The 55,361-nt window shown below is 55.0% G+C and carries 60 protein-coding genes (1 of these 60 running past the window's edge); 28 read left to right on the top strand and 32 right to left on the bottom strand.

From position 1 onward, the window contains the following. Nucleotides 1-190, bottom strand: partial view of a mannosyl-3-phosphoglycerate phosphatase-related protein gene (locus OXR61_RS17385; protein WP_021509853.1) — the 5' portion only. 608 nt of this gene lie to the left of the window's left edge; the window shows 190 of its 798 coding nt (coding positions 1-190); the start codon lies at nt 188-190; its stop codon lies off the left edge, out of view. 358 nt (nt 191-548) lie between these two features. Continuing rightward, complete coding sequence (locus tag OXR61_RS17380; protein ID WP_021509854.1) at nt 549-782, bottom strand: DUF2525 domain-containing protein; 234 nt, start codon at nt 780-782, stop codon at nt 549-551. A gap of 316 nt (nt 783-1,098) precedes the next feature. Here OXR61_RS17380 and OXR61_RS17375 point away from each other — a divergent pair, with 316 nt between their 5' ends. Together OXR61_RS17375 and dsrB are read left to right on the top strand one after the other, a co-directional pair. Further along, the gene (locus OXR61_RS17375) at nt 1,099-1,257 is read left to right on the top strand and encodes a YqaE/Pmp3 family membrane protein (RefSeq protein ID WP_021509855.1); all 159 of its coding nucleotides are present in this window, start codon (nt 1,099-1,101) and stop codon (nt 1,255-1,257) included. Between the two features lie 67 nt (nt 1,258-1,324). Next, nucleotides 1,325-1,522 carry a protein DsrB gene (gene dsrB, locus OXR61_RS17370; RefSeq protein ID WP_021509856.1) on the top strand — a complete coding sequence of 66 codons (198 nt, stop codon included), beginning with the start codon at nt 1,325-1,327 and terminating at the stop codon, nt 1,520-1,522. A 242-nt stretch (nt 1,523-1,764) separates the two neighbouring features. On the opposite strand, the gene OXR61_RS17365 is transcribed toward dsrB, so the two are convergent. From OXR61_RS17365 to fliF, 15 genes are all read right to left on the bottom strand, one after another. Continuing rightward, nucleotides 1,765-3,468 carry a methyl-accepting chemotaxis protein gene (locus OXR61_RS17365; RefSeq protein WP_021509857.1) on the bottom strand — a complete coding sequence of 568 codons (1,704 nt, stop codon included), beginning with the start codon at nt 3,466-3,468 and terminating at the stop codon, nt 1,765-1,767. Between the two features lie 163 nt (nt 3,469-3,631). Then, nucleotides 3,632-4,267: a transcriptional regulator RcsA gene (gene rcsA, locus OXR61_RS17360; protein WP_021509858.1), complete on the bottom strand. Its 636-nt coding sequence runs from the start codon at nt 4,265-4,267 to the stop codon at nt 3,632-3,634. Between the two features lie 627 nt (nt 4,268-4,894). Continuing rightward, entirely contained in the window at nt 4,895-5,683 is a 789-nt protein-coding gene (gene fliR, locus OXR61_RS17355; RefSeq protein WP_021509859.1) for a flagellar biosynthetic protein FliR, read from the bottom strand. Next, nucleotides 5,683-5,952, bottom strand: a complete 270-nt coding sequence (gene fliQ / locus OXR61_RS17350) for a flagellar biosynthesis protein FliQ (protein ID WP_010618647.1) — start codon at nt 5,950-5,952, stop codon at nt 5,683-5,685. The genes fliR and fliQ overlap by 1 nt, the downstream gene beginning before the upstream one ends. A 41-nt stretch (nt 5,953-5,993) precedes the next feature. Beyond that, nucleotides 5,994-6,728 (bottom strand): flagellar type III secretion system pore protein FliP, encoded by a 735-nt coding sequence (fliP, locus tag OXR61_RS17345; protein WP_031280176.1) that lies wholly within the window; start codon nt 6,726-6,728, stop codon nt 5,994-5,996. Then, entirely contained in the window at nt 6,728-7,123 is a 396-nt protein-coding gene (gene fliO, locus OXR61_RS17340; protein ID WP_021509861.1) for a flagellar biosynthetic protein FliO, read from the bottom strand. Before fliO ends, fliP begins: the two co-directional genes overlap by 1 nt. A 2-nt stretch (nt 7,124-7,125) precedes the next feature. Then, complete coding sequence (gene fliN / locus OXR61_RS17335) at nt 7,126-7,536, bottom strand: flagellar motor switch protein FliN (protein ID WP_021509862.1); 411 nt, start codon at nt 7,534-7,536, stop codon at nt 7,126-7,128. Continuing rightward, complete coding sequence (gene fliM, locus OXR61_RS17330) at nt 7,529-8,536, bottom strand: flagellar motor switch protein FliM (protein WP_021509863.1); 1,008 nt, start codon at nt 8,534-8,536, stop codon at nt 7,529-7,531. The genes fliN and fliM overlap by 8 nt, the downstream gene beginning before the upstream one ends. 4 nt (nt 8,537-8,540) lie before the next feature. Next, nucleotides 8,541-9,026 carry a flagellar basal body-associated protein FliL gene (gene fliL, locus OXR61_RS17325; RefSeq protein WP_021509864.1) on the bottom strand — a complete coding sequence of 162 codons (486 nt, stop codon included), beginning with the start codon at nt 9,024-9,026 and terminating at the stop codon, nt 8,541-8,543. A gap of 130 nt (nt 9,027-9,156) precedes the next feature. After that, complete coding sequence (locus tag OXR61_RS17320) at nt 9,157-10,422, bottom strand: flagellar hook-length control protein FliK (RefSeq protein WP_267412487.1); 1,266 nt, start codon at nt 10,420-10,422, stop codon at nt 9,157-9,159. Next, the gene (fliJ, locus tag OXR61_RS17315; protein ID WP_021509866.1) at nt 10,419-10,862 is read right to left on the bottom strand and encodes a flagellar export protein FliJ; all 444 of its coding nucleotides are present in this window, start codon (nt 10,860-10,862) and stop codon (nt 10,419-10,421) included. Before fliJ ends, OXR61_RS17320 begins: the two co-directional genes overlap by 4 nt. A 24-nt stretch (nt 10,863-10,886) precedes the next feature. After that, nucleotides 10,887-12,242, bottom strand: a complete 1,356-nt coding sequence (gene fliI / locus OXR61_RS17310) for a flagellar protein export ATPase FliI (RefSeq protein WP_267412486.1) — start codon at nt 12,240-12,242, stop codon at nt 10,887-10,889. Further along, on the bottom strand, nt 12,242-12,946 hold the full coding sequence (fliH, locus tag OXR61_RS17305; protein ID WP_021509868.1) for a flagellar assembly protein FliH: 705 nt from the start codon (nt 12,944-12,946) through the stop codon (nt 12,242-12,244). Before fliH ends, fliI begins: the two co-directional genes overlap by 1 nt. After that, nucleotides 12,939-13,931, bottom strand: coding sequence for a flagellar motor switch protein FliG (fliG, locus tag OXR61_RS17300; RefSeq protein ID WP_021509869.1), 993 nt, complete (start codon nt 13,929-13,931; stop codon nt 12,939-12,941). Before fliG ends, fliH begins: the two co-directional genes overlap by 8 nt. Further along, nucleotides 13,928-15,649: a flagellar basal-body MS-ring/collar protein FliF gene (gene fliF / locus OXR61_RS17295; RefSeq protein ID WP_058771155.1), complete on the bottom strand. Its 1,722-nt coding sequence runs from the start codon at nt 15,647-15,649 to the stop codon at nt 13,928-13,930. The genes fliG and fliF overlap by 4 nt, the downstream gene beginning before the upstream one ends. A gap of 277 nt (nt 15,650-15,926) precedes the next feature. On the opposite strand from fliF, the gene fliE reads away from it, so the two are divergent. Continuing rightward, nucleotides 15,927-16,238 (top strand): flagellar hook-basal body complex protein FliE, encoded by a 312-nt coding sequence (gene fliE / locus OXR61_RS17290; RefSeq protein ID WP_021509871.1) that lies wholly within the window; start codon nt 15,927-15,929, stop codon nt 16,236-16,238. A 45-nt stretch (nt 16,239-16,283) separates the two neighbouring features. Here fliE and OXR61_RS17285 read toward each other — a convergent pair whose 3' ends face one another. From OXR61_RS17285 to OXR61_RS17275, 3 genes are all read right to left on the bottom strand, one after another. Then, nucleotides 16,284-16,457, bottom strand: a complete 174-nt coding sequence (locus OXR61_RS17285) for a hypothetical protein (protein ID WP_158251397.1) — start codon at nt 16,455-16,457, stop codon at nt 16,284-16,286. Nucleotides 16,458-16,542: 85 nt separating this feature from the next. After that, on the bottom strand, nt 16,543-16,728 hold the full coding sequence (locus OXR61_RS17280) for a hypothetical protein (protein ID WP_058785645.1): 186 nt from the start codon (nt 16,726-16,728) through the stop codon (nt 16,543-16,545). Nucleotides 16,729-16,897: 169 nt separating this feature from the next. Further along, on the bottom strand, nt 16,898-17,098 hold the full coding sequence (locus OXR61_RS17275) for a hypothetical protein (RefSeq protein WP_021312831.1): 201 nt from the start codon (nt 17,096-17,098) through the stop codon (nt 16,898-16,900). Nucleotides 17,099-17,672: 574 nt separating this feature from the next. Here OXR61_RS17275 and OXR61_RS17270 point away from each other — a divergent pair. Continuing rightward, entirely contained in the window at nt 17,673-17,900 is a 228-nt protein-coding gene (locus OXR61_RS17270) for a biofilm/acid-resistance regulator YmgB/AriR (protein WP_010618634.1), read from the top strand. 277 nt (nt 17,901-18,177) lie between these two features. Next, nucleotides 18,178-18,363: a hypothetical protein gene (locus OXR61_RS17265; protein WP_125311403.1), complete on the top strand. Its 186-nt coding sequence runs from the start codon at nt 18,178-18,180 to the stop codon at nt 18,361-18,363. Nucleotides 18,364-18,399: 36 nt separating this feature from the next. Here OXR61_RS17265 and OXR61_RS17260 read toward each other — a convergent pair whose 3' ends face one another. Beyond that, complete coding sequence (locus OXR61_RS17260; RefSeq protein WP_058776032.1) at nt 18,400-19,611, bottom strand: diguanylate phosphodiesterase; 1,212 nt, start codon at nt 19,609-19,611, stop codon at nt 18,400-18,402. 243 nt (nt 19,612-19,854) lie between these two features. Here OXR61_RS17260 and OXR61_RS17255 point away from each other — a divergent pair, with 243 nt between their 5' ends. After that, the gene (locus tag OXR61_RS17255) at nt 19,855-20,103 is read left to right on the top strand and encodes a hypothetical protein (protein ID WP_241798962.1); all 249 of its coding nucleotides are present in this window, start codon (nt 19,855-19,857) and stop codon (nt 20,101-20,103) included. A 57-nt stretch (nt 20,104-20,160) separates the two neighbouring features. On the opposite strand, the gene OXR61_RS17250 is transcribed toward OXR61_RS17255, so the two are convergent. Beyond that, complete coding sequence (locus OXR61_RS17250; RefSeq protein WP_267412485.1) at nt 20,161-20,796, bottom strand: S24 family peptidase; 636 nt, start codon at nt 20,794-20,796, stop codon at nt 20,161-20,163. Between the two features lie 141 nt (nt 20,797-20,937). Here OXR61_RS17250 and OXR61_RS17245 point away from each other — a divergent pair, with 141 nt between their 5' ends. The 4 genes from OXR61_RS17245 (at nt 20,938) to OXR61_RS17230 (ending at nt 22,646) form a co-directional block, all read left to right on the top strand. After that, nucleotides 20,938-21,327, top strand: a complete 390-nt coding sequence (locus OXR61_RS17245) for a hypothetical protein (RefSeq protein WP_031280179.1) — start codon at nt 20,938-20,940, stop codon at nt 21,325-21,327. Further along, on the top strand, nt 21,308-21,637 hold the full coding sequence (locus OXR61_RS17240; protein WP_127834273.1) for a hypothetical protein: 330 nt from the start codon (nt 21,308-21,310) through the stop codon (nt 21,635-21,637). Before OXR61_RS17245 ends, OXR61_RS17240 begins: the two co-directional genes overlap by 20 nt. An 82-nt stretch (nt 21,638-21,719) precedes the next feature. After that, nucleotides 21,720-22,229, top strand: a complete 510-nt coding sequence (locus OXR61_RS17235; RefSeq protein ID WP_267412484.1) for a hypothetical protein — start codon at nt 21,720-21,722, stop codon at nt 22,227-22,229. A 150-nt stretch (nt 22,230-22,379) separates the two neighbouring features. Beyond that, nucleotides 22,380-22,646 (top strand): hypothetical protein, encoded by a 267-nt coding sequence (locus OXR61_RS17230; protein ID WP_021509881.1) that lies wholly within the window; start codon nt 22,380-22,382, stop codon nt 22,644-22,646. Between the two features lie 17 nt (nt 22,647-22,663). Here the strand turns inward: OXR61_RS17230 and OXR61_RS17225 are convergent, their stop codons facing one another. From OXR61_RS17225 to OXR61_RS17210, 4 genes are all read right to left on the bottom strand, one after another. Next, entirely contained in the window at nt 22,664-22,903 is a 240-nt protein-coding gene (locus tag OXR61_RS17225; RefSeq protein WP_021509882.1) for a DinI-like family protein, read from the bottom strand. A 337-nt stretch (nt 22,904-23,240) separates the two neighbouring features. Further along, complete coding sequence (locus OXR61_RS17220; RefSeq protein WP_215787682.1) at nt 23,241-23,564, bottom strand: DUF6388 family protein; 324 nt, start codon at nt 23,562-23,564, stop codon at nt 23,241-23,243. Nucleotides 23,565-23,637: 73 nt separating this feature from the next. Then, nucleotides 23,638-24,930 (bottom strand): sugar ABC transporter substrate-binding protein, encoded by a 1,293-nt coding sequence (locus tag OXR61_RS17215; RefSeq protein WP_141495297.1) that lies wholly within the window; start codon nt 24,928-24,930, stop codon nt 23,638-23,640. Between the two features lie 9 nt (nt 24,931-24,939). Then, a complete protein-coding gene (locus OXR61_RS17210; RefSeq protein ID WP_058757409.1) occupies nt 24,940-26,484 on the bottom strand; it encodes a methyl-accepting chemotaxis protein in 1,545 nt (514 codons plus the stop codon). Between the two features lie 207 nt (nt 26,485-26,691). On the opposite strand from OXR61_RS17210, the gene yedD reads away from it, so the two are divergent. Continuing rightward, the gene (gene yedD, locus OXR61_RS17205) at nt 26,692-27,153 is read left to right on the top strand and encodes a lipoprotein YedD (protein WP_058757410.1); all 462 of its coding nucleotides are present in this window, start codon (nt 26,692-26,694) and stop codon (nt 27,151-27,153) included. Nucleotides 27,154-27,203: 50 nt separating this feature from the next. Here the strand turns inward: yedD and fliT are convergent, their stop codons facing one another. Genes fliT through fliD form a run of 3 tightly spaced genes read right to left on the bottom strand, consistent with a single transcriptional unit; the run spans nt 27,204 to nt 29,386 of the window. Next, a complete protein-coding gene (gene fliT / locus OXR61_RS17200; protein ID WP_058780707.1) occupies nt 27,204-27,563 on the bottom strand; it encodes a flagella biosynthesis regulatory protein FliT in 360 nt (119 codons plus the stop codon). After that, nucleotides 27,563-27,967: a flagellar export chaperone FliS gene (fliS, locus tag OXR61_RS17195; protein ID WP_059009604.1), complete on the bottom strand. Its 405-nt coding sequence runs from the start codon at nt 27,965-27,967 to the stop codon at nt 27,563-27,565. The genes fliT and fliS overlap by 1 nt, the downstream gene beginning before the upstream one ends. A gap of 12 nt (nt 27,968-27,979) precedes the next feature. Beyond that, the gene (fliD, locus tag OXR61_RS17190; protein ID WP_267412483.1) at nt 27,980-29,386 is read right to left on the bottom strand and encodes a flagellar filament capping protein FliD; all 1,407 of its coding nucleotides are present in this window, start codon (nt 29,384-29,386) and stop codon (nt 27,980-27,982) included. 254 nt (nt 29,387-29,640) lie between these two features. Here fliD and OXR61_RS17185 point away from each other — a divergent pair, with 254 nt between their 5' ends. From OXR61_RS17185 to OXR61_RS17140, 10 genes are all read left to right on the top strand, one after another. Continuing rightward, nucleotides 29,641-30,588 carry a flagellin gene (locus OXR61_RS17185; protein ID WP_276591605.1) on the top strand — a complete coding sequence of 316 codons (948 nt, stop codon included), beginning with the start codon at nt 29,641-29,643 and terminating at the stop codon, nt 30,586-30,588. Between the two features lie 150 nt (nt 30,589-30,738). After that, the gene (locus OXR61_RS17180) at nt 30,739-34,077 is read left to right on the top strand and encodes a glycosyltransferase family 41 protein (protein ID WP_267412482.1); all 3,339 of its coding nucleotides are present in this window, start codon (nt 30,739-30,741) and stop codon (nt 34,075-34,077) included. Nucleotides 34,078-34,333: 256 nt separating this feature from the next. Beyond that, nucleotides 34,334-35,302 (top strand): HNH endonuclease signature motif containing protein, encoded by a 969-nt coding sequence (locus OXR61_RS17175; RefSeq protein ID WP_021509899.1) that lies wholly within the window; start codon nt 34,334-34,336, stop codon nt 35,300-35,302. Nucleotides 35,303-35,445: 143 nt separating this feature from the next. Next, entirely contained in the window at nt 35,446-36,168 is a 723-nt protein-coding gene (locus OXR61_RS17170) for an RNA polymerase sigma factor FliA (protein WP_021509900.1), read from the top strand. A gap of 49 nt (nt 36,169-36,217) precedes the next feature. Further along, nucleotides 36,218-36,721, top strand: coding sequence for a flagella biosynthesis regulatory protein FliZ (fliZ, locus tag OXR61_RS17165; RefSeq protein WP_031280184.1), 504 nt, complete (start codon nt 36,218-36,220; stop codon nt 36,719-36,721). Nucleotides 36,722-36,852: 131 nt separating this feature from the next. Next, on the top strand, nt 36,853-37,839 hold the full coding sequence (locus OXR61_RS17160; RefSeq protein WP_267412481.1) for a D-cysteine desulfhydrase: 987 nt from the start codon (nt 36,853-36,855) through the stop codon (nt 37,837-37,839). A 148-nt stretch (nt 37,840-37,987) separates the two neighbouring features. Then, nucleotides 37,988-38,788, top strand: coding sequence for a cystine ABC transporter substrate-binding protein (tcyJ, locus tag OXR61_RS17155; protein WP_021509903.1), 801 nt, complete (start codon nt 37,988-37,990; stop codon nt 38,786-38,788). Next, entirely contained in the window at nt 38,788-39,456 is a 669-nt protein-coding gene (gene tcyL / locus OXR61_RS17150; protein ID WP_058757420.1) for a cystine ABC transporter permease, read from the top strand. Before tcyJ ends, tcyL begins: the two co-directional genes overlap by 1 nt. Continuing rightward, nucleotides 39,453-40,205: an L-cystine ABC transporter ATP-binding protein TcyN gene (gene tcyN, locus OXR61_RS17145; RefSeq protein WP_058780700.1), complete on the top strand. Its 753-nt coding sequence runs from the start codon at nt 39,453-39,455 to the stop codon at nt 40,203-40,205. The genes tcyL and tcyN overlap by 4 nt, the downstream gene beginning before the upstream one ends. Nucleotides 40,206-40,617: 412 nt before the next feature. Beyond that, nucleotides 40,618-41,700 (top strand): acyltransferase family protein, encoded by a 1,083-nt coding sequence (locus tag OXR61_RS17140; protein ID WP_058774543.1) that lies wholly within the window; start codon nt 40,618-40,620, stop codon nt 41,698-41,700. A gap of 155 nt (nt 41,701-41,855) precedes the next feature. On the opposite strand, the gene putA is transcribed toward OXR61_RS17140, so the two are convergent. Further along, nucleotides 41,856-45,800, bottom strand: a complete 3,945-nt coding sequence (gene putA / locus OXR61_RS17135; RefSeq protein ID WP_267412493.1) for a trifunctional transcriptional regulator/proline dehydrogenase/L-glutamate gamma-semialdehyde dehydrogenase — start codon at nt 45,798-45,800, stop codon at nt 41,856-41,858. Between the two features lie 445 nt (nt 45,801-46,245). Between putA and putP the strand changes: the two genes are divergently transcribed. The 7 genes from putP (at nt 46,246) to OXR61_RS17100 (ending at nt 54,084) form a co-directional block, all read left to right on the top strand. After that, the gene (gene putP / locus OXR61_RS17130; protein ID WP_031280185.1) at nt 46,246-47,730 is read left to right on the top strand and encodes a sodium/proline symporter PutP; all 1,485 of its coding nucleotides are present in this window, start codon (nt 46,246-46,248) and stop codon (nt 47,728-47,730) included. Nucleotides 47,731-47,984: 254 nt separating this feature from the next. After that, nucleotides 47,985-48,818: an iron uptake transporter permease EfeU gene (gene efeU / locus OXR61_RS17125; protein ID WP_021509909.1), complete on the top strand. Its 834-nt coding sequence runs from the start codon at nt 47,985-47,987 to the stop codon at nt 48,816-48,818. A 51-nt stretch (nt 48,819-48,869) separates the two neighbouring features. Continuing rightward, nucleotides 48,870-49,988: an iron uptake system protein EfeO gene (gene efeO, locus OXR61_RS17120; protein WP_021509910.1), complete on the top strand. Its 1,119-nt coding sequence runs from the start codon at nt 48,870-48,872 to the stop codon at nt 49,986-49,988. Between the two features lie 2 nt (nt 49,989-49,990). Next, entirely contained in the window at nt 49,991-51,271 is a 1,281-nt protein-coding gene (gene efeB / locus OXR61_RS17115) for an iron uptake transporter deferrochelatase/peroxidase subunit (RefSeq protein ID WP_021509911.1), read from the top strand. Between the two features lie 584 nt (nt 51,272-51,855). Further along, on the top strand, nt 51,856-52,644 hold the full coding sequence (gene phoH / locus OXR61_RS17110; RefSeq protein ID WP_021509913.1) for a phosphate starvation-inducible protein PhoH: 789 nt from the start codon (nt 51,856-51,858) through the stop codon (nt 52,642-52,644). Between the two features lie 98 nt (nt 52,645-52,742). Next, a complete protein-coding gene (locus tag OXR61_RS17105; RefSeq protein ID WP_040679936.1) occupies nt 52,743-53,747 on the top strand; it encodes an XdhC family protein in 1,005 nt (334 codons plus the stop codon). 199 nt (nt 53,748-53,946) lie between these two features. Beyond that, nucleotides 53,947-54,084: a hypothetical protein gene (locus OXR61_RS17100; RefSeq protein ID WP_021509915.1), complete on the top strand. Its 138-nt coding sequence runs from the start codon at nt 53,947-53,949 to the stop codon at nt 54,082-54,084. A gap of 161 nt (nt 54,085-54,245) precedes the next feature. Here OXR61_RS17100 and hxlB read toward each other — a convergent pair whose 3' ends face one another. Together hxlB and OXR61_RS17090 are read right to left on the bottom strand one after the other, a co-directional pair. Next, complete coding sequence (gene hxlB / locus OXR61_RS17095) at nt 54,246-54,806, bottom strand: 6-phospho-3-hexuloisomerase (RefSeq protein ID WP_021509916.1); 561 nt, start codon at nt 54,804-54,806, stop codon at nt 54,246-54,248. A 374-nt stretch (nt 54,807-55,180) separates the two neighbouring features. After that, on the bottom strand, nt 55,181-55,361 hold a 181-nt coding region (locus tag OXR61_RS17090), incomplete at its 5' end, for a hypothetical protein (RefSeq protein ID WP_267412475.1).

The raw sequence follows: 55,361 nt of genomic DNA, 5'->3' as shown, positions 1-55,361 counted from the left end.
CAATGCCCAGCCGCTTCTGCAGCGGAATAATTTCGGCCGCAGTTTTACTCGAACAAATCACCAGCGGAATCTGTTGCTGCTTAAGACGCGCCAGCCACTCGCTGGCGGCCTGCCAGTTGTAATCATGATGATCGAGCAGCGAACCATCGAGATCGGTCACGATCAGCAGGGAGGAATCTAACGGGATCATCAATACACTCCTTACGCCCAAAGGCATCCGTAAAGCGACGTGTAATCAGTATAATAGCGTAATCACGATCACACTTTTCCTTGCCGCCGGCTCGGCCACTATCCAGGATAATTCTTAAAACATAAGCCAGATACCGAAGCGGCTGCACGTTTTGTGCATGCAGAATGTCAGCCGTAGCGCGATGTTTTCGGTAACAGCAGTGCATGATTATGCAGATTTGTTCGAATTGCGTGCAGAATTGAGACTTGTCTTACTTCAGCTAAGGCGTACTCTGAAGCGGTGTTAAGATTTTCCTGGTGTAACGAATTTATTCTTTTTCAACCCGGCCAGCGTGCCGGGTCTTTTTTTGAAATCGATTTCAGCGGTTCACTTCGGTGATGGTGAAATCACGAATATCGAGTTCAAACGCCTCGGCCAGTTCGGTGTAAGAGTCAAACGCTTCGCCGTTCACCCTCACACGGTGCGCATCTTCAGCCTGCATAAACTCCTGCATTTCACCTGACGTTTTTTTCTGAATCGCTTCCAGCAGCGCGTCCACGTCGATGTTCACTTCGCGCTGCACGTTATCGCTGTACTCTTTTGCTGTAGCCATGACAGCCTCCCGGAGGCAAACGGATTCCTGACAAGTATAGACGGTGACAGCGGGCGAGGGACGTGGACGGGAAACGGGCAAAAAAAAGCCCGCGCTGCGCGGGCAAAAATCCTTGTTACTTTTAGGTTGACTGCCCCTTTGGGGTTGGTGCAGTGCTGACAAGTGTACGAGGGTGCCGCGTCAAAAGTCTTTCCGGGAAACGTTAAGAAAGTGAAAAGCCCGGCTTTGACACTTCTTTACCCGCTGCATTCCCCATTCTGGCGTAAAGCAGCTATGCTTACAGCTGGTTGATTATTATGGTTATCAGGGAGTTAGTATGGATTTAATTCGGATTATTATTGCCATTCTGTTGCCACCGCTGGGCGTGTTTTTACAGGTCGGCTTTGGCGGCGCCTTCTGGCTCAACATTCTGCTGACGCTGTGTGGTTACATCCCCGGCATCGTGCATGCGGTGTGGGTAATCGCCCGACGCTGATCGCGATCAGGCAGCGCTGACTATCTTCCGTTACACTATGCGCAGGACTGTTTCTGGAGAGAAATCAATGAAGGTCAATGACCGGGTAACGGTAAAAACCGACGGCGGCACACGTCGCGTCGGTACTGTGCTGGCTGTGGAAGGCTTTAATGAGGGCACCATGTATCTGGTGGCGCTGGAGGATTACCCGCTGGGGATCTGGTTCTTTAATGAGAGCGATCACGCCGAAGGCGTGTTTGTCGAGCCGTATGCGGGGGAAGGGTAGTGTGGTTTTGCGATTAGATTGCCCTCACGTTGCTCTCAGGTTGCTCTCAGGTTGCCCTCACCCTCACCCTAACCCTCTCCCGCTTGCGGGAGAGGGAACCGTTCAGCGACGATGCTTAGTAATAAGTTGTTCCTGAAGCGTTGTGTGAAAGCCATACTCAACAGCCGCACTGACAGCCCCCTCTCCCGCAAGCGGGAGAGGGATGGGGTGAGGGAAAAATACCGCACCCCAGCTCACTCCTCTTAAAACGTCTCCCAGTTATCATTGCCCGCTGCAGCCAGCGTCGGACGTGGAGCGAGCGCAGGGGCTTTCAGCGCCGGCTGTGGCGCAGCAGCCACCAGCGAAGCCGGCGTATCATTCAGGCGGAACACCGCCACCGCCTGCGTCAGTTTACCGGCCTGATCTTCCAGCGAAGCCGCGGCTGAAGAGGCTTCCTCCACCAGCGAAGCGTTCTGCTGCGTCACGTTATCCATCTCTGTCACCGCCAGGCTGACCTGCTGAATGCCACGGCTCTGCTCATCAGACGCTGCCGCAATCTCGGCCATAATGTCGGTAACGCGGCGCACCGCTTCGACAATCTCGCCCATGGTGCTGCCGGCTTCACCGACCTGATGCGAGCCGTTACTGATCAAATCCACCGACTCGGCAATCAGCGACTCAATCTCTTTCGCCGCCTGCGCACTGCGCTGCGCCAGATTGCGCACTTCACTGGCGACCACGGCGAAGCCACGGCCCTGTTCCCCGGCGCGTGCGGCTTCTACCGCGGCGTTCAGCGCCAGGATATTGGTCTGGAAGGCGATACTGTTAATGACGTTGGTGATCTCGGCGATTTTCTTCGAGCTGCCGGAGATGTTATTCATGGTTTTCACCACACCGCTCACCAGTTCACCACCGCTGCGCGCTTTGCCAGACGCATCGGCGGCCAGCTGGCTGGCGTGATGGGCGTTTTCGGCGTTCTGCTTCACCGTGGCGGTGAGCTGCTCCATGCTGGCGGCAGTCTGCTCCAGCGCAGAAGCCTGTTGCTCGGTGCGTGATGACAGATCGGTGTTACCTGCGGAGATCTCGCTGGAGCCCTGATAAATCGCCACCGCGCCTTCCCGGACGGTGCCAACGGTGCGCACCAGCGACGCCTGCATCAGCTGCAGGTTGTGCAGCAGGCTGCCAATTTCGTTGCGACCATAGGCCTGCTCGGGGGCGGTGAGATCGCCCTGTGCGATGCGCTCAATGCGACCCACCGACAGGCGCAGCGGATTGATCACCACGCGGCGCAGGAATACGAAGGTGAGCAGCACCAGCAGCAGCGCGGCGGCAAAAGCCGCAGCCATCGCGATAAAACCGACGCGCGACTGATGCGCCGCTTCGGCGTTAATCGCTTCGGCGCGCTCGGTGCGGATCTTAATCGCCTTCAGCAGCACGGCATTATAGGCATCATCCAGCTTGCGCGTGACATCGGTCTCCTGCGCGACAATCCCCTCAAAGCTGCCCTGTTTCGCCGACTCGATCATCGGCTTCAGGCCTTTATCAATATAGGCGTTGAAGCTGGTGGTGAGCGGACCGTCGAGCGCCAGGTCAGCCGGCGTCTTCATTTTGCGATCCATATAAATTTTGAAGCCCTCGCGCGCCTGCTTAATGCGCGTTTCGGTGCGCGCCAGATCGGCACGATAGCCATCCATTTCACCGATGCGCGCCGCCGCGCCCGACTGCAGTACATTAAGGCGTGCGGTTCGCAGATGGTTTGAGCTGTTAGAAATGCCCATGCGCACCTGAATCTCATCGGTGGCGTCATTGAGGGAATTATTGCTCTGAATCAGAAAGTAGCTGGCGAGTCCAATGCACAGGGCAAAAAGCAGCAGAATGCCACCAAAGATCATGCTGAACAGAGGCATCAGGCGTAGGTTTTGCCAGATGCTGAGCTTATGTTGCTCATCTATCGATGCTGTTTTCATTTCCTTGCTCTCATAGTGGTAAGGGGTTCTGAAAACAAGCATCGGCAGCAGGGGATAAAGGCTTAGCGGGGAAGTGGGATCGCGCTCGCAAAACGCTCAAAAATAATCAAGGCCAGTCGCGGGGACTGGCCTTGACCACAAAGCGTATTATCGTAAGGTGAAATTATCGCACGTTGACATAAATGCCCGAGGTAACATTATCTGTCAGGCGCACCACATGATAAATAACCTGTTTATTGTGCGTTTTAATTTTGCGTTTAATATTGCCTTTATGTGACGAAACAGTTTTCGCTTTGATTTGCATCTTATCCGAAATCTGAATGGTGTCATGACCTGACATCCACATTTTCAGCATATTCGATTCAGTCTGGCTCAATGTCAGTGGATGAATATCCAGCCCGGCAGAAATGCGCGGTGACGCATTGAGTTTCTTTTGCAGGTAGGTGCCCAGCAGGGAGTCCAGTGTCGATGTTTTTATCGATTTTGACGTAATAATCAGGTTCTTACGAACGTAGAGGTATTCCTCAAAATGGATATTCGAGATCGCCATAAAAATAAAGAATAGCGTATCCGGATGCTGCATGATAATAGAACGAATGCGATCGCTGGAATCGGATTCATGAATAAAGCATTCTTCGTTAATAAATACTACGCCCGGTTTTAATTGCTCACACCGTTGTTGCAATTGTTCGATGTCAGACACGGAAGTAATATTTTTCTTTTTGACTCCTTTTGCCGACATATAGTCTGACAAACCCAGGCGTGTGTAGTTACATGAATCCATAATAATCGTTGGCATTATAGCGACCCTCACCAATTTGTTATCCGTTTAAATCAACGATGAATACGCGTTTGCGGTACGAGAGAGATTTCCAAAGACACTTTTTTATTCTGCTCGGCAGACTGGCGTAATGCATTCCTGCGCCATCTTGACTCGTCCCTGACCCGTTCTGCGAAGTTTATTGTGTTACTTCCACGTCACTCTTGTCCCCGCGATAGTGGGAATCGCCGGGAATTTGGTTTATGTGTTTCTTTCGCTCTGTTTTGAGAGCCCTGTCACTATCGCGCAAGTCACAGACAAATCTGATAGGACAATTCTTAAAAACATTTGAATCGCGAAAGTGTGACGTTTCAGCGAGTGTTGACAATGCCGGAAAAAAGGGATTTAGACAAGAAAAATCGCTGTAATATTTTTTTTGTTTAAAAACAGCCCTTTGAGCATTTTATCAACCGATTCACCGGCTTAACCGGCTTAGGAATCGTCTGACTAAAATACGCGAAGCGCCGTTTAATAAGAATAATTTTCACCATAAATGCGCATTTATCAGAATATCCTCAGTTGATTTCTGAAAAATATGGTTCGAAAAATGCACAGAATGTTTTTGATTACTTAACTATCGTATAAGAAGGTTAACAGTATCGTTAATCAACGGGCAGGGGAAAGTTCTGATACAAACTGCGCGAGTAAATCAAAGACTTCACCGAACAGATGTTCACAGAAAGGTGCAAGCAACGGCATCATCATACCCAGACTCAGGATCCCTACCGTTAAGGTGATTGGGAAGCCGATGGCGAAAACCGACAGCTGAGGTGAAACGCGGTTTAACAAACCTAGTGCCAGGTTTAGCGTGAGGAGCAGAATTATTAAGGGTAGCGCTAACATCATGCCATTAAGGAAAATTAAGCTGGCGGCTTTGGTCAGCGCCATAAAGGCGTTGGCGTTGAGTGGCTGATCGTTAATCGGCAACGTGTGAAAACTGTCCACCAGTAACGAGATCAACCACAGGTGACCGTTGAAGGTCAGGAACAGCAGCATCGCCAGCATGTCGAGAAAACGGGCCAGCAGCGGCATGTTGATCCGGCTGTTCGGGTCGAGCAGGGTGGCAAAAGAGAGACCCATCTGCAGACCAATCATCTCACCGGCCAGCCGCACGGCAGAAAAAGCCAGCTGCATGGTCAGACCAATCCCGACGCCAATCAGCAGCTGCTGCACCAGCATCCAGAAACCGGCCGGGGTAAACAGCGTCACTTCGACCGGCGGCAGCAGCGGCATCAGAATCCAGGTGGTGACTACCGCCAGTCCAATTTTGACCCGTTTTGGAATCGAACGTTCATTCAGTAGCGGCGCGCTGGCAAACAGCGCCAGCAAACGCACCATCGGCCAGAAGAATTGCGCCACCCAGTGCACCAGCTGGCTGCTGTCGAGGGTGACCATTAGCCGATGATATAAGGCAGGTTGCTGAACAGGGTACGGATGTAGTCCAGCATCAGGTTGAGCATCCACGGTCCGGCCACCACGGCAGTGGCCGCCACGGCAAGAATTTTCGGGATAAACGACAGCGTCTGTTCATTAATCTGCGTTGCCGCCTGCAGAATACTGATCAGCAAACCGCTCACCATCGCCACCAGCAGCAGCGGAGCGGCCATCATCAGGGCGATACGCATCGCTTCCTGGCCCATTACCATTACCGATTCCGGTGTCATGTTGCGCTCCTGTCGAGAGAAAGGTGAGGGCGAAAAGCCACTCAGGAGTAAAAACTTTGCGCCAGCGATCCCACCAGCAGCTGCCAGCCATCCACCAGCACGAACAGCATCAGCTTAAACGGCAGCGAAATAGTGGCCGGCGGCACCATCATCATCCCCAGCGCCATCAGTACGCTGGCGACCACCAGGTCGATGATCAGAAACGGAATAAAAACGGTGAAACCAATCTGAAAAGCGGTTTTCAGCTCGCTGGTGACATAGGCGGGCAGCAGAATACGCATCGGCACCGCTTCCGGCCCCTGAATCGGCGCGCTGTTGGCGAGACGGGCGAACAGGGCCAGGTCGGCTTCACGCGTCTGGCGCAGCATGAACTCACGCAGCGGCTGGGCACCTTTGTCGATCGCCACGTCCATGCTGATTTTGTCCTGGCTGAACGGCAGATAGGCATCGGTGTAAATCTTGTCGAAGGTCGGCGCCATGATAAAGAAGGTCAGGAATAGCGCGAGACCCAGCATCACCTGATTCGGCGGCGCGGATGGCGTGCCCAGTGCGTTACGCAGCAGACCAAACACAATAATGATGCGGGTGAAACTGGTCATCATCAGCAACACCGCCGGAATAAAGGTCAGCGAGGTAATGAAGACCAGCGTTTGCACCGGCAGCGACCAGCTCTGGCCGCCATTGGCCAGCGGCTGGCTGATCAAACCCGGCAGCTGCGCATGGGCAGCCGGTGCCAGCAGCATCAGCAGCGGCAGAAGAGGGAGCAATCGACGCATCATTGGGGTTTTCCGGGACGTTTAACCAGGTTCTGAAACAGCTGACGAAAATCCTGCGGCGCCGCGCTGACGGGCAGGGACGCTTCCGGTGGCAGCGGCGGCAGCGAGTGCAGATGGGTGATCTGCTGAGCGGTGACGCCCAGCACTAAACGCGCATCGGCGGTATCAACAATCACCACCCGCTCCTGACGGCCAACCTGCACGCTGGCGCTGACTTTCAGCGCCTGACCGCTTACCGCTTTCGGCGTAAAGCCGAGGCGTTTCGCCAGCCAGCCGCAGGCCAGAATCAGCAGCACGATCACCGCCAGCACGCTGCTGACTTGCCCAACGACCGAACTGGTAGACACCACCGGCTGGGCGTGAGCGGGCTGAACGGTTTGCGCGTTTTTTAACATGATTAGCGGCTCAGACGACGCATACGTTCGGACGGGGTAATAATGTCGGTGATGCGCACGCCATATTTGTCGTTCACCACCACCACTTCACCCTGGGCGATCAGATAGCCGTTAATCAGGATGTCCAGCGGCTCGCCGGCCAGGCCGTCAAGCGCCACCACCGAACCCTGCGTCAGGCGCAGCAGCTCTTTGATGGTCATCTTGGTACGGCCCAGTTCCACGGTCAGTTTGACCGGGATATCCATGATCAGATCGATGTCCTGCAGCGAGCCGCTGGCGGCGCTGGCCTCAAGCGACTTAAATACGTTATCGCCTGGCTCCGCCGCACTGCTGGTCGCCGCCTGCTCGTTCATCGCTTCAGCCCACAGATCGTCCGCAGAGATATCATCGGACGGTTTTTTGCTGTCACTCATTGGGCTGTTCCTCATTCAGCGAATTCAAAATCGGGTTAATCAGATGTTCTACACGCAGTGCATACTGGCCGTTGAGCGTGCCATACTGGCTCGTCAGTACCGGTACGCCGTCGACGTGGGCAATGATGCGGTCCGGCTTCTCAATGGGCAGGACGTCACCAGGTTTCAGTTGCAAAATACGTGACAGACGCAGCGACGTTTCAGCGAAGTGGGCAATCAGCTCCAGCTCCGAGTGCTGCACCTGTTTCACCAGATTGTCGCGCCAGTGGTTATCTTCCTGACGCGAGTTCTCCAGCGGTGGATTGACCAGCAGCTCGCGCAGCGGCTCAATCATCGAAAACGGAATACAGATATTGAATTCACCCACCAGGTTGCCAATCTCCACCTGGAACGGCGTGTTGACCACGATATCGTTCGGTGAGGTGGTGATGTTGGTGAACTTCACCTGCATTTCAGAACGCACGTATTCCACTTCCAGCGGATAAATGGCTTTCCATGCGTCGCTGTAGCCTTCCAGCGCCAGCTTGAGCATGCGGCGAATCACGCGCTGCTCGGTGTGGGTGAACTCACGGCCTTCCACTTTGGTCGGAAAACGACCGTCGCCGCCAAACAGGTTATCCACGGCGATAAACACCAGGCTCGGCGAGAACACCACCAGCGCAGTCCCCCGCAGCGGCTGCAGGTGAATCAGGTTCAGGTTGGTTGGCACCGGCAGGTTGCGGGCAAACTCATGGTACGGCTGAATCTTGATTGCCCCAACGCTGATATCCGGGCTGCGGCGCAGCAGGTTGAACAGCGCCATACGGAAATGACGGGCAAAACGCTCATTGATGATCTCCAGCGCCTGCAGACGCTCGCGCACCACGCGACGCTGGGTATTGGGATCATAGGGGCGGATATCGCCATCGGCCCCTTTGGAACTGTTCTCTACTTCCGCACTGTCACTGTCGCCATTGAGCAGCGCGTCAATCTCAGCCTGGGAGAGAATGCTATCGCCCATTAAGTCACCTCAAAATGAAGGCGGTAAACAGCACGTCACTGACTACCTGCGCAGGTTGACCTTTTACCAGCGGTGGCGCCAGCACCTGTTTGATCTGTTCAACCAGGGCCTGTTTGCCTTGCTCGGTTGCCAGCGCGCTGGCGCTCTGACGTGAAAGCAGCAGCAGCAAACGGCTGCGCACCTCAGGCAGGTAGTCATTCAGCCGACGACGGGTATCCTCATCCGGCAGACGCAGGGTAAAGCCTACGTACAGCACGCGATCGGGATCGTTATCGGGATTGACCAGGTTAACCGTAAACGTATCCATTGCAAAAAATACCGGGGCGGGCGGTGGCTCCACTTTGGCAGCCTCCGGCTTGTCACCCTCGTGTTTATTCATCATTCGCCAGACTGCATAGCCTGCCACGCTGCAAGCGGCCAGCGTTACAATCAGTAACACCGGAATTAGTAATGAACGTTTGCGGCCTTTAGCTTTCGCGTTATCAGACATGTTTGCAGTTACTTCCTGTGAATTATGGGCAAGCCTCTCGGCTTACCTGGACAGATTATCCCGCGTCTTAAGTCAAACAATGGGAAGAAAAGACGCGGGTTTTACGCTTACCTTCAGCGTTTAGTCGCTGTCAGGCAAAGATATCGACAGCGCCGTTGCCGGTCGCGCGCGCCTGGAGGGCTGCCGGGACGGCAATAGGCGTTATCTCGTTGTCACTGTCCTGGGAGAGGGTAAAGCTGCCGTACTGGCCGTCGCGACGTCCTTCCTGCTGGCCCTGATAACTCTGGCCCTGTGCGAAGGCGTCGCTGTTGACGTTACTCTGTCCCAGGTTAATGCCGCTCTCCGCCAGCGCCGTACGCAGCTGTGGGAGCGCCGCTTCCAGCGCGGCCCTCACATGGCTGTGGCTGGAAACCATTGTTAACTGTGCCTGATCTTTATCCAGCGTCAGGCTGATCTGTATCGCGCCGAGGTCTTCCGGATGCAGACGTAATTCGGCGTTCTGCTGGCCGTTACGGCTGAACATCACAATCTGCTGGCTCAGCGCCTGCTGCCACTCGTTGCTGCCCAGCTGCGCATTCAGCATCGGCGTGGAAGGCGCGCTGCTGGTGCTGGCCGTGGTGCTGACCAGCGGACTGGTACTGCTCAGCGGGCTGCTGATGGCCGGCGCGCTGCTGTCATGGCTGCTGGGCATCTCGCGCCGCTCTTCCGGTTTGCTCAGCGTGCTCAGCACCTGCTGAAAACTCTCATCCAGCGTCATACCGCTGTTGCTGGCCGGCGTGCCGCTGGCGGCCGCGCTCTGAACCGGGCTATGGCTGACACCGGTCAGGCTGGTCAGCGCATCGCTGCCTTTAGATGGCTGTCCATCCGGCTTCGCCTGTTCCTCTTTCAGCGCACTTTGCAGCGAACTGTTAAGTAACGCAGCGTTTAAGCTGGTGCGCGCCTCACCCCGGGTTTCCAGCGCGGTGCTGTTATCCGCTGGCGGGTTGCTGCGGTTTTCGACCACCGCTGGCAACATGGCAAACAGCGCCTGCACATTCTGTAAGTCGCTGGCAGTTAACGAACTTGCTGCGCGCTTGTCATTATCATCGGCTGATTTCAGTCCGGCTTTAGTGTTTTCCGGCTGTAAAAGTGCGTTTAACGCCTCTGGTTTGTCCAGTGCCTGCAGCAGGGCGCTTAATGACGCTTTTGTGACGTTTTTCGCGTCAATTTCTGCCGCCAGATCAGCGGATTGCGCGCCATTTCCCTGCTGCTTAACCAGCGTCAGCAGGCGGTTGCCCAGCTCGGTAATAAATCCCTGCGGCAGGGTGTCAGCAGCGGACAGATTGTCCGCTGCCGCTGAAGGTTGTGCTTTGCCGGTTTTAGCAAGCTGTGTCAGCAGTGTTGGCAGCGTGTTCATTCGCCTTTCCTCAATGCGGCCCGTTGGGCAAATTCATCCATCCGTTTCTGATCGAGACGGCTTTCCTGTCGTAATGCGTTCTCTTCCGCGCGGGTAATCAGCGTCTGATAGGCATTCAGCTTCTTATGCTTTTCACGCCAGTTGCTCAGCGCCTGTTCCAGCCGCTGGTTCCACTGATTAAGCTGCTGGCGATGCTGTTCGATGGCTTTTTCCAGCGTCTGAATAAACTGGTGATAATTGCTCCAGCGCGTGCTGGCGATGCCGCCGGACATATCCTGATTGAGCTTATTACGGTACTCATCCTGGTAATCGAGCAGCATGCTGAGCTGCTGATCGGCCTGCTGCTGACCGCGACGCATGTCGCCGAGGTGGATCACCGCCTGTTCCAGATCCTGCTCCGCCAGGTCGCGCAGCGTATCAATCGCATTGGCTGTCTTCATCGCGTTACCTCAAGTCGGGCGGCGTTAGCCGAACATCGCCTGCAGGTGCAGACAGGCATCGTCATAATCGCTGCGTTCAAAAATGCCCTGCTGCAGGAAAGCTTCCATCTGCGGATAGAGCTTAATGGCCCGGTCCAGCATCGGATCGCTGCCTGCGGCATAAGCGCCGACGCTCACCAGATCGCGGTTACGCTGAAAGCTGGAGAGCAACTGCTTGAACAGGCGCACGCGCGCATAGTGGGTTTCATCAATCAGCGAGGTCATGGCACGGCTGATCGACGCTTCAATATCAATGGCCGGATAGTGACCGGCCTCCGCCAGGCGACGCGACAGCACGATGTGGCCATCGAGAATAGCGCGCGCCGAGTCGGCAATCGGGTCCTGCTGGTCGTCACCTTCGGTCAGTACGGTATAGAACGCGGTGATTGAACCGCCGCCGTGAATGCCGTTGCCGGCGCGTTCTACCAGCGCCGGCAGCTTCGCGAACACCGATGGCGGATAGCCTTTGGTGGCCGGCGGCTCGCCGATCGCCAGCGCGATCTCACGCTGCGCCATGGCGTAGCGGGTGAGGGAGTCCATAATCAGCAGCACGTGCTGACCGCGATCGCGGAAATCTTCGGCGATGCGCGTGGCATAAGCGGCCCCCTGCATACGCAACAGCGGCGAAACGTCGGCCGGCGCGGCGATCACCACCGAGCGCGCGCGCCCTTCGGCGCCAAGAATGTTCTCGATAAACTCTTTAACTTCGCGGCCACGTTCACCAATCAGGCCTACCACGATGACGTCGGCTTTGGTGTAACGCGCCATCATGCCGAGCAGCACCGATTTTCCCACGCCGGAGCCGGCAAACAGCCCCATACGCTGGCCGCGGCCCACGGTGAGCAGGGCGTTGATCGCCCGCACGCCGGTATCCAGCACATCGTGGATCGGGGTACGCTGCAGCGGGTTGAACGGTGCGGTGATCAGCGGCGCGCGGTAGCCGGTTTCCGGCGCGGGCAGGCCATCCAGCGGCTTGCCGCTGCCGTCCAGCACGCGGCCGAGTAGCTCCGGCCCCAGCAGCAGCTGTTTACCGCTGTGATCGCCGTGCACGCGGGCATATACACGCGCGCCGGGCAGAATGCCATCGACCTCTTCCAGCGGCATCAGAAACAGTTTCTGGCCGTTGAAGCCGACCACTTCGCTTTCCACTTCGGTAATCGTGCCGTTGTCGTGGCGCTCAATAATGCAGGTGGCGCCCAGCGGCAGCTGCAGGCCAGTGGCTTCCAGCACCAGACCGGTGGCACGCGTCAGGCGGCCATAGCGGCGCACCGTCTGCACCTGACTGATGCGGTCTTCAAAACTGTCGAGCGCGCCCAGCCAGCGCGAAAGGCGTGACGTCATCAGAATGCTCCCGGTGCCGCCAGACGGCACAGCTCCTGCCAGCGCGTGGCGACGCTGGCATCCAGATCGCCGTCTTCGGCGCTGAGTTTACAGCCGCCGGGATGCAGCGAACTGTCGGCCAGCAAACGCCAGCCATGTAAATCGAGCGTTGGGCCCAGCGTCTGCTCAACGCGCTGCAGATCGTCCGGGTGCACGCGCAGCTGCGGTTTGCCGCTGAACATCGGCTCCTGCTGAATCAGCTGCTGGATCTGGCGCAGCAGGGCGCTGCCATCCACCTGCGTTGCCTGGCCAATCACCGTGCGCGCCGCTTCCAGCGCCAGCTGCATCAGGCGCGACGCAATCACGCTATCCAGCGCTTCCAGCGTGTGATGGAACTCGGTGACCAGCTGCTGCATACGCGCCTGCAGCGGAGCCTGCTGCTGCTGGGCATCGGCCAGTCCCTGCTGGAACCCGGCGTCATAGCCGTTTTGCTGCGCTTCGGCGAAGCCTTTCTGATAACCTTCGCTGTAGCCCTGCGTCTGCGCATCTTTACGCATCTGCTGCTGCAGACGTTCCAGCTGCTGCTGCTGTTCATCTTCCTCGCTCAGCACGAGGTCGCTGTCCGGCTCCTCTGCCAGCAGCAGTTCAGGTTCGGGCGGCTGCGGTGCGCCTAAATCATCAGGCTGCCAGCGCTGCCATGCACGGGCGGAAAAGGCATCAGACATAGGTTTCCTCGCCACCACCAATTACCATCTCGCCTGCTTCCGCCAGACGGCGCACGATAAGCAGGATTGCTTTCTGTTCGTTCTCCACCGCGGACATACGGACCGGGCCACGGTTGGCGAGGTCGTCGCGCAGGATATCGGCGGCACGCGCCGACATGTTTTTGAGGAATTTCTCGCGCAGCGGCTGCTCGGCGCCTTTCAGGGCAATCAGCAGCTGCTCGGACTCCACTTCCTGCAGCAGGCGCTGGATGCTGCGGTCGTCCACTTCCACCAAGTTTTCGAACAGGAACATCTCGTCGATGATCTTCTGCGCCAGCTCGCCATCGAAGTCGCGTACTGCTTCGATAACCGCTTCTTCCTGCTGGGTTTTCATCAGGTTGATGATTTCCGCTGCGGTTCTCACGCCGCCCATCTTCGCACGCTTGAGGTTGGTGCCATCCAGCAGGCCGTTGAGCACTTCGGTCAGCTCCGCCAGCGCCGCCGGCTGTACGCCGCCGAAGGTGGCGATACGCAGCATCACATCGTGGCGCAGACGCTCGTCGAACAGCGCCAGAATATCCGCCGCCTGGCCGCGCTTCAGGTGCACCAGAATGGTGGCGATAATCTGCGGGTGCTCGTCGCGGATCAGATCCGCCGCCGCCTGCGGTTCCATAAAGTTGAGGGTTTCCATGCCGCTGGTGGTTTCGCGCGTTTCGAGGATGTCCTCCAGCAGGCTGGAGGCGCGCTCTTCGCCCAGCGCTTTGATCAACACCGAACGCAGGTAGTCGTTGGAGTTGAGGCTCAGCGCAGCAAACTGTTCAGCATCGGTTTCGAACTCGCGCAGCACTTCGGTCAGCTGCTTGTGCGAAATCTGTTTCATGCTGGCCATCGCGGCGCTGAGGTGCTGCACCTCACGCTGGTTGAGGTGTTTGAACACCTCCGCCGCACGCTCTTCGCCAATGGTCATCATCAGAATGGCGCTCTTTTCAGTACCGGTCAGACTCATAGTTCGTTACTCATCCATTCGCGGATAACCAGCGCCACAACGCGCGGATCGTTTTCAGACATATCGCGGATGCGCTGGCTCATCACCTCGGCGCTCATGCGGTTGTTAGATTTGCGCTCCTGGTCCAGCTCGTCTTTATTGATCTGGACGCTGTAAGCGGCTTCTTCTTCACGCGCGGCAGCACGGGCAGCGGCGGCTTCGGCGGCGGCTTTCTCGGCTTCACGTTTACGCAGCAGCTGCGGACGCACCATTTTGCGGTAGAGGATGAAGGCAACCAGTGCCACCAGCAGCCAGCGACCGGCGGTCATCAGCTGATCAAAGAACGACTGCTGCTGCCAGAAGGGCAGGTCGCCGCCGGTTGGCTCGGTGGTGTTGAACTGCGAGTTCACCACGTTGACGCTGTCGCCACGCGTTTGCGAATAGCCCATCGCTTCGCGGGTCAGATCTTCAATCTGCTTGATCTGCTGATCGTTCAGCGCCACCGCTTTGCCTTTGCCGTCATCGCGGTAGTTGACCACCACGGCGACCGACAGGCGCTGCACGTCACCGACGTTGAGTTTGGTGTGACGAATGGTGCGATCCAGCTCGTAGTTCACCGTGTCGTTGCGGCTGGAGCTGCTCGGGCCGCTGCTCTGCGCGGTGCTGGTCGAGGTGCCGGCATTCTGCGCGTTGTTGTTGTTCTGCTGGCCGTTAGCGTTGTTATTGTTCTGCTGCTGCGGGTTGGTGACCGGCGCGGTATTGGCCGGCGCAGGCTGATTCGACAGCGCACCCGGTACGCCGCCCGGATACGGGCTGCCGTTCTGATCGCTGGTGCTGGTCTGGCGTGAGCGAATCGCCGTGTTATTCGGGTTCGCATTCGGCTGATACTTCTCATCCGTTTGCTCGCTGCGGTCAAAGTTAATCTGCGCGGTCACCTGCGCATGCACATTACCCTGACCGAGAATCGGGTTCAGAATGGCTTCAATGCGCTGCTGATAGCGTGCTTCCACTTCGGAGGCATATTTCAGCTGGGCATCGTTAAGATCGCGGCCTTCGCTGTCGGAGCGCGTCAGCAGGCGACCCGCCTGATCGACCACGGTTACATTGCCTGGTGGCAGACCGGCTACGCTGCTGGAGACCATGTGCTGAATCGCCTGAATCTGGCCCTCATCCAGCGCACGGCCCGGTTGCAGGTTCAGCGTTACTGAGGCAGACGGAGATTTTTGCTCGCGCACGAACAGCGTCGGTTTTGGCATCGCCAGATGCACGCGCGCGCTCTTCACCGGTCCGAGCGTTTCGATGGTGCGCGCCAGCTCACCTTCCAGCGCACGCTGGTAGTTAATCTGCTCACTGAACTGGCTGATACCAAACTTCTCTTTATCCATCAGCTCAAAGCCTACTGAACCCCCTTTCGGCAGTCCCTGCTGGGCAAGGCGCAGACGCAGCTCATGCACTTTATCGGCGGGCACCATCAGGGCGCCGCCGTTTTCAGCGAACTGGTAAGGGATGTTCATCTGGGTGAGCTGGGTAACAATCGCGCCGCCATCCTCATCAGAGAGGTTGTTATAGAGAACGCGATAGTCGGGCGCTTTGGCCCACAGCACCAGCGCCAGAACCACGGCGATAGCGGCCGCGGCAGCAACGATTAATGGAATACGCGGATTTGCGCGCAGGCGGGCGAGAAGGTCATTAAAGCCTTTCTTTGCTGTATCCTGTGTGGCGGCTGCACTCGCATTCATGACCAATTCCTGCCTGACATAATTGACCGGGTGTATGTAGGTGACAAAACTGACTCCCTGATACGCATCCCCGCCCGTTGATGCCGTGTAGCTGGCCGACGGGGTAGGGGAAAAAATGAAATTCCAATCTAATGCCTGGCATTATTTGATGAATCGTGTCACTTCGATGGCTGGATAAGCCGGGTTTTTTGCAGTCATTTAGCGCCTTTGTCCTATTGACAGTGTGTTAACTTTTCCTCCGTGAAAAAAAGAACCCTTCATCTATGAGGTACAGGCAATGTCAATTCAGGCAATAGATGGCGTACTGCAGCAGCTGCAGCTGACGTCACTGCAGGCCAGTGGCAAACCGACCGAGTCCGCCAGTCAGCTCGATTTTGGTGCCACCATGAAAGCCGCGCTGGATAAAATCAGCGCCACCCAGACCGCTGCGCGCAGTCAGGCGCAGGATTTTGAGCTGGGTAAACCGGGCATCCAGTTGAATGATGTGATGGTCGATCTGCAGAAATCGTCGATTTCGATGCAGATGGGGATTCAGGTGCGTAACAAGCTGGTGAATGCCTACAGCGAGATCATGAGCATGCAGGTCTAGCGGCGCGCAATAAAAAACCGCCTGAGAGAGGCGGTTTCGTCAGGGTCAGGGCAGTGACAGTTTTTCGCTGATCGTCCTGTAGCCCTGTTCAGCGAAGCGTTGCTTGCTGATGGCATCGTTTTTGGTGGGTTCAAACCAGGCACCTTCTCCACTGGTTGAGAAAAACCAGACTTCTGGCTGTTCTGCGCCGCGCTGCACCCAATAAAATCCTTCCTGCATTATCATGTCCTCCTCACAGGAATATAGTTCAGCTACGCTGCGCTTAACAGCGTAACTGACAATATTCTCACCTGCAGACGAAAACCTAAGCAGATTGCACCTCTTCCGGTGGCATCAGTTTGCCACTGAGAAGTTTAAAACCGGCAGATTTAAAACGAGGCAGAGAAAGCGGTATCGGCTCCATCGGGCGATAAAAACCGCGTCCAGCATCCCAGTACCATACCTCAGGCTCAGTTGTGCTGCTGCCTACCCAGTAAAAACCCGTATCCATCAGTGCTCTCCAGAAATGAATGAAGGCACGCCTTCTCTAATTTCCGCAAAATAATGTCTTAATTAAACTCAATGATCAATCTCGGTTGCCGCTTCGCTTATTAACGCCAGCAGTCAGCGGCCACGAAAATAACATCCGGTGGGTCGGTCCAGATATCATCGAAGGTATTTTACTGATCCTGATAAGGATCTTTTTTGTCATCCTGACTGTCATCGCGTGTACGCGGGATTTCGCCGTGCTCACGAGCGTCATCCTGGGCTGGATGATCATCTTCCTCATAAGCATTACCTGCATGCGGCGCGGCTTCCGGTAAACCCTTGTGTACCTCGCCCTCGTTTTTACGCTCCTTGTTGGTTTCGTGTTGTTTCATCTTTCTCTCCAGCAGGGGTTTTGTTGTGATGAATTTTAGCTGATCGCTGGCCGTTTCTGGCGGCCGTAATCGTTTTCACACTCTACACGCAGAACGGCTAAATTGTACAGTTTTGCAAAGTTGTACAAGTTTATGGGGGCTGTATAGAAGTGAGCGAGTCAGCGAGGGGAGAAAAAAATTTTGTTGAGCAGAAAGAGAGGCTTAGCACAGCGTCTGATATTTTATTCAGGTTAACTGCATGATTTTTCCTGCGAAAATGGTGATTTATTGTTGAAGAGAATGGCGAAATTATTGTGCAAATCTCCTCTGACCACACGAAATGCTAACTAAATTGTTGTACAAGTTTTCCGTCTTTGTATAACTTCTTGCTTGTGGCAGTCAGTCACACGTAACGAATGATGCTTTGCATCGCCTCTGAAGGTGTTGTGGATTTCCACTTTCAGAGGCTGCTTTTTTACCTGTGCTGATTCAAAAATTTAACCTGAGTAACCGATTAATCACTGCAGTTTGCACTGCAGCTCACCCGATGAGGCTTGTTATGGAACAGAATGCATTGGCGTCAACAGAGTCTCAATTGTCAGAATATTTTCAGCACGCCGGCTCAGAATATGCCAGTGAAAAAGAGATCATCGCGCTGATTTACAAACAGCTGGCGGCGGTGAAACTGCGCGTGAGCAATAAAGATATTATTCTGGCGCTGCTGGAGCGATTAGAGTCTGAACATGACGTGGTTCAGCTGGATATTTATCGCCAGGCACTGGAACTTATTGTTCAGCGCACGCCTGACGATATCGCTTCCTGAAACCTGTGTCTGTCGTACTCCACTCCATTGCCGAAACACGGACGTTTAGTTGCCTGTTTGTTTCGCCCCTTAGCTTAGGGGCATTTATTCTCTTCGCGTCTCGTTTCCTGCCTGAATAAGCCCAGCGTGAAATGCACAATTGCCTCTATTCTCTGCTACAGTATTTAGCTGGAGTAAGCTTTCATGCAAGCAGGGTTACTCATTACGCCAGAGTGCGTATCACTTTATCGGGCACGCATGAATGTCTGATTCGCGGCGCAGGCCGCTGGGCAAACCTATGAATGATGGTTATTACTGGATTAAAGATGGCGAGCGTCATCCGGAAGTGTGGCTGTACCAGAAGCAGTTTGGCTGGTTTCGCCCGTGCAGCGCGGTGCCAATGACGCAGCGTACCTTTGAGATGATGAAGTACGTAGTGCTCAGTGAACGGCTGGAAGAACCGGCGCGTGAGACTGAGTGTTAAGCCTGTGACCGCCGTTACGGCGGTCAGCTTTGCCGGTTACTTAATCTCCGGCCAGGCTACTGCCGGGAAACCATTAAACTGTGGGCGGGCAAACAGATAGCCCTGGAATTGACTGACACCGACCGCTTCCAGCCACATCCACTCCTCGGCTTTCTCCACGCCTTCAGCAATCACCGCGATCTCCAGCGAAGCGCAGCACTTAATAATGGCATGCACAATCGCCTGTTTTGGGCCGCTTTTGTGCACGTCACTGATGATTTCCCGATCGATTTTGATCTTATCCGGCTGGAATTTAGACAGCAGCGACAACCCCGCAAACCCGGCACCAAAGTCATCCAGCGCCAGGCTGATACCGGCCGCCTTAAGTTTTCTTACTTCTGCCGTAAATTCTTCAGCACGCGAGATGATTTCATTCTCCGTCACTTCCACCACGATCTGCTCCGGTACCAGACCGTTGGCCGCGATTTCCTGTAGCAGGAAATCCACCGCATTCGGGACGGTGACCAGCGACATCGGCAGCAGATTGATGGTCAGCGTCTGCTCGCCGAGGCCGAGATTTTTCGCCAGGTTGAAGGCCAGACTTTTGGACTGAATATCAGCATGGTAAATCGCATCACCGCCAAACGCAGAGAAGTACTCCTGCGGTGAACCGCCGTCCGGTGTGCGAATCAGTGCTTCATAGGCCGTAATACGCCGCGAGAAGGGATCAACAATCGGCTGAAACGCAAACCGGCAATCCTGCACATAATGGTGCAGACTCTCCAGCTGACGCTGGCTTTCCGCATCAGTGATAAATTCCCAGGTATTCGCCGGCGGGATCTCGAAATAGTTCTCTTTTTCCCGCGCCTCAACGAAGGTACGCAGGAACTGCAGTGCACGGTCGTCATAGGTGAGCTGGTAACGCGAAGTGCCTTTATCCAGTACCGCCTGTAGCACGCTGGATTTGTCATGCTCGCGCAGGTCAAACAGCTCCATACCGACGTTACCAAAGCGCCGGGCTGGCGCGAAGTCATGCATCAGTTCCACCAGATTGTGATGGCGGGCGTCGCGGCAGATACGGTCGTAAATGCCCTGAACGGCCTGATCGGGTCCTTCAAGCAGCTGGAAGAAATGTCGCCCATCAAACAACAGAATGCCGGTGACATCTGAAACTTCGTTTTTCTTATTGGCTTTGCCAACCATATCCTCCAGCGTTTTGATGGGAACGTGATCATAGAGGTGGCTGCGGTAAAGGATGGTAGTCAGCATGAGATTGTCCGGCGCTATCGTTATTTTGCCTTACATTAACAGCCAGACGGCAGGATCTGTCCAGCGCTGAGACGCGTAATCGTTAACTATTTTATTAAATTCCACTTAACCGAAGCGGCTGGCAGGGCACGTCAGGTGGAATTTTTACTCAACCGCTGGTCAGCGAGGTTAACGATAAATAAATTCGATTGAAAGGATAAATGAAAAGCGTATCGTTAGCCGGGTTAACCGGAGGTGATAAAGATGTTGCGTGATTATTTGAAGATTGATGAAAACGATCGTTTAGTTGAGCAGAGCTTGTTACGCCTGCATAACCGTGGACAGGAAGATGTCACCGAATGGCACATTGTCGGTGCCAACGGTGAGCAAAAGGGCAGCGTGGCGCTGTTCGATAAACTGAGTAACCGTCGCTCTTATCGCGTTAGTTACCGTATAACGCAAACCGATCCCGAGGGAAGGGTGATCGTCGATCATCTCACCGACACGTTGTGATTTTTGCCGTAGTCTTTTGTTGGATTTGACCCGCCGCGTGGCGGGTTTTTTGCTGCTTCAGCGGCTGCCGCGCCGCCGCATTTCCACCAGCGTGCCAATCAGTTCCAGCGAACTTTTCTGACTCTGCTGCACGGGAAAATCTTCGTTCAGCGGCCGTAACGAGAAAATTTGCTCGTCGTGCATCCGAATAATTCGCACCATCGCGACGTCGTCAACCCGCGCCAGCACCACATCGCCCGGCTGGGGCACGCGTTGCGGATCAAAAATCAACCGGTCGCCGGCGCGATACGCCGGGTTCATGGCGTCATCTTCCAGCGTAACCGCCAGCGCACTGTCGCTCAGCGCTTCGTCACTGTAAAGAAAGCGGACGGCCTGCTGCTGCCACTGCAGTCGCTGCTCATCCAGCCAGTCCGCGGCCTGCACCAGCGTGACCAGCGGCACGGCAGTGAGAGCGGGGGAAGCGTGCGTACTGGCAAACGGCTGGCCGTCGCCATCAATAATCCACGCCGCGCTACACTGCAGCAACTCCGCCAGCCGCAGCAGATGCTCACCACGCGGCACCGTCTCTTCTTTCTCCCACTGCGAAACCGCAACGTGCGACACGCCAATGCCATTGGCCAGCGCCTGCTGCGTTAATTTTAGTGCCTTACGGCGCTGGCGAATGCGCTCACCACCAGATTCTTTTTTAATCATCTTGACAACTCCTCCAGGCTTGACTTAAGTATACTTAAAATCATTATTTAAAGTAAACTTAAATATGCCGCTGGCCGAGATACTGGCGAGGGAGGTCAGCGGGGTGTCCGGCTAACCCTCGCCAGGTGAGAGAGGTAGGGCATGGAGAGTAGTTTGGTCACCAGCGTAGGCGCACTGCTGCTTGGCGGTGGCGCGGCAGCGGTGTTCTGGAAACCCCTGATGGCGGGGATCGCGTCAATCGTCACCAGCAATCGCGCGGGCGGCGAGATCATCACCAGCTACAAAGAGCAGGTGCTGCTTCTCAAGGAGAGCCATGCGCTGATGCGCCAGGAAAACGATGAACTGCGTATCCGTCACGACAAAAACCTGCGGCGTATCTCATCGCTGGAGACCGATCTGCGTTTAATCAAGAACGCACTCGGTATCCTGCTGGCGACCACCGAAGCCGAGCACAGCGATAAGTTTCGCAGCCAGATTAATCAATTGATCACCACTCTGGAGGAGAACCGCGATGGTGCAGATAAACAGTGAACTGCTGGTGCGAAGCCACCGCCGTCATTTGATGCTGGGTGGCCTGCTGATGCTGTTATCGCTGCTGTGTGTGGCGATGACCATTCTGTTTCTTTACGTCAATAACGACGCCAACCGGCGCGTGGAGGAGATTCGCCAGCAGTACCGGGCGATCTCCGATCGACGCGAAGCAAAGGTCGCCGAACTGACCAGCCAGCTGGTCGAGCTGCAGAAAAAGCTGGATGCTCAGCCGCCGCGCAGCGCCAGCCACACCTCAACGCCCTCCACGCCGCCGGCCGGGCAGCAAACCGCGCCACAGCCGCGGCGCTAAGGAGGACCTGATGCGTATTACTGAGCGGATCGCAGTCCGTTTGCAGCAACTGCGGTCTTTATTTAGCAATAAGGAGAAAATTATGAGCGATCAAACTGTCATCAACCCAACCAGCGCTGCGGCGCAACAGGAATTGTCACCGCTGGAGAGTTTTGCCAACGAAACGGCCAGCGCGCCGGTTGCCGCTAACAGCGCAGCTGATAGCGTTGCCCAGCCAGCAACGCAGCCGGCAGCCGCAACGCCAGCTGCGCAACCGGCAGCGTCCGCCAGCGCTGAGCAACCGTTTCATGCGGATGCTCCGGTCGATCTCGATCAGCAGCTGGCAACGCAGGATACGCTGGCGAACGGCTCGGCCAGCGCAGGCGCCTCGGCGGCCGCCACGCCTGGTGTGCGCAACGCGCAGGCCACCGCACCGGTTGCTGTCCCCGACGCGCCGGCTGCTGCGACCGCCGCCAGCGATGCGGTGGCGCAGGATATCAGCGCCGGGGTGAGGGACTTTGTCCAGGCCTTCAGCTTTGTTGAACAGGGCGTGCTGAAGCTGGGCAGTGCCGCAAAGGATGAACTGATTGCGCTGGCGAAGAAGTATCTGTAATTCAGGCGGGCACAACAAAGGGACCGGGACGTCCCTTTTCCCTGTGGCTCTATACTTCGGATAATTCTGCAGGCGGCTTCGCTATTATCTGCTAACTTTAATTTCTCAGGCGTTATTTTAACTGGCTTTATCAGCAAAAAGGAAAATAGCATGAGTGATACAGAGGCAATCAAAACCAAAACTGACTACCTGCGTGATGTCACCTCACAGCTAAAAGAGATGCGTCACTATGCGCAGACCAACACTGAGACGCTTTCCAGCCACTGGCTGGCCTTTGATGCCGGGGAGTATAAGGATAAAGAGTACGCCACGCGTTTTGATGCGCTGATCAACAAGCAGGGACAGCTGCTGGATGATATCGATCAGGCGATTCAGGATCTGGAAATCGCCATCAATCACAGCGAGCAGGAAAGCTAAGCGCGGCAGCTGGTGGCCTAATCGGCCACCAGCCACATCTCGGCTTCATCGAACATCTCTTCAACAATACGCGCAATCGTCGCCTTGTCGTTTTTACTCATATCGGTTTCGATGGCGTTACGCTCCATTGGCTTAACCCGCACCTCCAGATCCGGAAAGACGCGCTGCACGCGCTTCTCCAGCTCCTGCAAGATCATTTCCCGCGCGCCCGGTAATCCGGCTACGTTGCGCTTGTCGTAAATCAGCTCCACAAACATCAGGGCATTCCAGTAATCAAAGTGGGAGCGTCATATTACTGTAAATAAAACCAGTGACAAGCGGCAGGGCGGCAATTATTTTCATACGGATGAAACAGCGCGGAGTAAAGTTGCAACGACAGGGGAGCAAAGCGGGCAAAAGCAGAGGGCGCACGCAAAAAATCGAACCTCTGGAGGTGGAAATCCAGCAACACCTCCAGAGGCGGTGCAATAGCACCTTTCGTTCAAGGACAATCGACGACAGTCGTCGTGAGCATTAAGTTATACAACTTTCCCTATCTTGTACAACTTTTTCCCCGAAAATTTCTCTCCGATCGCCTTTTTATCAGTGCATCGCTTATAACTCGTTCTTAATACAGAACTCTTCCCACGTCATACCCAGCGCTTCCGCGTGAGCTTTGAGATAGGTTTCAATCGCTTGGGCAGCAACCGCTTTATCCGGTTCCGCCAGCTGGATGGAGAACAGCATGCCGTCGAGCTTCTTCTGCCGCAGAAACGCGGCATAGATGCGCTCGGCGTGCCACGCGCGCAGTTCACGCAGGGACATATTGGCGGCGCGCGCATCACTCTCACTCAGTTCATCAAGCGCGGACTGAAAATCAGGGTGGGCGGTGAAAAACAGGCTGCGGGCCAGGGCGTAATACTCTTCAGGGGTTTTCATTCGGGGGTTCCTGCCGGTCAAATTGCGCGTTAGTGTAACCCGCACACGGCGACTTGTCAGGAACCCCGAATGTTTACTGCTGTGCGGCTTGCAGGCGCGTCACGTCCTGCTGATTTTTTTCCAGCGTTTGGTCCACCGTCAGCTTGCCCTGCAGCAGCGCCGCCAGATTCTGCCCGACGGCGTTACCCATCTGATCAAAGCCAGCAATGCTGACGTACTGCACACCGGTGTAAGGTACGGTGTTCAATGTCGGTTGATCGACGGTGGCGGATTCAATCGCGCTGCGCACCTGAGCGGCGTAAGGCGCCAGGCGCTGGTAGTTTGGCTGCTGGTAGGTGGAGTTGCGGCTGCCGGGTGGCACCGCTCCCCAGCCGACGGTATCCGCGACCTGCTGAATATACTGCCGCGAGGTCGCCCAGCTGATGAAGTCCACGGCGGCGGCGCGCTGCGGTGAGTTAGCCGGTACCGCCAGCGCCCACGACCACAGCCAGTGCGAGCCGTTGCGCGTAATGCCGCCCGGCGCCGGCGCAAATGCCAGCTTGTCCGCCACCAGCGAGATCTGCGGGTTAATCAGCAGCCCGGCGGCGACGGTACTGTCGATCCACATCGCGCATTTTCCCTGTGCGGTAAGACGCAGGATCTGGCCAAAGCTATTGCTGGCCGTATCCGGCGGACCGTCCTGTTTCACCATCGCCAGATAATCGGTCAATACCTCACGCCACTCTGGCGAATTCAGCGTCGGCTGCCAGCGATCGTCAAACCACTGCGCACCATAGGCGTTGGCCATGGTGGTGAGCAGGGCCACGTTATCGCCCCAGCCGGGCTGGCCGCGCAGGCACAGGCCATAGATACCGTGCTGAGCATCGGTGAGTTTCGCCGCGAAATTTTTGATGTCGGTCCAGTCGGGATCGTCCGGCATGGTCAGCCCTTTCGCCGCAAACAGATCTTTGCGGTAATAGGTCATGCTGCTTTCCCCGTAAAACGGTAGCGCGTACAGCGTTTGCTGCCAGGACAGTGCTTTGCGTACCGGCGTCAGCAGATCGTCGCTGTCATACTCTGGCGGCAGGTTATTGAGCGGCGCCAGCCAGCCTTTTTTACCCCACAGCGGCGCTTCATAGGTACCCACGGTAATCACATCAAATTTTGCCTCACCGCTGTTCATGGCTGCCAGCACCGCCTGGCGCAGGGCTCCATCATCCATCACGTGCCACTGTAGTTTTACGTCCGGATGCTGCTGTTCGTAACGGCTCGACAGCTGCTGCATGATGGTCATGTCACCATTGGCAATGGTGGCGATATTGAGCGTGGTGGCGGCCTGGCTAAGCAGCGGCAGCGCGGCCAGCAGCGCGATTATGGTACGCTTCATGGCGGCTCCTTATGGCTGCTGCAGGCGGAAGAACGCCATTTTTTCCACCAGCAAACCGGCATGCTGGCTCACCGTCTGGCTGGCCGCGCTGGCCTGCTGCACCAGCGATGCATTCTGCTGGGTGGCGCCGTCCATCTGGATTACTGCGGTGTTCACCTGCTCAATACCGCTGGATTGCTGGCGGCTGGCCACGGCGATCTCGCCAACGATATCCACCATGCGCGCCACGCCGTGGTTGATGTCGTTGAGCATCTCGCCAGAGCGCTGCACCAGCGCGCTGCCGGCTTCGACTTTACCTACGCTGGCATCGATCAGCGCCTTGATCTCCTGTGCGGCACCGGCCGAACGCTGCGCCAGCTGTCGCACCTCTGACGCCACCACCGCGAAGCCGCGTCCCTGTTCCCCGGCGCGCGCCGCTTCTACCGCCGCATTCAGCGCCAGCAGGTTGGTCTGGAAGGCGATTTCATCAATCACGCGGTTGATATCCGCGATGCGCTTGCTGGAGGATTCAATCTCCTCCATCGCACTCACCGCGTCGCGCAGAACACCGCTGCCGCGCTCGGCCTGATGGCGCACATCGCTTGCCAGCTCGTTGGCCTGCGCGGCGTTGTCCGCGTTGTGTTTCACCGTGGCGGTCATCTGCTCCATACTGGCCGCAGTCTGCTCAAGCGAACTGGCCTGCGCATGGGTGCGCTCCGACAGATCGTCGTTGCCATCCGCCATCTGGCGTGCCGCATCGCTCAGTGCATGGGCACTTTCGCCCACCTCGCGCACGATCTCCGCCAGCCGCACATCCATGCGCAGCAGCGCCTGCATCAGTTCACCCATCTCATCGCGCGTTACCGTACCGATACGGTGATTGAGCTCGCCGCCGGCAATAGCATCCGCCAGTTCGCGCGCCTGGGCGATGGAACGGTTAATCGAGCGGATCAGCAGCCAGCCGGAGACCAGCGCCAGACTCAGACCCAACAGCAGGATGGCGATCAGGCTATTGCGTGCCAGCAGGTAGTCGCGGTTGCCCTGTTGCCAGGCCGTCTGCGCATGCTGCCGCATCAGCGTATCCAGCTGGTCAATGTCCTGTTGCAGCAACTGGCTACCGCTGCGCAGGCGGGTTTCAATGACCACCAGTGCGGCGGACGGGTTACCGCCTTTCAGCAGCTCACCGGCTTCATGCAGCGCACCCTGCCAGCCGTCGAGATGGGTCAGGAAGCGCTGGCTCAGCGGTTTGGTCTGCGCATCAAACGCCAGCTGCTGCCAGGTATGGCGATCGGCGTTGATTTGCTGACCGTACTGCGCAATGCGCGCCAGGCGTTTTTCCACTTCACTGCTGTCGGTCCAGTAGCGCAGCGCATCGAACAGGGTAGCGGATTGCTCCTGCACCATGCGGTACAGGCGTGAAGAGTATTGCAGCGGGAGCAGCTCATTCTGATAGGCATTTTGCGCGCGCTGATCGGCAGCGCGCAGGCCGATAATCCCCCAGACGGCAGCAATAATCAGTAACAGGCACAGCAGGCTGACAATCGCAGCCAGACGTGCGCGAAGGGTCAATCGCATAACAGCGTTCTCCGAAACCAGGGTGAGTAAGTCGTCAATATTGTTATGGGTGCAGGTGCTTTAGACTTCACATCAGGTTATCGGCGAAGAGTTGAACAGCTTGAGGGCGCCGGAGAAAGAGAAGGGGGATTCCACCGCAGATACCTTGCGTCACGCCGGGAAAACATTATAACGTAGCCGCCATTGATGCGAGTGTAGGGACCGAAGATGAAAAAGTGGATGGTACTGGCCGCGCTGGCGCTGAGCGGTTGTGCGCAAATCAACAGTTATGACGAAGCGGTAAAAACCCCGGCACCGCTGGAGCTGCAGGGTAACTGGCAGACGATGGGACCGCAGAGCAAGCTGATCAGCAGCGAGGCTATGGCCAGCCTGATCGTCAGCGCTGATGGCACTACCCTTGACTGCCGCCAGTGGCAGCGGGTGATTGCCAAACCGGGCAAGCTGACGCGCCTGGATGATGACTGGGTTAACGTTAACCGTCAGGCGCGCGTGATGCCGCTCTCGCTGGAGAACGGTGAGCTGCACTACGATGGCCTGACGCTGCGTAAAGTGGATCGCCCAACCGTCGAGTGTCAGCAGGCGCTGGACGAAGTGGCAAAGCGTCCTGGCGACGCGGTGATTCAGGATATTGAGCCGCAGATTCTCAGGCCGGTCACGGCAGAGAAATAATCCGATTGCGCGGGTAAGGCCACAGTGACGTTACCCGCGCAATCTGTGGATTAAAGGTTCCCCGGGTAGAGTACCTTGTTAGAAAAGCGGCCATAGGCTGAGGTGACTTTTTGTTGTTGCGACGTTGTTTGCACCAGCGATCGCAGTTCATCCATGCGCTGAGTCAGTAAGGTTTTTATCTCGCTTTCATTATCCAGTACCTGTTTCAGCATCGGACGGATCTGTAAGCGTAATCCGGAAGACAAAGCACTGGTATCCTGATCGCGCGTCACGCTCTCTACATTTCGCAGATAAGTCATCTCACAAGCGATCAAGTCATCCCACTGGCCACCTCTGGCCTGGGCGAGCATCGCGTTACTGAGCTGCAGCAGTTGCTGATAGCCCTGAAGTAAATCAACGTGTGTCGACATTAATACGAGTCCTGCTGTTGGTTAGGGCCGATTTGCTTCCACGCCTCTGCAATGTTGCTCAACAGCGCTTCGACTTCTGCAATCGCTTGCGGATCGTTACGCAGATTGGCCTCCAGCAGACGGCGCGTCATGTATTCATACAGATCGTCAAGATTGGCAGACAATTCGCCACCAACTTCATGGTTCAGACCAGCTCGCAGTCCGTTAGTAATGATGTTTATCGCTTTCGTCAGCGCCTGACCCTTACCGGGAATATCACCCTGATCCATCAGAATGGTAGCTTTTTTCATAGCGCTCAGTGCGCCATCAAACAGCATTACCACCAGCTGATGTGGGCTGGCACTCAACACGGCACTCTCTAAACCGACCTGTGCGTAGGCCTGAATGCCCGATTTGGCGTACATATTTAACTCCTGTTAACTGCTCATGTTCGCGAACTGCTGCGTCAGATAGTTCTGCGTCTGGGTCATGGATGAGACCAGTGTGTTCAGATTGGTGAACTGTGTCTTATAGCGCGCCATGGTGGCGGTAATCTGTGCGTTTACGCGGTCATAATCGTCAGACAGTTTTTTTAGCGTCTTGTTAATACCATCGGTAGCGTTCTGCACGGAACCATTGGTGCCCAGAATCTGATCGAGGTAATTGCTGGTCTGGGTAGCAAAGCCGGTGGTTTTGCCGTCACCGGACAGGAAACTGACCACATCCGCAGATTTTTCATCCAGCGCTTTGTTCAGTTTGGTGCTGTCGACGGTCAGCTTGCCATTAATATCCTGGGTCACACCAATCTGGGAAAGTAAGGAAATGCTGCCACCGCTCTGGGCGCTGGTTGAGAGTTTAGAGCGCAGGCTGGTCTGGATATTACGCAGCGTGCCATCGCCTATCAGATCGCCATTACTGGAATCCTGCGAGGTACTGCCTTGATCCACGGCGGTGTACTTGGTCTGATTACCGATAGTGGTTTGCAGCGAGTTATACGCGTCAACGTAAGCCTGCACTGCGGCGATCATCGGCGCGTTATCCTTGGTAACGGATAAGGTCTCCGGGCTGCCGGTGTTAGTTTTGGTCAGGCTCAGCGTGACGCCTTCCGGCGCATCAGTAATGGTGTTGCTGCTGCGGGTGATGGCGACACCATTGATGCTCAGTTTGGCATCAGCCGCTTCCACCTGCTCCGTCATACCATTGCTGCTGCCACCTTTGGTAAAACCAATGTACTGCGCCAGGGCGCTGTCATCGGTAGAAACCGTCATCTCGTTGGTGGTGCCGGTATCCCGCGAGGTCAGGGCCAGATAATAGGTATTGTCATCGGATTTGATGATACTGGCGGTAACGCTGCCCTGCTGTTTGTTAACCGCATCTTTAATGTCCGTCAGGCTGGTTTGATCTTTGCTCAGCGTGATGGTCATTGGGTCTTTCTGACCCGGTTGCGTAATAGTGATGGTGCGCGAGGCGAGGCTGGAATCGCCTAAATCGCCATCTTTACTGGTCGCGCTTTTCGACAGCAGCGACTGCGCTTTAGCCAGTTGGGTGACTTCTACCGAAAAGTTACCGGCCGCAGCGTCGTTGGCCAGCGTGGCAGTAAAAGCGGTGTTGGTGCTGCTGACTTTGGTCGAGGCGATAGCGGAAGTATTTTTTAATGCTGCCGCCGCAGTCTGCACTTTTTGCAGTGCAGTCTGCACGATGCCCCATGCTGAAAGCTTGGCTTTATAAGAAGTCTGTTGTGTTGTAATCGGCGTCAGGTTAGCCTGCTCCGCCGTTTGCAGCTGGTCATATAAATCGCTTAAGCCGAGGTTCGTTCCAGCGTTCAGGTTACTTACACTTGCCATGGTTCAATCCTTAGTTGATGGACAATCACTGGAAGCAGTATCGGCAGCGATGTAAAAATCTTAATCCTTCAGCAAAAAAACAATAGCCAGATAAAAACCCCTTCTTTATTGCACTTCGGCCTTTTGCGCTTTTTTAAATTTTCGCTGAATTTTTTCTAAAGGTTGGTTAGGGGCTGACGATAATCAGGTTGACGGTGATGAAGCCGCAGGCCAAATGCCGAAACCTAACCCATTTAATTTGAAGGATAAATATCATGGCTGTTATCAACACTAACACCCTGTCCCTGGTGACGCAGAACAACCTGACTAAGTCTCAGTCTTCTCTGGGTACTGCGATCGAGCGTCTGTCATCTGGTCTGCGTATCAACAGCGCGAAAGATGATGCTGCCGGTCAGGCGATTGCCAACCGCTTCACCTCTAACATTAACGGCCTGAACGTTGCCGCCCGTAACGCCAATGACGGTATCTCTCTGGCGCAGACTGCTGAAGGCGCGCTGTCCGAGATCAACAACAACCTGCAGCGTGTGCGTGACCTGACCGTCCAGGCACAGAACAGCTCAAACTCCGCCTCAGACATCGATTCTATCCAGTCTGAAGTTAACCAGCGTATGGCTGAAATTGACCGCGTAACAAAGCAAACGGACTTTAACGGCATCAAGGTGCTTAACACTGGGGCTACGACTAATACCTCTTATAGCTTCCAGGTTGGTTCAAAAGATGCTGAACAAATCAGTATTTCAATCGGAGCTAGTAAGGGTTGGGATCTTTATCAAGCGAATACTACTGCCAATGCCTCAAATGGTGGAACATATACTGCTGCAGCAACCCTTAAAGACAATACCGGCACGGCTGGGAATCGTAAGGTTGATGCAAATGGCTTTGATGTTTTAACTGCAACCGTTAAAGATGCAACAACTGGAGCTGTGACGGACGGTGCGTTGACTACAATCGATACGGCAATTAAGGCCGTCGACAATCAGCGTAGCCTGTTGGGTGCATCACAGAACCGTTTCGAATCAACTATTACTAACCTGAACAACACTGTTAACAACCTGTCAGCCGCTCGCAGTCGTATTCAGGATTCTGACTACGCGACTGAAGTGTCTAACATGTCTCGTGCACAGATTCTGCAACAGGCTGGTTCTTCTGTACTGGCTCAGGCTAACCAGGTTCCTCAGACTATGCTGTCCCTGCTTCGCTAATCCAATCCTCAAAATTGGTACTAAAAATAACGGGTATTTTGCCCGTTATTTTTTTTTGTTTTTTTTATAATCCCAGAAACTTGCTGAAATTTCTGGATGTTTCAGAGATGACGCTATCGATTACGGTTATGAAAAAGGCAAATATCCACCATGAAAAGCTCAGTCATTAAAAAGAATGAACGAAAAGCTAAGGATAATACTCCTTTATCACACTATCAATTGGCTGAATTAATTGAATTAAATCCTAAAAAAGTCCTGCAGAAGCTTGAGTTGTTGATAAAGAAAAATCCCAGGGACGTTGAATTATGGGTGATGAGTGGTCGTGCTTATAAACAACTTCAAGAATTCACTTCCGCCGAGAGGTTTTACGCGAAAGCATTAGAGCTAAATCCGCACGATAGTAGAGCTCTTTACTATAAAGCTGAGCTTATGTATTTACAGGAACAATATGAAGGTGTCGAGTACTTAATTGACAATGTTATTTCATATTTGGAGGTGGACGAAGCCATTCCATTGAAAGTTTTACTTGCTTTTTCATTGCAGAAGCAGAAGAAATATCAGGAATCTATTAAAGAGTTTTCAAAATTAATTGGTTTAAATGAAAGAGAGTGGTCGTATTGGAATGAATTAGGCATCATTTACCAGGAGATAGGTCAATTCGATGAAATGCACAAAGCCTATCAACAGGCTAAGCTTTTATCTGAGCACAGCCCTATACCCTATTTCAATCATATTGTAGGAACTCATTATGATCCAATAGCCACTCAAAAAGACATCATGAAGTTATGTATGGATTGGCAGGATAAATTTCATTTAACTCCGGGGCATCAATATAACCATAGTAATGTAAAAAAAATTAAAAATAAAAGGTTGCGCATAGGGCTTATTTCTGATGGCTTTAGAATTCACCCAGTCGGCTTGATGATTGTAAGAGCATTATCAAGTATATCTCCTTTAGATTTGGAGTTTTTTGCTTATAGTTCTTCATCATCAAGTGATCATATAACTCAGCGCATACAACGCATTGTTAAAAACTGGATGATTATAGAGAACGTTTCTGACAAAGATCTTCTGGAGACTTTGCACTCAGACAATATTGATATCCTTTTTGATTTAAGCGGCTATAATGCTAACAGTAGAATGCAAGCTTTGCAGTATAAGCCAGCGCCTATAATGGTTAAGTGGGTTGGCGGATTGATCAGTAGTACCGGTCTGAAAGGAATGGACTATTTAATTAGTGATTGTATAGAAACACCTGATGGTTTCGAAAAAGATTATACTGAAAAATTAATAAGGATGCCCGTCGATTATATTTGTTATGATCCACCTGCGTATCTGCCTGAAATCAAGCCTTTACCATTTAGAGAAAATAATTATATTACCTTTGGCTGTTTTAATAACGCATCAAAAATTAATGATGTCCTTGTATTTCAATGGAGTAGCATCCTCAAGGAAGTTAATAATTCAAAGATTTACTTAAAAAGTTTTAATTACAATTCAGATTTTTTATGTGAAAAAATATGGTCTAAATTTGAAAGATTCGGAATTACCCGAGAGCGAGTAATTTTGGAAGGGGGCTCACCTCATAAAGCTCTACTTGATAGTTATAATAAGGTTGATATAGCGCTTGATACATGGCCATACTCAGGTGGGTTAACCACTTGTGAGGCAATGGCAATGGGGGTTCCTGTCATTACCCTTCCGGGGCCGACATTTGCTGGAAGACATTCTGCTTCACATTTGGTTCATGCAGGATTGATGGAATTGGTAGCAGACGACTGGGAAGGCTATGGTAAGATAGCTATTGGTCTGGCTAATGATATTCCTAATCTGGATGTAATAAGAAAAAACTTAAGAAATGTTCTGTTTAACTCTAAAGTTTGTGATGGTGATAGTTTTTCTCGCTATTTTTCAAACGCGATGAGAGCAATTTGGCAACGTTATTGTGATGATGAAAACCCTGAGCATCTTTACTTTAATGTTGATGGCTCACTATATTTTTCTGATTCTTGTCAAACTGTTCATCTTGAACATCCAGAATGTATCAACGCAACAATAATAAATGATGATACTATTACTTTTGATTTCAAAATGAACAGTCAAGTATCAATGATGGATTATGGTGGGTGTTTTACATTATCTGAAAAGTTTCAGTCACTAATGGCGGTTCGCAGAACATTTGCCATAATAATGGATCCGTTAGGCATTATTGAAGACAAACATCTTCCAGAAAATAGGCATTCATTACAGAAAATCCAATTGCATTTGATTGGTGATGGGGAAGATACACAGATTAACATGTGTTTAGGACCGGAGTTTAGCAGTGATTTGATCGGGATTACTAAAAAAGAAAATAATGATGCGTTCTATCCTCAGAAAGTACTAGCAAGTATTAAAGTGCCATCATCTAAGCTAGATGAAATACCAGGCCTTGAATATTTGGACTGGTTAATCATTGATAATACTTTTGATTTAAAAAAATTATTCCTCTATGGTAGTTATATCCTTAGTCAATGTTTAGTTGTAACAGTCTACTTTCGGCTAAACGTTACGCACTATGGTCAGATGACTTTTAATGAAGTATTCCATCAGCTAAAAAGTTACGGAATTGAATTGATGGGTATTTTTGGGAGTAAAGGGGATATTTCAATTGATGATGAAGGTGTTATTAAATCAAGCCTAATCGAGACAGATAAGCTCGTAGCCGTTTTTTCTTTGTCTGAAGAGAGAATTAATGATTGCAGTGAAAATCAAAGGGAGAAAGCTGCTTTTATCTTGCACTCAGCCTATGATTTACATGAAAAAACATATGGCATATTAAGCTCCTCTTCCAAAGACAGAGGCATGAAATACTCTGAATTTATCTCCCGAAATGTAAATCAAAATAGCAATGTAATTGAAAGTGGTGATATTTATATACCCGATCGCCCTCATATGACTGATAATGAAATATTGCTATTTGAAAAGTTTTTAAAGACAGCTACTAATTATTTCGAATTCGGTAGTGGAGGGTCAACGAAACTGGCTGTACGAAACAATATTATTGTGCATGGTGTTGAGAGTGATCCAGTATGGGTTGAAGCTTTATTTAAACAAACAGGGGGATTGTGTAAAGTATGCTATATTGATATCGGTCCAACTCGAGAATGGGGGTTTCCTGTTGACGATAAACATAGGCATAAATTTCCCTTATATAGTGAATCTATCCTTGCATATAAAAAACCGTTTGATTTTATTTTAGTCGATGGGCGATTTCGGGTGGCTTGTGTGCTTAATACAATTAAACACATTTATAAGGAAAATAGGGGCGATATAAAATCGAAGATATTTATTCATGACTTCTGGAATCGCACTGATTATCATGTTGTATTAGATTTTCTCGATGTCATTGAACAGGTAGACACTGCTGGTTTATTTATAGTTAAAAAGAAAATAGACACAGATAAACTAAATATGATGATTGCTCATTATCAGTACATACCTATTTAAATGATTAATATGCTTGCAATGTATAGGTGGTTATGCATTGCAAGCGATCTTTTCATCAGGTTTTTTAATATTTTTAGCACAGTTTTTTATATTGCGTTAAGTGATATTTATACTTCCTTAATATGCGGTTTGTCGAATTACATCATAATACAAAAAAAAGTAACCATCCTGTTACAGCCTGGGTCAGAACTGCCGATAACCCTCTTCAGAATCATTCCAATTTTTACGCTCTATTTTTCCTGTTTCTGGGGTGTCTATGCGCTTCAATTATGACTTGTTACCGGGTGAGCAACTGACCTTCGATGAGATCGCGCTGCGCTATGCGCAGCAGCATCCTGATGAGAAGGAGCTCACCGCCCGCGGGTTGCTCAGCCCGTCAACCAGCTACCGCAATCTGGTGATCCGCGCGCTGTTTGCGCAGGAGGAGCTGAACAGTCCGCTGGAGGATCTGCTGTTCGTCTCCGACGATAACGAGCGCAAAAACTACCTGCGCCGCTTCGAGCATTACCTTAAAAACCAGCAGGCGTTTCTCTATTTTCGTCGTAACGATGAAGCGCGTAAAAGCGGACGCTGGAAAGTGATCGGCGAAACCCGGGTGTACGCGATGCTCGATCCCCGCTCGGCGGAAGCGCAAAACCTGCTCAACAGCCGCGGTTTTAAGCTGGTGCTGATGCGTCAGACCGAAGAGGATGAGTACTGGCAGCTGTTCGATCCGCAGGCGCATCCCTGTTTCCCGCTTTCGCGCAAGATCCAGTTTTTAGTGGTGCTCAGCACGCCGCAGCAGAAAATGCCCAGCGCGGTGATGCCGGGTACTGAAGTGGGGCGGCGCGTCAAGGCAAAAGTGTTCCAGCGCGCCAGCCAGGCGGAGTTCAGCGCGGCGGTGAAAGCGCGCTATGGTGCCTGCATTATTACCGGTACGCGTTTAACCGAGCGCCACAGCTGGCCGTGGGTGGAAGCCTGCCATATCGACACCCAGGAGAATGAAGAGGGCTTTCTGGCGGATAACAGCGTCGACAACGGCCTGTTCCTGCGCAGCGACCTGCAGCGGCTGTTTATCAATAAAATGATTAGCATTGACGCAGAAACCGGTCAGGTGCTGTTTAATTCCGCGCTGGAATGCGACGAGTCCATTAGCCCTTTTTATCAGGCGCTTGAGGGCAAAACCTGTGCGCTGTGGGACGCCGTCCCGCCTGGCACAAGGCAGCGGCTGCGTAATCTGCGCTGAACCTGCGCACAATGGCGGTGCGATCCACCGCCATCCATAACAAATTTGAAATAACCTCGCTTTTGCCTGCCTATTCTGCCAATCGAAACCGCTACAGAATTGGATAATCATGCCGATAACTTTATTAACGCAGGGTAGTCAACGTGAACGATCTCTATACCGCCGATGGCGTGATGGATAAACATTCGCTCTGGCAGCGCTACGTTCCTCTGGTGCGGCATGAAGCGCTGCGCCTGCAGGTGCGTTTGCCAGCCAGCGTTGAGCTTGACGATCTGCTGCAGGCCGGTGGTATTGGCTTACTGAATGCCGTGGAGCGCTATGACGCGCTGCAGGGCACCGCCTTTACCACCTACGCCGTGCAGCGTATCCGGGGCGCAATGCTGGATGAGCTGCGCAGCCGCGACTGGGCACCACGCAGCGTACGTCGTAATGCGCGCGAGGTGGCCGGCGCTATGCATCAGGTAGAGCAAGCGTTGGGGCGCGCGGCTACCGAGCAGGAAGTGGCTGAGCGGTTGAATGTTTCGCTGGAAGAGTACCGGCAGATTCTGCTGGATACCAATAACAGCCAGCTTTTCTCGTACGACGAGTATCGGGAAGAACACGGCGACAGTGCGGAACTGGTCACGGAGGGGCATGAGGAAGCCAACCCGTTGCATCAGTTAATGGAAGGAAACCTGCGTGAACGCGTGATTGAAGCGATTGAGGCGTTGCCTGAACGCGAAAAATTGGTGCTCACACTGTACTACCAGGAAGAACTGAACCTGAAAGAGATTGGCGCGGTGCTGGAAGTGGGGGAATCCCGCGTCAGCCAGTTGCACAGTCAGGCGATCAAACGCCTGCGGGCCCGTTTGACGGGAGCGCGCTAACAGACTCAGTTCCTGGGGAACCAAAAATAAAAAAACCGGGGACTCAGCAATGGGAGCCAAAGTTAAAGCCAGACCGTTAAGTCGCTACCTTAAAGACTACAAACACAGCCAAAGCAACTGTTCACACTGTGGCAAAGTTTTAGACCGTATGGCGTTAGTGTTCCGCGGCCAGATCATCAATAAAGAGGCCATCGCACGCATGGACCAGATGATTGACGATCAGGTATGGATGAAACTCCAGCCGGAACTGACGGCGCTGTGCCGTTTCTGCAGCGATATTTTTTGTAATACCCATCCGAATTACTTCGATATCATGGCGTTCAAACAATATCTGTTTGAGCAGACCGAGATGAGTCACAGTACCATTCGTGAATATGTGGTGCGTCTGCGTCGTCTTGATGACATGCTGAAAGCGAAAAATTTCCCGGCAGAAAGGTTACGGGGCAACAGCTGGCATGAGTGTCTGCAAAACGATCTGCCCGATGCGGGCAACAATAACTACCGTATTGCACTGCGCAAATATGACCAGTTCTTAGGCTGGCAGCGCGGCTAAGGGAGATTCAACCCCGGTTACTGGTGAGCATGCCAGCAACCGGGGCGCGTCGCGATCAATTCCGGATGCGACTTTTCTCATCTTCTGCAACACTGTAGGGATAACTGCACATTGCCCGAATGGAGGCTGCATTGTCCTTACATCTTCTGCACCAGTTTCCCCGTCTTGAACTGCTTGGCGCACCGACGCCGTTAGAGCATTTGCCACGCCTGTCTGATTACCTCGGACGCGATATCTTTATTAAACGTGATGACGTCACGCCGGTGGCGCTGGGCGGTAACAAGCTGCGTAAACTGGAGTTTCTCGCTGCCGATGCGCTGCGGGAAGGTGCCGATGTGCTGCTGACCGCCGGTGCGATCCAGTCCAACCACGTGCGCCAGACGGCAGCCGTGGCGGCGCGTCTCGGCCTGAAATGCGTGGCGCTGCTGGAGAACCCGATTGGCACCGACGCCGCCAACTACCTGAGCAACGGCAACCGCCTGCTGCTGGACCTGATGGATGTCGAGGTCGTGATGGTTGATGCGCTGCACAATCCGCCGCAGCAGCTGGCAGAGCAGGCGGAACGGCTGGAAGCGCAGGGCTTCCGGCCTTACATTGTGCCGGTGGGCGGCTCGAATGCGCTTGGCGCGCTCGGCTACGTCGAATGCGCGCAGGAGATCGCCCATCAAAGCGAAGGCGTGGTGGATTTCGCTGCGGTGGTGGTGGCGTCGGGCAGTGCCGGGACGCATGCCGGGCTGGCGGTCGGTCTGGAACAGCTGCTGCCGAATAGCGAGCTGGTGGGCGTGACGGTGTCGCGCAAGGTCGAGGCGCAGCTGCCGGTGGTGGAGCGCATTCGCAGCGCGCTGGCACAGCAGCTGGAGCTGGAAGCGCGTGCGCCGGTAACACTGTGGGATGACTATTTTGCGCCACGCTACGGCGAACCCAATGACGAAGGCATGGAAGCGGTGCGCCTGCTGGCGCGGCTGGAGGGCATTATGCTCGACCCGGTCTACACCGGCAAAGCGATGGCGGGTCTGATCGATGGCGTCAGCCAGAACCGTTTCCGCCGGGAAGGGCCGCTGCTGTTCGTGCATACCGGCGGCGCACCGGCGTTATTTGCTTATCATCCTTCGGTATGAGACAGCAGCAAAAAAAGGTTTATAATCCAGCGGTTATTACAAAGAGCACATGCCGGAGCGGCACCCTTTATTGCGAGATAAAGCGCCGCGCCCAAAATGAGCGTTAATTAACCATAAGCACACAACACATCACAATAATGGGGTAAACATGGCTTTCTCTCCGATTCGTCGCCAGCTGGTGATGGGAATGATGGCGGTCGCACTGGTGGCGGGCGTGAACGTAAAAAGCTTTGCGGCAGAAGATTTGCTGGCGCAGGTCAAGAGCAAAGGTGAGCTTCGCGTCGGGCTGGAAGGCACCTATCCGCCGTTCAGCTTCCAGGATGAAAACGGCAAGCTGACCGGTTTTGAAGTCGAGTTTGCCCAGGAGCTGGCAAAACACCTCGGCGTGAAAGCGGATCTCAAACCGACCAAATGGGACGGTATGCTGGCCTCGCTGGATTCCAAACGTATCGACGTGGTGATCAACCAGGTGACCATCTCCGACGAGCGCAAGAAGAAGTATGACTTCTCCACGCCGTACACCATCTCCGGCGTGCAGGCGCTGACGCTGAAGAAGAACGCGGGCTCCATCACCAAACCGGAAGATCTGTCCGGCAAGAAAGTCGGCGTGGGTCTCGGTTCTAACTATGAGCAGTGGCTGCGCGACAACGTCAAAGGCGTCGATATCCGTACCTATGACGATGACCCAACCAAATATCAGGATCTGCGTTCAGGCCGCGTGGATGCCATTCTGGTCGACCGCTTAGCCGCGCTGGATCTGGTGAAGAAAACCGGCAATACCATGGCGGTGGCTGGCCCGGCCTTCTCCCGTCTGGAAGCGGGCGTGGCGCTGCGCAAAGGCAATGAATCGCTGCTGAAAGCGATTGATGGTGCCATCGCCGACATGCAGAAAGATGGCTCGCTGAGCAAGCTGTCTGAGAAGTGGTTCGGCGCGGACGTCACGAAATAATGCAGGAAAGTTTACAGCTGGTGCTGGATTCAGCACCTTTTCTGCTGAAGGGCGCGCTGTTCACGCTGCAGCTGAGTATCGGCGGGATGTTCTTCGGCCTGATACTCGGCTTCGTGCTGGCGCTGATGCGCCTGTCACGCTTCTGGCCGGTTAACTGGCTGGCGCGTTTCTATGTGTCGATCTTTCGCGGCACGCCGCTGATCGCCCAGCTGTTTATGATCTACTACGGTCTGCCGCAGTTTGGCATTGAGCTCGACCCGATTCCGTCGGCGATGATTGGTTTGTCGCTCAACACCGCGGCCTATGCCTCGGAATCGCTGCGTGGCGCGATTGCGGCTATTGAGCGCGGTCAGTGGGAAGCGGCCGCCAGCATCGGCATGACGCCGTGGCAGACGCTGCGTCGCGTTATTCTGCCGCAGGCGGCGCGCACCGCGCTGCCGCCGCTCGGTAACAGCTTTATCAGCCTGGTGAAAGATACCTCGCTGGCGGCCACCATTCAGGTGCCGGAGCTGTTCCGGCAGGCGCAGCTGATCACCTCGCGCACGCTGGAAGTGTTCACCATGTATCTGGCGGCTTCGCTGATTTACTGGGTGATGGCTACGGTGCTGTCGGCGCTGCAAAACCGGCTGGAAGCGCACGTCAATCGTCAGGATCGGGAGGCAAGATGAGTGCAATTGAAGTCCGTCAGCTGGTGAAACAGTTTCACGGCCAGACGGTGCTGCACGGTATCGATCTCGATGTCGCGCCCGGCGAAGTGGTGGCGATCATCGGTCCGAGCGGTTCGGGCAAAACCACGCTGCTGCGCAGTATTAATCTGCTGGAAGTGCCGGAAAGCGGCCTGGTCAAAGTCGGTGACATCAGCATCGACGCCAGCCTCGGCCTGCACAAGCAGAAGGATAAAGTGCGGCAACTGCGCCAGCAGGTCGGCTTTGTGTTCCAGAACTTCAATCTGTTCCCGCACCGTTCGGTGCTGGAGAACATCATTGAAGGGCCGGTGATCGTCAAAGGCGAAGCGAAGGCGGAAGCCATTGCGCGCGCACGCACGCTGCTGGAGAAGGTCGGTCTGCACGGTAAGGAAGAGAGTTTCCCGCGCCGGCTTTCCGGCGGTCAGCAGCAGCGCGTCGCAATTGCCCGGGCGCTGGCGATGCGTCCGCAGGTGATTCTGTTCGATGAGCCAACCTCGGCGCTGGATCCTGAACTGGTGGGCGAGGTGCTCAGCACCATCCGCGCGCTGGCGCAGGAGAAACGCACTATGGTGATCGTTACGCATGAGATGAGCTTCGCGCGTGACGTCGCCGATCGCGCCATCTTTATGGATCAGGGGCGTATTGTGGAGCAGGGCCCGGCGAAAGCGCTGTTCAGTAATCCGCAGCAGGCACGCACCCGGCAATTTCTCGACAAGTTTCTCAATCAATAATCTCTCCGGGCCGGTTCGCTGGCCCGAATTATTTCCCCGCTAGCAAAATATTAAATGCCGCGCTTACCTTTTTGACGCATTATTAAATTTATTTTCCGGCGATATAATTAATGCTGGTTTACTCCGCTGCGGAATGTTCTTAATTTCCGTGCGGCAATACGTGCGCGGCGCACCGTCAAATTACGCCATGAATGCTTAAATAACAGTCGTTCACGGGCGAAAATCCGGGCGGTCAGTTTATCTCTGGTACTGTAAAGTATTGTTATATCAGGACCAGCGAAAAAGTTTTAGGAGTTTCGCTAGAGTCAGTCCCTGCTGCTTGTTGAATAATCGTTGAATAACCATAAAGGCTTCACTGCCTGATTCTTCATTCTTCTCCTTTAAGACCTACACCGCAGCAGGAGTCAAAAATATGAATAACGCCAGGAAAGAAGATATTGCATGGGTGAATACCCTGAAAGGGGTGTGCATATTGCTGGTGGTGCTGTATCACACCGTATTACCGGGCTTTGAAGGCACGGTTAAATATCTCAGCGCCGGCTGGATCCCGGCGGAAATATGGGTGCAGTTTAATACGGTGTTATCACCGCTGCGTATGCCCGCCTTTTTCTTCGTCTCCGGCCTGCTTGCCACCAACGGCATTCTCAACCGGCCGTGGAAACAGGTATTTACCAGCCGCATTACCAATCTGTTCTATCTCTACGTGCTGTGGGGCTTTATTCAGTGGTGGTCGATTGTCGGCATTTCGACTGAAATCACCGGCCAGCGTATCTCGCAGAATCTCAACGCGGCTTACGCCGGTTCGCTGCTGGAGTTCCTTAAGCTGACCTTCCTGGCGATGAGCACCTCGTGGTACCTGTACGGTCTGGCGATCTACTTCCTGTGCGCCAAAATCTTCCGTCAGCACAAAGTGGCGCTGCTGGTGGCGGCGGTGGTGCTGAATTATCTGGCGGTGGAGAAGATCATTCCCTACTGGGGACCGCAGAGCGTGGCACAGTATTTCCTGTTCTTCCTGCTGGGCGCGTTCTGGAGCCCGCTGATGTTGCGCCTGAGTCAGCTGCGCCGCGAGAACCTTCTGCCGTGGGCCGCGCTGGCAGCGCTGTCCGGCCTGCACGTGATTTTTGGTCTCGATAAGAGCCTGTTCATGTGCATCATCGCGGTGCTGGTGAGCGTGGCGGCATGCCGCTGGCTCAACGCGCACTTCAGCATGCGTTACTTCAACTGGATTGGCCGCAACACGCTGCAGATCTACGTTATCCACCGCATTTTTATTGAGTTCTTCGGCATGTCGGCGATTCTGTTTGCGCAGCGCCATCATCTGTTTGAGCAGGCGTGGTTTGCGCTGCTGTGGGCGTGCTTCTATCCGCTGGCAATTGTCGGCATCTGTTCGCTGTGTTCGGTGGCGGTGTGGTCGCTGACCAACCGCGGGCTGGGGCAGTCGCTGTTTGTGTTCCCGACGCTGATTGGTTTGAAACGCAGTAAGTCGGTGGCGTGATGTTCGCTGGTAAGTTTTAAAGTGGTACAAAAACGAGGGCACGTTTCGTAGCAGCGCGATTCATCGCACAATGAATGGCGCCGCTACGGCCTTGTTGCAACTTGCGGTGTCCTTCACCGATCTCCATTACGCCATCCATGGCGATTCTGCTTTACTTAACCAATGGTCATCAGGCTGGCGTTGCCGCCGGCGGCCGCGGTATTGACGCTCAGCGAGCGCTCAATCAGCAGACGTTCCAGTAGCAGATTGGTCTCGCCGCGGGCAAAGCCCTGCACTGACACAATCGCGCCTTCGCGGGCGGCAATCTGTTCGCACAGGCTGCGCAGTTGATCGGCATCGCCGTGATAGATCACCGCATCAAACTCCGCCGCCAGCACATCTTTCGCCAGCGTGATGCGCGCCTGCACCGCGGCCGGCAGCGACTGGCGCAGCGTCCGGTGCAGCTCGTCATCCTGCCACAGTGCCTGGCTACCGACGCTGGTGACCGCCGCCAGCTGAATCAGCGCATCCTGCTGGTTATCTGCGATACACAGCACCCGATCGCGCGGCAGCAGCGTAAAGGTGTTGCGCTCACCGGTCGGGCCCGGCAGCAGTCGCACGGTCCCGGCCTGGCTCAGCGCATCGTAACGCTGACACAGCGCCAGCAGCTCCGGCTTATCCTGTGCCCAGCTCTGCAATGCCTGATGCGCGCTCAGCAGCGAGGTGCGCACGCTGCTGTCCACCGGACGTTCGGCATCCTGACGATCAAAGGTGATGCGCAGGGCGCCGTCCGGACGATGGGCCAGCAGGCGGTAAAGATAGAGCGGACCGCCGGCTTTCGGACCGGTGCCCGACAGGCCTTCGCCGCCGAACGGCTGTACGCCGACCACCGCGCCGACCATGTTACGGTTAACGTACAGGTTGCCGACTTTCGCCCCGGCCGTCACCTGCGCAATGGTTTCATCGATACGGGTATGCACGCCAAGCGTCAGGCCATAGCCCGAGGCATTAATCTGCTCAATCAGCTGCGGCAGGTTGTTGCGCGCAAAGCGCACCACGTGCAGCACCGGACCGAACACCTCTTTATCCAGATCGCTGACCTGATCGAGCTCAATCAGCGTCGGTTTGATAAAGGTGCCGCTATGCCACTCTTTGCTGTCCTGCGGATGCTCCTGCACCGCCTGATACACGGTAAAGCCTTTATTGCGCATCGCCTGAATATGACGCTCGATGTTGGCTTTGGCTTCAGCATCGATCACCGGACCGACGTCGGTCGACAGACGCTCCGGATTGCCCATGCGGCATTCGGCCATGGCACCACGCAGCATCTTCAGCGTGTGGTCCGCCACATCGTCCTGGATACACAGCAGACGCAGCGCCGAGCAGCGCTGGCCGGCGCTGTCAAACGCGGACGCCACGATATCCACCACCACCTGTTCGGTGAGTGCTGAAGAGTCAACGATCATGGCGTTCATGCCGCCGGTTTCGGCGATCAGCGGCGTCGGGCGACCCTGCGGATCGAGACGGCCAGCCAGGTTGCGCTGCAGCAGGGTGGCGACTGCGGTTGAGCCGGTGAACATCACGCCGCGCACCCGCTCGTCGCCGGTCAGCTGCGCACCCACCGTTTCGCCCTGACCGGGCAGCAGTTGCAGCACGCCGGCCGGTACGCCGGCATCCAGCATGATCTGCACTGCCTGCGCGGCAATCAGCGGCGTCTGCTCGGCGGGTTTCGCCAGCACGCTGTTGCCAGCCGCCAGGGCGGCGGCAATCTGGCCGGTGAAGATCGCCAGCGGGAAGTTCCACGGGCTGATGCACACTACCGGACCGAGCGGGCGATGGGTTTCGTTATCGAAATCGTCGCGCACCATACCGGCGTAGTAGTAGAGGAAGTCGACCGCTTCACGCACTTCGGCAATCGCGTTGTTGTAGGTTTTACCCGCCTCACGCACCAGCAAACCGATCAGCTGTTGCATCTGGTCTTCCATCGCCTGAGCGGCACGCTCAAGGATCGCGGCGCGCTCCTGCGGCGGCGTGGCGAACCAGATCGGTCCGGCATTCACCGCGGCATCCAGCGCACAGGAGACCTCTTCAGGAGTGGCTTCCCGCACGCTACCGACGATATCCGCCGGCGTGGCCGGGTTGATCACCGCGCGGCTGCTGCCGCTACCCAGCTCGCCATCAATGATCGGCTGAGCCTGCCACGGCTGGCTGGCGCTGGAGAGCAGGGCGCTGGAGAGCGACGCCAGGCGGTGTTCGTTGGCCAGATCCAGACCGGCAGAGTTAACACGCTTGTCGCCATACAGATCGCGCGGCAGCGGAATCTTCGGATGCGGCAGGCCAATTGCGCCTTCTGCGACACCCATTTTTTCCACTGCAGCCACCGGATCGGCCACCAGCTCGTCAATCGGCAGCGTGTTGTCAGCGATGCGGTTGACGAACGAGGTATTGGCGCCGTTTTCCAGCAGGCGACGCACCAGGTAGGCCAGCAGCGTTTCGTGGGTACCGACCGGCGCATAAATCCGGCACGGCCGGTTCAGCTTGCCATCGGCCACTTTGCCCACCACCTGCTCGTACAGCGGTTCGCCCATGCCGTGCAGGCACTGGAATTCGTACTGGCCAGGATAGTAGTTGTTGCCCGCCAGCTGGTAGATCGCCGCCAGCGTGTGGGCGTTGTGGGTGGCAAACTGCGGATAAATCAGGTTAGGCACCGCCAGCAGTTTACGCGCACAGGCGAGGTAGGAGATGTCGGTGTACACCTTGCGGGTGTAAACCGGATAGCCTTCAAGGCCTTCCATCTGCGCGCGCTTGATTTCGCTATCCCAGTAAGCGCCTTTCACCAGACGGATCATCAGACGACGGCGGCTGCGCTGCGCCAGATCCACCAGCGCATCAATCACAAACGGACAGCGCTTCTGATAAGCCTGAATGACGAAACCGATGCCGTTCCAGCCTTCCAGCTCCGGCTCAAAACAGAGTTTTTCCAGCAGATCGAGCGACAACTCCAGGCGATCGGCTTCTTCGGCATCGATGTTGATGCCGATGTCATACGAGCGCGCCAGCAGCGTCAGCGATTTCAGGATCGGGTAAAGCTCTTCCATCACCCGCTCATACTGCGCGCGGCTGTAGCGCGGATGCAGCGCCGACAGCTTAATGGAAATGCCCGGACCTTCATAAATGCCGCGTCCGTTGGAGGCTTTACCAATGGCGTGAATCGCCTGCTGATAGGAAATAAGATAGGCTTTGGCATCGCTGGCGGTGAGTGCCGCTTCACCCAGCATGTCATACGAATAGCGGAAGCCTTTCTCTTCCAGCTTGCGCGCGTTGGCCAGCGCCTCGGCGATGGTTTCGCCGGTGACGAACTGTTCGCCCATCAGGCGCATCGCCATATCCACGCCTTTGCGGATCAGCGGTTCGCCGCTCTTGCCGATGATGCGGTTCAGCGATTTAGACAGGTTAGCTTCATTGTGCGTAGAGACCAGACGACCGGTAAACAGCAGGCCCCAGGTGGCGGCGTTGACGAACATCGACGGGCTGCGGCCCAGATGGGACTGCCAGTTGCCGTTGCTGATTTTATCGCGGATCAGCGCATCGCGGGTGGGCTTGTCAGGAATACGCAGCAGCGCTTCCGCCAGACACATCAGCGCTACGCCTTCCTGAGACGAGAGCGAGAACTCCTGCAGCAGGCTTTGCACCATACCGGCGCGTCCGGTTGCCCCTTTTTGGTGCCGTAGCTTGTCCGCCAGGCTGTATGCCAGCTGGTGGGTTTTCTCTGCCAGCGGGGCAGGGAGACGCGCCTGCTCCAGCAGCATCGGCACCGCATCGGTCTCCGGACGACGCCACGCGGCGGTGATGGCCGAGCGGCTGACCGACTGCGGCAAAATGTGTTCGGCGAAGTCGAGGAAAGGCTGGAAGCTCTCTTCCGGCACACGCTCATCGTCTGCGGCATCATTCAGCTGCAGCGGGATCTCCGCCAGCGTTTCTCCCGCTTCCAGCTGGCCGAGATAGTTAAAAATTGCCTGCTTGATCAGCCAGTGCGGCGTGCGGTCAATCTTTTGCGCCGCCAGTTTAATGCGATCGCGGGTGGCTTCATCCAGCTTCACCCCCATGGTGGTGGTTCCCATGATTTCCTCGTCCTCAAAGTGTGAATCAACTTCAGCGTGGGCTGCACTATCACTCATGTTGCAACTTTGTGCAACCGTGTTAAATGTGACCCCGGTTGCACGTTTTTAACCGGCTTTTTTGTTAACGCAGCAAAAGCGGCACAGAACTTGCTGCAAGAATCTCGCCAGAGTTGCAACCCACCGCAACAGGACGCGTCCTGGCTGACATCAGGTGCAACTTAAAATGTGAACAGGCGCAACCTGTGAGCATGAAAAATCCAAAGTCAGGTGAAACCCAGGTAACAGCTGTGTTAAATGCATTGTGCGCGTCGCACCTTTGCGGCAGGATACCGCGCCTTATGAGAAATCGCTTTCTCTGGATGCGGTAAAGCCCTGACGTTATCCCGTTCCGGAAACGCAGGAAAAAGATTTCTCTTAAGAGATCAAATAATAAGTGGAGAGACAGATGACAGTAAGTACACCGATGCTGGTGACATTTATCATTTACATCCTCGGGATGGTGTTGATTGGTTTTATCGCGTACCGCTCAACCAAAAACTTTGACGACTATATTCTGGGCGGTCGCAGCCTGGGCAGCGTGGTAACCGCGCTGTCGGCCGGGGCCTCGGACATGAGCGGCTGGCTGCTGATGGGACTGCCGGGCGCGATTTTTCTCTCCGGGATCTCTGAGAGCTGGATTGCCATCGGCCTGACGATTGGCGCGTGGCTGAACTGGAAAATTGTTGCGGGTCGCCTGCGTGTGCAGACCGAGCATCACAATAACGCCTTAACCCTGCCGGACTTTTTCACCAGCCGCTTCGAAGACCACAGCAAAATTCTGCGCGTCATCTCGGCACTGGTAATCCTGATCTTCTTCACCATTTACTGCGCCTCGGGCGTGGTGGCGGGTGCGCGCCTGTTTGAAAGCACTTTCGGTATGAGTTATGAAACCGCGCTGTGGGCCGGCGCGGCAGCAACCATTCTTTATACGCTGGTGGGCGGCTTCCTTGCGGTGAGCTGGACCGATACCGTGCAGGCCAGCCTGATGATTTTTGCCCTTATCCTGACGCCGGTGATTGTGATTATCGCCGTCGGCGGACTGGATGATTCGCTGGCGGTGATTGAAGCGAAAAGCCTGGAAAACCTCGATATGCTGAAGGGCCTGAACTTCGTGGCGGTGATTTCACTGCTCGGCTGGGGCCTTGGCTACTTCGGCCAGCCGCACATTCTGGCGCGCTTCATGGCCGCAGACTCGCACCGTTCTATTCGCACCGCGCGCCGCATCGGCATGGCCTGGATGCTCCTGTGCCTGGCCGGTGCTGTTGCGGTGGGCTTCTTCGGTATCGCCTATTTCCAGAACCATCCGGAGCAGGCGGCGGGCGTAAGCGAAAACGGCGAGCGCGTGTTTATCGAACTGGCGCGCATTCTGTTCAACCCGTGGATCGCCGGTATTCTGCTGTCGGCCATTCTGGCGGCGGTGATGTCGACCCTGAGCTGTCAGTTGCTGGTGTGCTCGAGCGCGCTGACTGAGGATCTGTATAAAGGGTTTCTGCGTAAAAATGCCAGCCAGAAAGAGCTGGTATGGGTTGGCCGTTTAATGGTGCTGGTGATTGCGCTGGTGTCGATTGCGCTGGCCTCCAACCCGGAGAACCGCGTGCTCGGCCTGGTGAGCTACGCCTGGGCAGGCTTCGGGGCTGCATTCGGTCCGGTGGTGCTGTTCGGCGTGTGCTGGAAGCGCATGACGCGCAACGGCGCGCTGGCCGGCATGATTATTGGTGCCGCCACGGTGCTGATCTGGAAGCAGTACGCCTGGCTCAATCTGTATGAAATCATCCCGGGCTTCCTGTTCGCCAGCATCGCGATTGTCGTGGTGAGCCTGGCCGGTCGCGAACCGTCGGCTGAAGCGCAGCAGCGTTTTATTGCTGCCGAAGCGGAATACAACACCAAATAACGGTGTTGGCCTGAGTAAAGCGGGGAGCGCGAGTGCCGTGCTCCCCGCACTGTTAGTGTCATGTTCTCTGCGCGCTTTATCGCCTAATCTGTCACTCCGCCCTGACTTTTCCGCATCGCTACCTGACCCGCAAAAGCAAAATTAATTTCGCGCGGTGACTTGTATTTTCATTCGCGATAATGATAATCGATATCGTTCGCACTTTACGTATTTTTACCTAAGGTTTACCCTCCTTAACATTCAAGAGGTTGGTGATGTTCGTCCCTTTTCTCATTATGCTGCGCGAAGGTCTTGAGGCAGCGCTCATCGTCAGCCTGATTGCCAGCTATCTCAAACGCACCCAGCGCAGCCAGTGGTTCCCCGCGATGTGGGCCGGCGTGTTTATCGCTGCGGCGCTGTGCCTCGCGCTCGGTATTTTCATCAACGAAACCACCGGTGAGTTCCCGCAGAAACAGCAGGAACTGTTTGAGGGCATCGTGGCGGTAATTGCCGTGGTGATCCTCACTTCGATGGTGTTCTGGATGCGCAAGGTTTCGCGCAATATCAAAGCCACGCTGGAAAAATCCGTCGATCAGGCGCTGCAGAAGCCGGGCGGCAGCGGGTTGCCGCTGGTGCTGATGGTGTTTCTCGCCGTGGCGCGTGAAGGGCTGGAGTCGGTGTTCTTTCTGCTGGCAGCGTTTACCCAGGATGTCGGTTATGCGCCGCCGATTGGCGCGGTGCTGGGTCTGGCGACCGCCATCGTGCTGGGCATGCTGATTTACTACGGCGGCGTGCGTCTTAACATGGCGCACTTCTTCCGCTGGACCAGCCTGTTCATCCTGCTGGTGGCGGCCGGACTGGCGGCGGGGGCGATCCGCGCCTTCCACGAGGCGGGACTGTGGAACCACTTCCAGGCGACCGCGTTTGACTTCAGCAACACGCTCTCTACCCATTCGATCTTTGGCACGCTGCTGGAAGGCATTCTGGGTTATCAGGAAGCGCCGAGCGTCAGCGAAGTCGCGGTATGGCTGATTTATCTGATCCCGGCGCTGCTGCTGTTTTTCTTCCCGGCGCGTCCGGCACCCAGCGCCGCACGGTCGGTGCGCTAACTTTTCGCAGGCGCGCGTGCGCCTGTACCTTCATGTAACAGGGATATGACTATGACGATTCGCTTCCGCCGTAAGGCGCTGTTGCTCTCCATGCTGGCGCTGTCCGGTGCCGCTTCTGCCGCTGCCGTACCGCAGGTCACGGTGACGGTCACTGACAAGCAGTGCGAGCCGATGTCGCTCAATGTGCAGGCCGGTAAAACCCAGTTCATCATCAAAAACAACAGCCAGAAAGCGCTGGAGTGGGAAATCCTCAAAGGCGTGATGGTGGTGGAGGAGCGCGAAAACATCGCGCCTGGCTTCAGCCAGAAGCTCACCGCCAACCTGGAAGCGGGTGAATATGACATGACCTGCGGCCTGCTCACTAATCCGAAAGGCAAGCTGGTGGTCAGCGGTGACAGCCAAAAAGCCAGCAGCGGCAAGCCAGACGTGCTGCAGCTGGTCGGGCCGATTGCCGATTACAAAGTCTACGTGATGGCAGAAGTGAGCGCGCTGGTGGCCGGCACCAAAGCCTTTACCGACGCGGTAAAAGCCGGTGACGTGGAAAAAGCCAAAGCGCTGTATGCGCCGACGCGTGTGCACTATGAGCGCATCGAGCCGATTGCCGAACTATTCTCTGACCTCGACGGCAGTATTGACGCGCGTGAAGATGACTTCGAGAAAAAAGCGGAAGATCCGAAATTTACCGGCTTCCACCGGCTGGAAAAACTGCTGTTCGCCGACAACACCACCAAAGGCGCGGACGCGTTCGCTGACCAGCTGTATAAGGATGTGCAGGATCTGCAAACCCGCGTCAGCGAGCTGGCCTTCCCGCCGGCGAAAGTGGTCGGTGGCGCGGCAGGCCTGATTGAAGAGGTAGCGTCCAGCAAAATCTCCGGTGAGGAAGATCGCTACAGCCGTACCGATCTGTCCGATTTTCAGGCCAACATCGACGGCGCACAGAAAATCGTTGATCTGCTGCGTCCTCTGCTGCAAAAAGCCAATCCGCAGCTGCTGGCGAAAGTGGACGCGAACTTTAAGAAGGTGGATGGCATTCTCAGCAAATACCGCACCAAAGACGGTTTTGCCTCCTATGAAAAGCTGACCACCAGCGACCGTAATGCGCTGAAAGGGCCCATCACCACGCTGGCGGAAGATCTCTCCCTGTTGCGCGGCACTTTAGGTCTTGATTAATCATGAGTAAAAAAAATGACGCGGCGCAACCGTCGCGTCGTCGTCTGTTACAGGGATTAGGCATGCTGGGTGGCGCGGCGGCACTGGGCGGCGGCTGTCCGTTCCATGCCGCCAGCGCGGCAGAGAGTTTCTCACCCGGCACGGTTGCACCCGACGCGCGCCAGCAGGCGCAACCGTTTTACGGCGCTCATCAGGCCGGCATTCTGACGCCGCAGCAGGCATCTATGATGCTGGTGGCGTTTGATGTGCTGGCCAGTGATAAAGCCGAACTGGAACGCCTGCTGCGGCTGCTGACGCAGCGCTTTGCCTTTCTCACCCACGGCGGACCGGCGCCGGCGGTGCCCAATCCGCAGCTGCCGCCGCTCGACTCCGGCATCCTGGGTGCGGACATTGCGCCCGATAACCTGACCCTGACGCTGTCGGTGGGGCATTCACTGTTCGACGAGCGCTTCGGGCTGGCCGCGCATAAGCCCAGCCAGCTGCAGACGATGACACGCTTTCCCAACGATTCGCTCGACGCCGCGCAGTGTCATGGCGACCTGCTGATTCAGATCTGCGCCAATACCCAGGATACGGTGATTCACGCGCTGCGCGATATCATCAAGCACACGCCGGATCTGCTGGCGGTGCGCTGGCGGCGCGACGGCTTTATCGCCGATCACGCTGCACGCAGCAAAGGGCGCGAAACGCCGATCAACCTGCTGGGTTTCAAAGATGGCACCGCCAATCCGGATACCCACAATGCGCAGTTGATGGACCAGCTGTTGTGGGTGACACCGGAACAGCAGGAACCGGCGTGGACGCACGGCGGCAGCTATCAGGCGGTGCGCATCATCCGTTTTCACGTTGAAATGTGGGACCGCACGCCGCTGGGCGAGCAGCAAACCATTTTTGGTCGTGAGAAGTTGTCCGGCGCGCCGCTGGGGATGCAGCACGAGCACGACGTGCCGGATTACGCCGGCGATCCGGACGGCGAAATTATTGCGCTGGATGCGCATATCCGGCTCGCCAATCCGCGCACGCCGCAAACCAACAGCAGCCTGATGCTGCGGCGCGGCTACAGCTATTCCTCGGGGATTACCGGGGCAGGGCAGCTGGATATGGGGCTGCTGTTCGTCTGTTATCAGCACGATTTAAGCAAAGGCTTTATTACCGTGCAGAAACGACTCAACGGCGAAGCGCTGGAAGAATATATTCGTCCCATCGGCGGCGGATACTTTTTTGTTTTGCCCGGTGTGGCGGACAAAAATCATTATCTGGGGCAGCCGTTGCTCGAAGCCTGATTAATTAATGTACAGCGCTTGTTCGCCGTTCGCGGTGCCAGGCGCTGCTGTTAAGCCCGCCTTAAATTTCTCCTGTCTCGCTGTCATGTCCGAATTTTCTGAAACAGTTTGTTAAGTGCTGAATTACCTATCTCACTGAATATTAATATTAATTTAATTTAAGCGCACCGGGCTGATGCAGCGCCACGCGGGTTTTCTTTGCCGTAAAGTAAAAATAGTGTTGCAAATCGGCGGAAATATGATGAACTTTAGTCATAGCGTTGTCAGTTGTGTGGCTAAGTCCACTGGAGTTCGCGCATGTCCCGGTCCTTATACGGACAGTTAAATACACTTCAGCTAGCGCAGTACGCTGCGGGGGATTGCCTCCCGCGTGAGAATCCTCTTCACTTTTCTTTTATCGCCTTCGAATTCTTTTCCGATGTTTTCCGATGTTTACCGGTGCGCGGCAGCGTTTCGGCGTTGTTGCACACTTTTCTCACTGGCTCGATACGGCTTACAAGGAAGCCAACAAAACCTCTAAAGCGTTCAAATCATCGCCGCGGGTGATCCGCCGCGATAAATGAAACCAACTGTAAGGTGCCACTATGGGAAGACAGAAAGCAGTGATCAAAGCGCGTCGTGAAGCCCGCCGAGTGCTTCGCAGTGACTCTCGCAGTCATCGTCAGCGTGAAGAAGAATCGGTCACTTCGCTGGTGCAGATGGGTGGGCTGGATGCAATTGGCATGGCGCGCGATGTGCGTGACCGGTCACCAATTGAGGCCAGAAACGATGCTCAGGCGCACTATCTTAACGCCATAGAAACGAAACAGCTGATATTCGCGACCGGTGAAGCCGGCTGCGGTAAAACCTGGATCAGCGCTGCGAAAGCAGCCGAGGCCCTGATCAATAAGGACATCGAAAGGATCATTGTGACGCGCCCGGTTTTACAGGCGGATGAAGATCTCGGTTTCCTGCCAGGAGACATCTCCGAGAAATTTGCCCCCTATTTCCGACCGGTTTACGACGTTCTGGTTAAACGTCTCGGCGCTTCCTTTATGCAGTACTGCCTGCGACCCGAAATCGCCAAGGTAGAGATCGCGCCCTTCGCTTATATGCGCGGACGTACCTTTGAGAATGCGGTGGTGATTCTGGATGAGGCGCAAAACGTCACCGCTGCGCAGATGAAGATGTTCCTGACCCGCCTGGGTGAAAACGTCACGGTCATTGTCAACGGTGATGTCACCCAGTGCGACCTGCCCGCCAGCGTCAAATCTGGCCTTGCCGATGCGCTGGCGCGCTTCGAAGAGGATGAGATGATTGGCGTGGTGCGTTTCGGTAAAGACGACTGCGTTCGCTCGGCACTGTGCCAGCGTACGCTGCATGCTTACAGTTAACCTTGAAAAAATAGCTAATCTCAACCCGGCTGCGGCCGGGTTTTTCATTGCTATGCTTACGGGACGAAAAAGGGCGGAAACGATGAGCGGAGAAAGTCATGCACTCTCTTGATGTGCAGGTGGTAAGGATGGCGCAGCAGTGGGCGGAAGCGCAGCCGGTGTGGCTGTGTACCGTGCTCAGCACGTACGGATCATCGCCGCGCCCGCCGGGCGCGATGATGGTGATTCGCGCCGATGGGCGCTACAGCGGTTCCCTTTCCGGCGGCTGCGTCGAGGAGAATTTTATCACCCGCGTTCAGCAGCAGGCGTTCTCTGCCGCCAGTCAACTGGTGCGCTACGGTGAGGGGGGCGACATGCCTGACCGCGCGCTGCCGTGCGGCGGCGTATTGGATATTCTGGTCGAACGGTTGCCTGCCGGTGCCGCCACGCTGGGCTACTTACAGCAGCTGGAGGATGCGCTGACCGGCGCGCGAGCCATCACCAAACGCCTGACGCTGCCGCAGCCGTGTCACGCGCTCGAACCGGCGCCTTATACCCGGCGCACCCGTACCCAGGTCACTGACAGCGAAATCGTTCTGACCCTGAGTGCCGCGCCGCGCCTGATCCTTGCCGGACTCTCCAGCGTCGCCGTTTACTGTGCCAACTTCGCGCTGGCGCTGGGATTCGAAACCATCGTCTGTGAACACCGTGAAGAGGTGCTGAGCAATATGGCGGCCGAACTGGCGCCGGACGTCAAACTGGTGCAGCAGTTTCCGGCGGTGTATCTGGAACGCGAGGGCTGCCATGCCGCCACGGCGATTCTCTCGCTGACGCATGATGCGCGTATTGACGATCTCACCATGATGGAAGCGGTTAATCTGCCGGCGTTTTATCTCGGTGCGATGGGCTCGCAGCGCAACAGCGCAAAACGCAAAGCGCGCCTGAGCGCGATTGCGGAGCTGACGCCGGCGCAGTTGCAGCGCATTCACGCACCGGTTGGGCTGGATATCGGCAGCAAAACCCCGGCGGAGATCGCGCTGGCAATCATGGCGGATATTGTGCGTCACAAAAATGGGTTAGCGGCAACGGATGCGCTTAGCCCGGTGCACGCAGCGTCTGAATGATCACATCACTCATCCCACGAAAAACCCGGATGCACCAGGATGCCAGCAGACGGGCAAACGGCTATGCCAAATTTTCGCGCCGCAAATAATCAATAAGCTGTGCTTTATGTTTCATGATGTGATCAACGCTTGCGCTTTACCGGTAACACCTTATCTTCAGAGAAGCGTGTACAAACACCTGAACTGAGAAGGGGTATTTATGGCTAAGCGTCATTGGATTAAATCAATTGAAATTACAGCAATTATTGTCTTCGCGCTGGTGATCGCCTGGCTGGCCGTCACGGGGATCCTGTCATCAACCGGCCTCGATCATGCGTGGCCTTATCCACATCAATAACTAAGTCCGGCACCAGGGAAATCAATTACGCTTAAATATAAACAGAATAAATTATCTAACCTGCACACCCGTGTCAGCGGCGATACCGTATCACCACACAGGGTTTCGGTGTCAGATTTGCCGCGTATAAATCAGCGACGTTCGGGAAACACGTTATGCTGTTATTCGAAGTCCGCATGGCGGCTGAACATGCTCTCGCTGGTTTCACCGCACTGATGCATGATTTCAAGCACCATGGCGTCACAGGTAATGAAGCAGAGTTGCTCAAAGGCCGAGCCCATTGGCTGCGAGAATTGTCCGGCGCTGCGTGCGTTATCGGTTTTAACGTTGCCGGGTAACACCAACACGCATTTGGCCAATCTGCCGATGCCTGAATCTGTTTTCAGGGTAATCAGCGCCACATCGACACCGCGCTCAACGGCGTTCAGCGCCAGCGCTTTCAGGCTCGCGGTTTCGCCACTGCCAGAACCAATAATCAATAAATCGCCTGGTCTGGAGTGGGGTGACGAGATTTCACCCACCATGCTGACAGAGAAACCCAGATGCAACAGGCGGTTAGCGAACGCGCGGATAGCAATGCCGCTGCGCCCGGCACCCTGCAGGAAAATGTGTTTCGCGCTGCGAATTTGTGCGATGAATGCCTGCGCCTGGCTCTCGTCTATCTGCCGGGCGTTGTGCGCGAGTTCGGTAAGAATATGGGATACGTTTGACTGAACGGCCATGTTAATGTTCTCCCGTCAGGCAATGGTTCGTCCGTCTCATTAAACAGCGAAAAGAGTGGCCGGAACATACCCGGTGCTTTTTCAGTCTGGTCATCACGCATTCCCTCTTAATTCAAAGACATCATCAGTGGATGAAAAGGATACCCTGCAGAATTTCCGGTAAGAGTACACGGTCCGCTGCCCACGCGATATTGCAGCGAAAGGGGATCTTTCGATTATGCGTCCTGTGGCACAAAAGCTGTGAGTGTGCAGAGTTGGTGGGCAGATTTGTGATGGATTGTGGCATCAAATGGGGTAGAGCAGTCGCCAGATCGCGGGGTCGGTACTGCAAGGAGAATAAAAGTGAAAAAGCTTCTGTCGATAGTCAGAGGCTTTCATGGCATCAAAGTGCACGTGCATTTCACGTGCATTTTTTTGCTGATTTTGTAAGTCTGTGTTTCTGTAATCAATTCACAAGCGGTTTTGTCCGCCTGAAGTCTTGTTACAAATGGTAGAGGGGATTGATGAGCTTCGCTCACCCTGCGGGCAGCGTCGCAGGCTCCGCTGTCCAACTGA

The sequence above is a fragment of the Pantoea sp. GM_Pan_4 genome (assembly GCF_026541005.1).
Taxonomy (GTDB): domain Bacteria; phylum Pseudomonadota; class Gammaproteobacteria; order Enterobacterales; family Enterobacteriaceae; genus Pantoea; species Pantoea dispersa.
This window is presented reverse-complemented; position numbering and strand designations above follow the sequence as displayed.

What these genes read in the sequence shown, in the direction of transcription:
- fliP (WP_031280176.1), bottom strand. Translation starts at nt 6,728, where the DNA reads ATGCGTCGATTGCTCCCTCTTCTGCCGCTGCTGATGCTGCTGGCACCG.
- OXR61_RS17285 (WP_158251397.1), bottom strand. Translation starts at nt 16,457, where the DNA reads ATGCAGGAAGGATTTTATTGGGTGCAGCGCGGCGCAGAACAGCCAGAA.
- fliE (WP_021509871.1), top strand. Translation starts at nt 15,927, where the DNA reads ATGTCAATTCAGGCAATAGATGGCGTACTGCAGCAGCTGCAGCTGACG.
- OXR61_RS17180 (WP_267412482.1), top strand. Translation starts at nt 30,739, where the DNA reads ATGAAAAGCTCAGTCATTAAAAAGAATGAACGAAAAGCTAAGGATAAT.
- rcsA (WP_021509858.1), bottom strand. Translation starts at nt 4,267, where the DNA reads ATGCCAACGATTATTATGGATTCATGTAACTACACACGCCTGGGTTTG.
- OXR61_RS17320 (WP_267412487.1), bottom strand. Translation starts at nt 10,422, where the DNA reads ATGAACACGCTGCCAACACTGCTGACACAGCTTGCTAAAACCGGCAAA.
- OXR61_RS17215 (WP_141495297.1), bottom strand. Translation starts at nt 24,930, where the DNA reads ATGAAGCGTACCATAATCGCGCTGCTGGCCGCGCTGCCGCTGCTTAGC.
- tcyL (WP_058757420.1), top strand. Translation starts at nt 38,788, where the DNA reads ATGCAGGAAAGTTTACAGCTGGTGCTGGATTCAGCACCTTTTCTGCTG.
- OXR61_RS17140 (WP_058774543.1), top strand. Translation starts at nt 40,618, where the DNA reads ATGAATAACGCCAGGAAAGAAGATATTGCATGGGTGAATACCCTGAAA.
- yedD (WP_058757410.1), top strand. Translation starts at nt 26,692, where the DNA reads ATGAAAAAGTGGATGGTACTGGCCGCGCTGGCGCTGAGCGGTTGTGCG.
- OXR61_RS17235 (WP_267412484.1), top strand. Translation starts at nt 21,720, where the DNA reads ATGAGCGATCAAACTGTCATCAACCCAACCAGCGCTGCGGCGCAACAG.
- fliZ (WP_031280184.1), top strand. Translation starts at nt 36,218, where the DNA reads ATGGGAGCCAAAGTTAAAGCCAGACCGTTAAGTCGCTACCTTAAAGAC.
- fliH (WP_021509868.1), bottom strand. Translation starts at nt 12,946, where the DNA reads ATGTCTGATGCCTTTTCCGCCCGTGCATGGCAGCGCTGGCAGCCTGAT.
- OXR61_RS17365 (WP_021509857.1), bottom strand. Translation starts at nt 3,468, where the DNA reads ATGAAAACAGCATCGATAGATGAGCAACATAAGCTCAGCATCTGGCAA.
- fliG (WP_021509869.1), bottom strand. Translation starts at nt 13,931, where the DNA reads ATGAGTCTGACCGGTACTGAAAAGAGCGCCATTCTGATGATGACCATT.
- fliQ (WP_010618647.1), bottom strand. Translation starts at nt 5,952, where the DNA reads ATGACACCGGAATCGGTAATGGTAATGGGCCAGGAAGCGATGCGTATC.
- efeU (WP_021509909.1), top strand. Translation starts at nt 47,985, where the DNA reads ATGTTCGTCCCTTTTCTCATTATGCTGCGCGAAGGTCTTGAGGCAGCG.
- OXR61_RS17255 (WP_241798962.1), top strand. Translation starts at nt 19,855, where the DNA reads ATGTTGCGTGATTATTTGAAGATTGATGAAAACGATCGTTTAGTTGAG.
- tcyJ (WP_021509903.1), top strand. Translation starts at nt 37,988, where the DNA reads ATGGCTTTCTCTCCGATTCGTCGCCAGCTGGTGATGGGAATGATGGCG.
- OXR61_RS17375 (WP_021509855.1), top strand. Translation starts at nt 1,099, where the DNA reads ATGGATTTAATTCGGATTATTATTGCCATTCTGTTGCCACCGCTGGGC.
- OXR61_RS17245 (WP_031280179.1), top strand. Translation starts at nt 20,938, where the DNA reads ATGGAGAGTAGTTTGGTCACCAGCGTAGGCGCACTGCTGCTTGGCGGT.
- fliR (WP_021509859.1), bottom strand. Translation starts at nt 5,683, where the DNA reads ATGGTCACCCTCGACAGCAGCCAGCTGGTGCACTGGGTGGCGCAATTC.
- fliJ (WP_021509866.1), bottom strand. Translation starts at nt 10,862, where the DNA reads ATGAAGACAGCCAATGCGATTGATACGCTGCGCGACCTGGCGGAGCAG.
- OXR61_RS17210 (WP_058757409.1), bottom strand. Translation starts at nt 26,484, where the DNA reads ATGCGATTGACCCTTCGCGCACGTCTGGCTGCGATTGTCAGCCTGCTG.
- OXR61_RS17225 (WP_021509882.1), bottom strand. Translation starts at nt 22,903, where the DNA reads ATGTTTGTGGAGCTGATTTACGACAAGCGCAACGTAGCCGGATTACCG.
- fliM (WP_021509863.1), bottom strand. Translation starts at nt 8,536, where the DNA reads ATGGGCGATAGCATTCTCTCCCAGGCTGAGATTGACGCGCTGCTCAAT.
- OXR61_RS17100 (WP_021509915.1), top strand. Translation starts at nt 53,947, where the DNA reads ATGGCTAAGCGTCATTGGATTAAATCAATTGAAATTACAGCAATTATT.
- fliF (WP_058771155.1), bottom strand. Translation starts at nt 15,649, where the DNA reads ATGAATGCGAGTGCAGCCGCCACACAGGATACAGCAAAGAAAGGCTTT.
- dsrB (WP_021509856.1), top strand. Translation starts at nt 1,325, where the DNA reads ATGAAGGTCAATGACCGGGTAACGGTAAAAACCGACGGCGGCACACGT.
- fliN (WP_021509862.1), bottom strand. Translation starts at nt 7,536, where the DNA reads ATGAGTGACAGCAAAAAACCGTCCGATGATATCTCTGCGGACGATCTG.
- OXR61_RS17105 (WP_040679936.1), top strand. Translation starts at nt 52,743, where the DNA reads ATGCACTCTCTTGATGTGCAGGTGGTAAGGATGGCGCAGCAGTGGGCG.
- OXR61_RS17275 (WP_021312831.1), bottom strand. Translation starts at nt 17,098, where the DNA reads ATGAAACAACACGAAACCAACAAGGAGCGTAAAAACGAGGGCGAGGTA.
- fliL (WP_021509864.1), bottom strand. Translation starts at nt 9,026, where the DNA reads ATGTCTGATAACGCGAAAGCTAAAGGCCGCAAACGTTCATTACTAATT.
- efeB (WP_021509911.1), top strand. Translation starts at nt 49,991, where the DNA reads ATGAGTAAAAAAAATGACGCGGCGCAACCGTCGCGTCGTCGTCTGTTA.
- OXR61_RS17230 (WP_021509881.1), top strand. Translation starts at nt 22,380, where the DNA reads ATGAGTGATACAGAGGCAATCAAAACCAAAACTGACTACCTGCGTGAT.
- OXR61_RS17280 (WP_058785645.1), bottom strand. Translation starts at nt 16,728, where the DNA reads ATGGATACGGGTTTTTACTGGGTAGGCAGCAGCACAACTGAGCCTGAG.
- OXR61_RS17240 (WP_127834273.1), top strand. Translation starts at nt 21,308, where the DNA reads ATGGTGCAGATAAACAGTGAACTGCTGGTGCGAAGCCACCGCCGTCAT.
- efeO (WP_021509910.1), top strand. Translation starts at nt 48,870, where the DNA reads ATGACGATTCGCTTCCGCCGTAAGGCGCTGTTGCTCTCCATGCTGGCG.
- fliT (WP_058780707.1), bottom strand. Translation starts at nt 27,563, where the DNA reads ATGTCGACACACGTTGATTTACTTCAGGGCTATCAGCAACTGCTGCAG.
- fliI (WP_267412486.1), bottom strand. Translation starts at nt 12,242, where the DNA reads ATGACGTCACGCCTTTCGCGCTGGCTGGGCGCGCTCGACAGTTTTGAA.
- fliD (WP_267412483.1), bottom strand. Translation starts at nt 29,386, where the DNA reads ATGGCAAGTGTAAGTAACCTGAACGCTGGAACGAACCTCGGCTTAAGC.
- putA (WP_267412493.1), bottom strand. Translation starts at nt 45,800, where the DNA reads ATGGGAACCACCACCATGGGGGTGAAGCTGGATGAAGCCACCCGCGAT.
- OXR61_RS17260 (WP_058776032.1), bottom strand. Translation starts at nt 19,611, where the DNA reads ATGCTGACTACCATCCTTTACCGCAGCCACCTCTATGATCACGTTCCC.
- OXR61_RS17265 (WP_125311403.1), top strand. Translation starts at nt 18,178, where the DNA reads ATGAATGATGGTTATTACTGGATTAAAGATGGCGAGCGTCATCCGGAA.
- fliO (WP_021509861.1), bottom strand. Translation starts at nt 7,123, where the DNA reads ATGTTAAAAAACGCGCAAACCGTTCAGCCCGCTCACGCCCAGCCGGTG.
- OXR61_RS17220 (WP_215787682.1), bottom strand. Translation starts at nt 23,564, where the DNA reads ATGAAAACCCCTGAAGAGTATTACGCCCTGGCCCGCAGCCTGTTTTTC.
- putP (WP_031280185.1), top strand. Translation starts at nt 46,246, where the DNA reads ATGACAGTAAGTACACCGATGCTGGTGACATTTATCATTTACATCCTC.
- OXR61_RS17250 (WP_267412485.1), bottom strand. Translation starts at nt 20,796, where the DNA reads ATGATTAAAAAAGAATCTGGTGGTGAGCGCATTCGCCAGCGCCGTAAG.
- hxlB (WP_021509916.1), bottom strand. Translation starts at nt 54,806, where the DNA reads ATGGCCGTTCAGTCAAACGTATCCCATATTCTTACCGAACTCGCGCAC.
- fliS (WP_059009604.1), bottom strand. Translation starts at nt 27,967, where the DNA reads ATGTACGCCAAATCGGGCATTCAGGCCTACGCACAGGTCGGTTTAGAG.
- phoH (WP_021509913.1), top strand. Translation starts at nt 51,856, where the DNA reads ATGGGAAGACAGAAAGCAGTGATCAAAGCGCGTCGTGAAGCCCGCCGA.
- OXR61_RS17175 (WP_021509899.1), top strand. Translation starts at nt 34,334, where the DNA reads ATGCGCTTCAATTATGACTTGTTACCGGGTGAGCAACTGACCTTCGAT.
- OXR61_RS17380 (WP_021509854.1), bottom strand. Translation starts at nt 782, where the DNA reads ATGGCTACAGCAAAAGAGTACAGCGATAACGTGCAGCGCGAAGTGAAC.
- OXR61_RS17185 (WP_276591605.1), top strand. Translation starts at nt 29,641, where the DNA reads ATGGCTGTTATCAACACTAACACCCTGTCCCTGGTGACGCAGAACAAC.
- tcyN (WP_058780700.1), top strand. Translation starts at nt 39,453, where the DNA reads ATGAGTGCAATTGAAGTCCGTCAGCTGGTGAAACAGTTTCACGGCCAG.